Here is a 57671-nt window from a genome sequence, read left to right on the forward strand (position 1 = left end):
CCGACCGTGATCGGGACCGCCACTTGCCCAGGCAATCCCGGACCGAACGCTTCGACCCAGATCGGCGTCGCGTTCTGCTGGCTGATATTGTTCACCGTCAGATTGTTCGCCTGCCAGTTCTCGACGTGGATCGAGGGAACCAACGCGCCGAAATCGGCCGTCAGCATCTGGACGTTGCTGCCGCTCGACACGGCGAGCTGGCCGCTGTTGTTGAGTGTTGCCTTGTTTTGATAGGCGAACACCGTCGATCCGTTGGGGGTTTGCGGCATCAGCAGCGTATCGCCCAGCGTGGTGATCGTCTTGGGCGAACCGTCCCAAATGACAGTCGCACCAAGTGCTTCAACGGCCTCGAGGTTTTCGATTTCTATCGTTGCGTCGCTCATTGCTTGTCTCCATCAGCTGCGTTCGTAAAAGTCCCGGCACGTCGTGGTTTGCGCATTCAGGCTCCTTCGTGGCTGGTGATCAAACCGGGTCGATATCGGTCAGCGCCAGTGTCAGCGCGGTGAAGCGCAGCACCGGCGTGTCGACGCCGCTGAGCGCCGCATACAGCGTCGTATCGAACACCAATTCTGCGCCGACCGGTTCGGAAGCGCTGCCGTATGATACCGCGTTGTCGGTCGCCCGTCGGTCGATCGCCTGCGCGAACAGCTGAGCGAAATCGCCCAGTTGTGCGACGTCCTCCCCATCGATGTCGAAGCTGCGCGCAAGTACGATCGGCACCAGCGGCCTAAGCGACGCCGTGTCGTACGATGTGCCGCTGACTGCGGGCATCGGAAAGCGGAATGCGCACCCCATGGTCATGCGGCGCTTGGCATCGGGTGCGGTACCCGCCTTGTGCAACGCGGCTACCTGATCGGGGTCCGCGAGCAGATTGGCCATCAGCGTGTAGATCCTCTGGCAAAGGCTGGACCCAGAGACCGTCGAGCACGCCGCACCGCTGCCGAGGTTGGGCAGAGTGGTAATGTCGACTGCGGCAGCGACGTCGATGAACGGCGTGACCGGCTGACTGGGCCGGACCTGCGCGGTCTTGTAGACGAACGCGGGCACGACGCTCCATTGGCTCTGGTCGGGGGCGGTGAGCGTGAACAGGTTGCGTTCGACCTGCACCGACGCGAGCGCATTCTCCGCCGCCAGCACGTTGAGCGCATTGACCACGATCTCCTGCACCACGCCAAGCGGGGCGAGTGGCGCGTTCGGCACGGTGACCACCAGTGACGCACCCGACGTGGCGCTGACCTGGCCCGGATACGGCTGTAGCGTAGCGGCAGGATCGAGCGCAGCCAGCGCCAGCGTGACACCTGGATAGCTCGACTCGCCCTGTTCACTCGGCCAGGCCAGCGTGATCGTTTGCGTCGCGGTGGGATCGCGTGGGTCGGTGTCGACTGCATCGGTGACGACATAGCTGTCGGTGATGCGGGTCAACGCCAGCGCATGCGATACTGCGGTCAACGACACGTTCCAGTCGGAATTCGCCGCGACTTCGGCGACGCTCTGCGCGAACGCGGCAACCGCGTCGTTCCAGTTGGCCGCGCCAGGCGTCTGTAGAATTGGCCGCACCGTTTCGATCACGGCACTGGCCCGCGCCAAGGCCTCGAACAGCGTGAAGACGCTATTATCGGCGGCACGCAGCAGTGGCGCTCCGGGGCCGGTCGCGCTGAGATCCGTATTGTAGGTGACCGTGCTGGCGATGCGATCCTGCGCGGCGAGGAAGGCCTGGTACGTATAGCCATAGTCCCATTGCGCATGGGTCGTGATCGGGTTGACGCCGTCTGCGGCCGTGGCCGCCTTGGTCCAGCCTTGCCGAACCAGGGTCGGCGGCGTGGGATATTGACGGAACACGACCGGGATGTCGGTAATCGTATCGACCGGCCCGATGTGCGGCGTCTGGCCGGTCGCATAAGGGTCGATCAGCTGAAGCCATAGCGATGGCCGCGCCTCACCCTCGACCCCCGGCGGTGCGAGGAAATATTGCAGGTTGGTGATGTTGAAGCGGAGATCCAGCGACACGATCGCTCGGTCGGCGACGTCGGGCGTGCCATACAGGAACGTCAGCGGGCTGCTGCCGCCACTCGACACGATCGGCACGTGCGCGGTCGACAGTCCGGCATTCTGCCGCGTCGCCGAGAACCGCCCTTGACCGCTGCCGTTCGTAACAGCGAGCGTGAACTGCGTGCCACCGCTGGTGCCCGTCACGGTATAAACGCCGTCGGCAGGTGCCGAAGAGCCGGCATCGGCGGTGAACAGCATCACCACCTGATCACCCGTCGACAGCGACTTTGCACTCGGCGAGGTCGCGGTGAGAACTGCGCCGGTCCAGCTATAGATGCCGAGCATGATCGCCTCGACCTGGCCGAACAACTCGATCGCGTCGTCGGCTGCGGGTGACACCGCGGCGTTCCACGCGACGTCATACTGGACGATCGTGTCGACTGCATACGCGGTCATCAGTGCGGACCGCATCTGTTGCTCGAAGACCTCCCGCGCCGCGCCCAAATTCGCGAGCGTTCCGGTAAAGGGCGAGGTGGGGCCGAACAGCCAGTCGACCTCGAACGTCGCATACCCCTGCGCAAGCGTCTCGCGACCGCGTGCGATCGTTTCATAGGCCTGACGGACGCTCTCGAACGCCTGCGCGGCCGAAGCCGGGCCGAGCAGGGTGTCGACTGTTTGAAAGAAGACGCGGTTCAACTGGTCAAGATCGACATCGACGAACAGTCGTTGCGCCGGAAGTTGCGGCAGCGACGAGGCGAGCGTCGGCAGCGCGACGGTGGCGGTGTCGAGCGCGTTGTTGAGCGGCTTGGGCGACAGGAAGCGGGGCCCGCTGTTCGCGGCCTGACCGATCGTCACGTCGAGCATCGCCGCCTGCACCGCCCACAGCGTCTGTCCGCTGCCGCCGATCCCGCTGCCCGATCCATCGGTGGCGAAGCGCCGCGTGCGTAGCGCGCTGCGGAGACGATGCGTGCTCGACGCGAGTGCGGGCGGTTGCGCCGCATCGGTGCCGGTCAGTCCAACCGCGAGCTTGCGCGTCGGGAACGCCGCGACGAACGACGCCGCAAACGCGGAGAGGTTGCCGGTGTCGCCGGTTGCCGGCGCGATCGTCGACGCGACGTTCTGCGCGGCTGGCAGCAGGATGATGTCGCCGCTCTTGATATACGGCGAGATCAGCGCTGGATCGCGCAGGATCCCGAACAACACCGCCAGCGGGAAGGCTGGGGGCAGCGCGCCCGGTCCGGCCACGACGACCGTCAGCGTGACCGGCGTCGGGAATGCCTTGGTCTGATCGGTCAGCCAAGCGACCATGCCCGCTACCATCGCGGTGACGTTCGCCGTGTCAGGCGCGACCAGCGGCAGTTGCACGAGATTGCCCTGGGTATCGACCGCAAGGCTGGTCTCGACATAGAAGGTAATGCCGGGGCCGGTGATCTGGTCCCGGATCGTGAGGAAATGGGCGAGCGCGGCCTGCAACGCGGTCTCGGACATGCCGATGAACGCGCTTTGCGTCGGCGTGAGCGACAGCGCGATGCTGCCAAGACCCGCACCGGCAAATTCATAGCTGGCGATCACACCGGTCCATTGGTCGATCGGCAGGATGGGATCGAAATAGAAGTCGGTGTCGCGGTAGGTGGCGGGTATCGGAAGCTGGTTGCCGAATGCGTCATTGGTGAAGACGTCGAGCGCGAACGACTGGCCGATGCTGGCGTAGCGATCGGCATGGGTCCGGCCGACATTCGTAGTCGCCACGCTGTAGAGCGGGGCGACGACGCGATAGTCGGTCGCGGGATCCTGATCGGTCTGGCGCTGCGGCTGGATCGGCGCTGAAAGGTTGCTCGCGATGAAACCTGCACTGGCTTCGACCTGGTAGGTGACCAGGCTGTAAAGAGCATTGAGCGCGGCCGGCGCGGCCCCCATGCCAGCAAGAGCGGCGTGGATGTCGGGTTCGTGCGTCGTGCCCAATGCGCGCAGCGCCGCGATCGCGTCGTCGCGGTCGATCGGCGTGGCCGCGCCAAGGTTCGCCTGTGCCGCGACGGCTGGGCTCGCAGCGAGATCGGTGACGCTGTTCGCGCGCGACAGCGTCACGCCGAAGGTACCTGCCGCCGCCGCAGGGTAGCGAACCTGCAGTGCCGCATCGGTCGTCTCCGCATAATAGACCAGATCAGCCTGCGTCTGCGCAAGCACGACTGCGGTATGATAGGGCTGAACCGACAGCGGGGCGTCCGTAGTATTCGCCTGGCTCGCACCATATCGGATCAGCAGCGTGACCTGTCCGACACCCTTGACGAACAATGCCGTCGGCAGCGAATGCCCGCTCGTGTCGACAAAGCGCAGATAATAGCCCGCGGCATTGGTCACGGTCGCCTGTTGTACGATCTGGAGGAAGCTGTAGCCGCCATCGGTCGTCAGATCGGCCGTGGCCCCCACGGCCACGCCGTCGGGTAGGGCGCGGGACGCGAGCGCTGCCGATGTCGGGGGTGGCTGCGACACCGAACTCGTGTTGGTGCGCAATACGAACAGCGCAGCGGGATCGATCGTCGCCGCATGGAGGCCCGGCACGCCCGCGGCGGTCTGGTAGAGGATGTCGATCGCGGTGATTGGCCGGTCGCCGCCGCGCAGATCGGCAAGGATGCGCCCGAGCAACGCTTCGTCGGACTGGCTCGCGCCCGACAACGCGAACAGATCGTCGAGCATGACGCCCGGCGCCCCGCCGGGAATCTGCCGAACGGTCAACCCGATGCTGGTGACGAGCGCGATATCGGCCGCCGGCAACGGTGCGCCGTCGGGCAGATACGCGCCATCGGCTGCGCGCGACTTGATCAGCATCGACACCGGCGCCGTGCCCTCGTTGCGCTGGAGACGCAGCAGGTTCGGCGGGAAAGCCCGAAGACTGGACGCGCCGTCGAGCAGGATGCTGCTCTGGAAGGCGAAGGACTGCGGCCCGGCGTCGGTGAATGCGATCGGCTGTGGATTGCCGGGCTGCGTCACGGCGCTTTGCGTCAGGCCGTAATAGCCGAGGATCGTCGCCTCGCCGAGCGTATAGCTGGCGTTCGGCGTGATCCAGGTCTGCGATGCATCGGGATTGGCTAGGGCGATCGTATAGGCATCGCCGGCCGCGAACCCACCGACCGGGAACTCCTGCCACAGCAGCGCGAACAGCGGGATCGTGGTCGTGGCGGCCTCGCCGCCGGGGACGGTCATGCCGGCGGCATAGGGCAGGCGGATGCCGCTGCGCATGGTGCTGCTCATCTGCCCCGCGAGTTGCTGGAACAGCGATTGCGACTGCGGCGTTGGCGCACCGGCAGCAGCGCTGAACAGCGTGGTGAGCTTGGCCTGCCCCAGCGATTGGTTCTGCATCGTCACCAGCAGCTGGTGTACCGCGCCGCGCACCAGTCCCTTGAAGTAATCGACGAAGATCTCGGTGGACAGCGGCGTTACCGCATCGGCCGCCAGTCGCAGCGTCGGCGGGGTCGGCGTCTGGTTGACGAACAGCTGACTGAAATAGGCGTCGACCGTCTGCAGGTAGCTTTCGGGAACGAGATTCTTCGATGCGAAGGTGTAGGACAGGTCGTCGGGATCGGTTCCCGCGGTACGGCCTGTGGTGGCGAGCTGAAGGAACGGCGGCATCGGGAATGCCGTCGCCTGAGTCGACTGGCTCGGCAGCGCGACGCTCGCGGTGAAATTGGCGAGCTGGCCGAGAATGTCGTCATAGCCGATCCAGCCGGTCAGCAGATCGGGATCGCTGTCGAGCGACCGCAGGCCGGGCTTGCCGCTGACCGGATCGTCGTCGAGCGTGACGATCGCATCGTAGCTCGCCAGATCGAGCGCATGCATCAGCGCGAAGGTCGCGAGCTGTGTCGTTACCGCCTCGAACGGCTTGAATGCCGCATAATCCGGGGTCGGGGTCGGCGCAGGCTCATATTCGATGCCGAGCGATACCGCGATCCACGGCGCACCGACGTCGGTGGCGTTCGGGAACACGACGGTGATCTCGGGGAGATACAGCAACGGCAACGTGGCGGTGAGGCCCGGGCAAAGCCCGATGGCCGCCGGCGCGGCAAGTCTGCGCGTGGCGCGGTAGCCTGCGAGGCGCAGTACCGTCTGCTGGCTCGATCCGACCAGCTGCCATTCGAAGCGGAACGAGGCGTTGAAACTGAAGCTGATCGTGATCGAGAACAGGAACAGGTTGATCCTGACACTCACGCTGACGCTGACGCTTGCCTCGATATAGAGCAGGATCGAGCCATCGCCGCCGCCCGGCGCGTTGGGTTCGTAGGTGAGGATCAGGCCGATGCTCGCCTGAAGCCGGACGTTGACGCTCGCTTTGATGATGATGAAGTCGAGCGAGCCGTACAGTTCGCCGATGATCCCGACCTGCCCCTGCAACGACAGCGCGTCGGGCGTGCGGAAGATGTCGCCGCCATCGCTGAGATAGCCGGCAGCGCCCTGGATGATCCCGAAAAAGGTGACGCTGACGCCGGCCTTGAACGGGCCGGCAACGAAATCCTTGCCGATCCCCAGACGCAACGCGAAACCGAATGCTGCGATCGTCGCATAGTCGCCCTTGAACACGTCCGGGGCGGTCGCCGTGCTCAGCATCGCGATGTAGAAGCCGCCTGCGCCGGTCACCGGCACCGGTCCCGCCTGCGCTTGGATGCGGAAGCTGCCGCTCCAGTCGTCGCCGTCGGGGAAGCCGAGATCGACCTTCCAATTGCCGTTGGTATAGATACTGACGCTCAACGTCGGCAGCGTCAGCGAGGCGACGCCGACCTCGAACGTGCGCAGGCTGTCGGGCAGCGCGATCTTGATCGCATACAGGCCGATCGTATCGGTCACCTTGGTATAGGTGATTTCGAACGAGAACCCCTTGCCGGGTCCGCCGACCAGCGAGATCTGCAGCGCATAGAACGGGGTGACGTCGTAGAAGACGACGCCGACCTCGATCAGCTTGAGCAGCGTGAAATCGGCGACGAAAATCCACCGCCCGTCGGGATGGTAGATTTCGGCGAAGTCCTTGCCCTTCAGCTTCTCCCAGAAATCGGTCTGCATATAGTCGAGGAAATCGGCATAGCTGGTCGGCGGGTTGGCCGGGTCGGGACCGACTCGCTGGCCGAGGCCGACATAGGTGAGCTCGAAAACGTCGCTGCTGTCCGCGCCCTGACCAGTCTGGGTGAGCACCGCGTTGCGCGCGTCCGGGGCGGCCAGCAGGCTCGAAGGCACCGCGTCCTCGCCGCCACCACCGTCTTCACCGCCACCACCGTCCTCGCCCTTGTTGTAGGCGCCGATCCATCCGATCTGGTCGGCACCCTCGGTCGGCGCGAACAGCCCGATGCTCACCGTTCCCGACGGCGGAATGCGCGTGCCGAGCAGTTCGATGAAGCAATCCTGCAACCCGAGTACCAGCATCTTCGGATCGGAATCGGTCGCGTAGAGCAGGGTGAACTGCTCGATCGCGATCGTCAGTACGCCCTGTATCTTGATCTCGAGCTTGCCGTCGACCTGTGGCAATTGCACGCCGAAGGCGATCCCGCCGCCTTGCGCGGCGTTCTGCCACCCGATCAGCATGCTGAACTTGAACGCCGAGAGCGAACCGACCAGGCCGCCGAGCGAGCCGAGATCGAGATCGAAGATCAGCGCGTAGTTGAAACTGTCCTGTAGCGTGATCCCGTTCTCCTTGAGCCCGGGAATCGACGACAGCGAGTAATATTCGATGCTGTCGATGCTCTGACCGCCGTCGGTCGCGTACAGGAACGATTTGAGCTTGAACGGGATCAGCGAGAGCAGGCTGGTGTCGCCGCTGCGCGCCTGGGTCGCGCCGAGATCGAGCCGCAGATTGCCGGGTGCGAAGGCGAGCGTCAGCTTGTCGGTCGATGGCTGCCCGTTCGTGTCGAGGATCAGGTCGAACCCGACGTCGATGCCGAGATTGGAGAATTCGAGCTTCTCGAACGCGAAGATGTCGAGCACCTGGAGTTCGTTGAAGGCGATGCTGCCCCAAATGCCGAAGTGCGACGCGATGGTCGTCGTGGTGGTCGTCGTGGTGACGCCGCCGACGACCAACGGCTGCGTCTCGTCGTCGAACGAGAATTGCAACTTGGTCAGCGTGATCGATTTCAGATAGCTGCTGTTGGGTTGGCCGGTTCCATCGGTGAAGTCGAAAACGAAAACGCCTTGCGCGACGAAGGAGTAGAGGCCCTCGCCCGCACTGCTGTCGTCGCCCGAGTTGCCGTTTGCCTGGTACGCGCCGACGATGGTTATGGTGTTGCTGGCGGCGGCGTTTTCGCTGGTGCGGGGTGCAGTAGTGCTAACGGTCTGGTTGACGCTGGTCTCGAACAGGCTGTTGATGGTCAGGTTGAGCTGGCAGGAAAAGCTGCGCAACTCGGAATTGACGAACAGCGCACGGAGGAATTCGACCTCGAAACCATAGCTGGCGGCTGTCACGAGCGCGTGCGACGGGTCCTCGGTCTTGGTCTTCTCGTAATCGACGAGCGCGAATGCCGCGCTGCGCGCCAGCGTCGGCAGGGGATTGGCAGGGTCGGTATTGTTGATCGCCACGCCGACGTGATGGACCCGGAAGCCCGCGATTCCCGGATCGACCATGCCGCCCAGTACCGCGCGGATCGCGCCCGGCAGCGTGGCGAGGCGCATGGTGCAATTGACCGCGAGGATGCCGCTGAATGCGGGGTCGGTGACCGTCTGGTAGAACGGCCAATAGAGTGAATCGGTGTCGGGTTCGGTGCCGCCACCCGCAAAGACCGCGGCCTTGGCGTCGGCGATCGTGGTCTGGAGAAATGCTTGTGCGGCGTTCGCGGCGAACGGCGCAACATTGAAGACGTTCGGCTGTGACCACAATCGGATGTCGTCGACCAGCGCGGCAATCGACTCGCCGGGATAGAATTTCATCAAGAAGATCGGCGGCGTGCCATCCGGCGCGCCCAGCCCGCCGGGAGACAGGTCGAACGTCCAGTCACCGATCGTCAGATCGCTTTGCGCAAAGCCGAACAGCGATCCTGGATTCGTGCTGATGACGGTGAATATCTGGTTCTGCTGCAACGATTTGCGCATCGCCGGCCCGAGACTGTCGAAGGCGAGAATGCCGGCGCTGCTCGTCGCCATCTGCAAGGTTGTCCAGCCCGGCGGCGTGCCGTCGATCTGCGCGAGCATGCCCTGCGGCGTCATCGCCAGCGTGCCCCCCGTCGCCGCCAGCGCCGCGTGAACCGGCCGCAAATTGCTCTTGCCTGCTTGGGACGGCGCGGCAAGATAGGCGTCGGTGCGTCGAGGATTGAGCGCGTTCGACTCCATGTCGAGATAGGCCGACAACTCGAGATTGGGATCGGTCGCGAAGGCGAGCCCGCCATAGGGTACGAACGGGGTCGCCGGTGCGGCCTGTGCCGCAGTCCATGATTCGATCGGCAGGAATTCGAGCACATACACGCCGAGCCCCGAAACGGGCGCCGCGCCGCCGAGCATGGCGGTGTGGCTGCTTCCCTGCGCAAAGAGCGGCGTGCTTTGCGGCTGCGAGACATAGGCCCCCGCGGCGGTAACGACGCGTGCGTAGGACGTCGTCGCTGCGTCGCTCAGATAGGCAGGAGACCCGACGCTGTCGGCGCTGTCGGCGATACGATAGGCAGGGTGTCCAGGTACGAACTCAAGGCGGTCTGCGGTGCTGCCGAGCGAGACGTCGAGGAACTCGGTACCCGTGATCCCGCACAGCAACTGCGCGGCGTCGACGGTCGCCGTGGTCGATTGACCCGCGGCGCTGCCGTCGCTCAGCGAGACCGTGAACTGGCCTGCGGGTGTCAGGTAATAGTTGCTGGTGTCGCTGGTATCCTGGACGGGGCGGCTGGCGAAGACGAACCGGCTGGTGCTTGCCACGTCGTCGGCGTTGCTCCGGAAATATACCGGCTTGCCGTTGGCGGTGACGTAATTGGTGCCGAGAACCGCGTCGGTGAACCGGAACAGGCTGCGCAGCGGATCGAGCGGCGCGAGCACGTCGAGCGTGATGTCGAAACCGAACGGCGTGCCGGGCGTGCCGGGCGTTTCGGGCGCGACGGCGGCGCGGAACAGCGGATAGCCGAGTGCCTGGATCAATCCCCCCGATTGTGGCGGGTTGAAATACATCATCCCCGCCTCGAACTGCTTGAGGTCGTCGCTGGTAAACTCGAACGACGTGCTCAGTGTCGCAGCGAGATCGCCTGTGACCGGCAGCACCGCGACGGTGCTGCTGCTGTCATAGGATGACGCCCCCCCGCTGGGCGGCGTTGCGGTCAGCTGGAAGATCTGGCCGCTCGCCGCAGTGTCGGTCAGGTGGAACGCGCCGCTCGCATCGTCGAAGATCATCGTCGGATCGAAGCCCATCAGGCTGGGAGACACGGTGAGTGTGACGCTCTCCCGGAACGCCAGGGAGAAGGTCTGCGTGACGACCGGGGCGCCGTCGCCCCAGTCGAGCGCGATCAGTACCGGTGGCACGGCTGCGTCGTCGGAGAACCAGCCGAGCTGTGCCTGGTAATTGGCGGCGAACGTCTTGCGGGCTTGTGTGGCGAAACTTGCCCAGTCACGCGTCGCCGACCGCACCACGAAGGCGAAGTAGCCGGTATCGTTCAGCGTCTGCCATGACACTTCAGTCAAGTCGAACGTGGGATCGACACGCTGCGCATCCTTGAACAGAAACGCGACGCGCGCTGATTCAGGGGCGGATGGCAAGTATACACCGCTTGAATCGCGGTTGAATGCGACCATTATCCGCCCCTTGCATGAGTTCTATAGTGGAAATGCAGCCACTGACTCTCGACTCGATCTTGTTCCGCTATGGTACGGTGTTTGTTGGGGCATCCAGCATATAGTTTGCGTCAAAATGAATGGAGTCAGAGTTTTTGTTTGTGTTAGCAAGCCGTTAATCATTCAATCGTGAACTAGCGTATAAGATTTCATTGGAATATTAGAGCGTAAGTTCAATTCACTGTTACGGCGATCTAGGCCGCCAAATTGTTATGGATCGGGTGTTCGGCGGTAATGCTCTGCCGACGGACAAGGTTGGTCGAACGCAAGTCCACGCAATGGCGTCGCCGCCATAGTCGTGCGATCGCGCCGACTCCGGTACGTCGCATCGATCAATGCGCGGCGATCACTCGATCCAGGCAACAAGTCTGTTCAGGCAGGTGGCCCAGCGCGAGCATGATAGCTGCGGCTGTCCGATGACAATGGCTTAATATTTGGCTTTTAGCGGTATGTAAAACTTGAGTTTGTCAATCACGTATGCGGCGCAAATCCACCAATACGGATATAGTTATAGTATAGTATCGGAATTGCGCGTTATAACGGTGGCGGGTCGCTAATAAAGATTGCCGGCAGCAAGCTGGTTCACCGATTCTAGGAGATGATGAATGGCCGATACATCGGATAATACGCATCGTGCACTTAGCTTGCTGATCGATAAGGGAATCTTTGCCAAGGGTGTCGATGTACGACAGCTGGTTGCGCTCTCCGACGAGGTGGCGAAACTAGGTGGCGATAAAGACCTCGCTGCATGGACTCTCATCAACAAAGACTATGTGCTGACCGGCAAGGCTTTGGATCCATCCGGGCCGGTTGTGCTTGGCCGAGGCTGATCTCGCTATGCGTCTCGGTGGCGGCATCATGGATGCCGCCACCGTTCTGCTCGATCAAATCATCGCAGAGGGTTCGATACTTCGCAGCGAGAACTTCAAGTTCATCTCTGAAACGATTCTGGCCACGTCTAGGATCGGGGGCGCGCGAGCGACTGCCCTGAACGGCCGGCTTGGAAAAGCGTTGCTGTCCGACGAGTTGCGCGCAGTGCTTCTACGCAATCCTCGTAGCGTCGTGATGTATGCGATGCCGATGACCTTCCTGGTTTCGCAACCGGCGCGCGCGTCGGGGGTGCTGGCGTTGTTCCGACGCATGCACGACGCGGGTGGCACCAAGGCGCTGCACAACCCCGCCTATCGCAATCTGGAAATGGACTTCATCGCCGCGCGTATTTCGGGGACGCACTTCTTTTGCGACCCCTTCGTTGGCGCTACGATTGGGCTACCCTGGTTCGATCGTGACTTGGTCTACGGAATGACCCACGTTCATTTCTACAACAGCGACTTCGGTGCGCGTACGGTCGACTATCCCGCTGGATCGCTCGCGGTGATCGAGGTGCTGGTCGCGCAGGCGGCGCAGGGCGGTGACGTAGACGTGCTGCTCGAACTGCTGATCTGCTACGCGACGATGACCGGTGCGGCCGCCGATCGGCTGGCGTTTCATGATCATCTCGCTTCAAAGGCGATAGCGGCGCTTTGCTTGCCCGATGGCACTGTACCCGAGGGCGCCTCGTTCCGGGATCGCTATCATCCGTTGCTCGTCGCGGCGATCTACCTCGCGGCGCGTGCTGGCGCCTTTGCGCCCTTCGATGCGCCCTCCATTCGCAAACGGCATGAAGCGATCGGGGCATTGATGGGCAATATCGCACGCTGCGAGTTGATCGAGTTCCTCGCCGGCTATGCCGACCATATCGTGGTACATGGATCCGAGGAGGCAATCGAACCCGCCCTGGTGCTCCAGATGTCTCTTCTTGAAGCCGGCGCACGCGATCGGGTGGATCAGGGGGCATCGCCTCTCATCGCTTGACGGGCTACTGGTGTTTTCCCAGCGAACAGCAGAGCGCCGTCCAGGGTGAGCGGCTAATATTGCGGGCAAGTATTGAATTGAAGGGCTCGTCCGATCTTTGTCGATGAGCTCGGTGCCAGACTTCAGGCTACTGCTCTACGTCCAGATCAATTGGTTCTCAAGGTCTTTAGGTCTTGCCAAAATTCAGCGAACAGTGGCTGCGGCTTGTACATTGGCAATATAAACTTGGTATCCGGGGAGTCTGGCATCGAACTTTCTTAAGGTGGCACGATTTGTCGGGACTCTGTCATTACTTGAGAGTAGGTATTCATTGCGACCTGATATTTCTGGTTTTCAGCCAGAGATATTTACTGAAGCCCGGCGATTAAATGCCGCCGGGCTTCTATTTTTGTGTTCGACGAACTAATTGCGGCAGCCAATATTAGTGACGAGGAGCTTGCTGAACCGCTTGCCGCTGCCAGCATTGGCAGTGCCGATTGACCACGCGCTTTTCCACGCCGTCGGATGTGACCGCTCGAACACCTGCACCCAATCCCGGCCGTTGATCGTTAAAATAACCGTTCGAGTACACAGACTTGTTGGCGGCAAACTCTGCGGCGTCCGGCAAACCCTTGCTACGTTCATCTCCGCATCTGCCAAAGCGCGTCGCGTTGGCGCGTCCTCCTGCTTGATGATGCAGCATTCTTGCGAGCACGTTGAGCGCCGGATGGCCGGCAACGATGCGCGTTTGAAATCCCAGATCGCGGCGGTGGTCGAGGTCCAATTCGTTCGCGACCTGCGATCGTTGCGTCGAGTGGTCCTCGCCTAGGCTCCAAGCACCTGTGAAATCGCGTTCACAAGACTTCGGCGGCAGTGGTCTCGAGCGGACGGGCGCGCGCGGTATTCCTGCGAACGCTGACCATTACCGCGATCAATCCCAGGGCCGACGAGACGGCACCCGCCACCGCCACCGCCGGGTACCCGAACCCGGCCGCGATCACGCCGCCGCCCACCGCTGCGCCGATCGCATTACCCAGGTTGAACGCGCCGATGTTCATGGCGGAAGCGAGGTTGGGCGCGTCCGCCGCGGCGTGCATCACGCGGACCTGAAGCGGCGGGACGAGCGCAAAGCTGGCGATGCCCCAGAGGAAGATCAGGATCGCGGTCGGTGCCTTGAACGGCATCAGCAGCGCGAACGCGACGAGGATTGCGGTTAGCGAGGCGAGCGTGACGATCAACGTGCGGTCGACCGAGTGATCGGCGAAGCGTCCGCCGAGCCAGTTGCCGAGCGTCAGCCCCAGGCCGTAGGTCACCAGCATCGCGGTGACGTAGCCGAGCGAGGCGTGTGTCACTTCGCGCAAGATCGGCGTGATGTAGGTGAACACCGTGAACATCGCGCTCGCACCCACCACGGTCAGGCCCAGCGCGCCGAGCACCGGTCCGCGGGTCAGGACGCGCAGTTCCGCCATCGCGTCGCTGTCGTTGGGCGCAGGCAAAGCCGGCAACGTCAGCCGCAGCGCCGCCATCGTCGCCACGCCGAGCGCCGATACGCCCCAGAACGATGCGCGCCAGCCGAGATGATCGCCCGCCCAGGTCGCGAGTGGCACGCCGACGACGTTGGCGATCGTCAGCCCCATGAACATCGCCGCCACCGCGCCCGCGCGCCGTTCCGCCGGCACCAGGCTGGCCGCGACGATCGATCCGACGCCGAAGAATGCGCCGTGATTGAACGAGGTCAGGATCCGCGCAGCCATCAGCATGCCGTAGCCGGTCGATACCGCCGCGAGCAGGTTGCCGATGGTGAAGATGCCGGCCAGCGCGATCAGCAGCGTCCGCCGCGGCACGCGCCCGGTGGTCAGCGTCATCAGCGGCGCACCGATCACGACGCCGAGCGCATAGGCGCTGATGAGCAACCCCGCAGTCGGGATCGAGACGCCGAGATCGGTGGCGATGACGGGCAGCAGCCCCATCGGCGCGAATTCCGTCACGCCGATGCCGAACGCGCCGACGGCGAGGGCCAGCAGGCCGGGATTGAGTTTCATGATGTCTTCCTCAGACCAGCGCAGGGTTCAGCCGGGCGAAACCCTCTTGCTGGCGGTACGGCGTATGGGGGTAGGGTGGCAGCACATCGCTGGCCGCATCGAGCACAGCGACCTGCTGTACCGTCAGTTCCCAGCCGACTGCCCCCAGATTGTCGCGCAACTGCGCTTCGTTGCGCGCGCCGATGATCACCGACGATACGGTCGGGCGGCGCAACAGCCAGTTGATTGCGACCTGCGGCACGGTCTTGCCCGTCTCCGCCGCGACCGTCTCAAGCGCATCGATCACGCGGTAGAGGTGCTCGGTCTCGACGGGCGGCGCGAATTGTTCGGTATCGTGCAGGCGGCTGCCTGCGGGGATCGGTCGGTCGCGCCCGATCTTGCCGGTTAGCCGACCCCAGCCAAGCGGGCTCCACACCAGCGCACCGACCCCCTGGTCCGCGCCGACCGGCATCAGGTCCGCCTCGTACGCGCGGCCGATCAGCGAGTAATAGACCTGGTGCGCGACCAGCCGCGGCGAGCCCTTGCGGTCGGCGATGCCTTGCGCCTTCATTACCTGCCAGCCGGGATAGTTGGACACGCCCGCGTAGCGGACCTTGCCCGCGGCGATCAGCGTGTCGAGCGTGCCCATCACCTCCTCCGTCGGGGTCGAGGCATCGAAGGCGTGAAGCTGGAGCAGATCGATGTAGTCGGTCCCCAAACGGCGCAGAGAATCCTCCACCGCACGGATCAACCGGGACCGCGATGCCCCCCAGTCCTGCGGTCCATCGCCCATCGGCAAGCCGGTCTTGGTCGAGATCAGCACCTGATCGCGCCGCCCCTCGATCGCCGCGCCGAGCACGGATTCCGAGGCACCGTTCGAATAGACATCGGCGGTGTCGAACAGCGTCACGCCCGCCTCCAGACAGATATCGACCAGCCGCCGCGCTTCGGTCTCGTCGCTGCGCCCCCATGCGCCGAACAACGGCCCCGTGCCGCCGAACGTCGCGGTACCAAAGCTCAGCGCCGGTACGCGCAGGCCCGATGATCCCAATTGCCGATAGTCCATATGCGTGTCCCGTTCCATGCGTCGAAGCATAGATGGACCGTCTTGGCGCCGCGTATTAGACCGTGCGGCAGCGAAGGATTTTTGACATGGACGCAAAGATGGTGATCGGGACGGATCGTGCGCGTGCCCTTGAGATCTTCGCGGCGGTGATGCGCGCGGGAAGTTTTTCGGGGGCGGGACGTGCGCTGGGGCTGACCCCGTCCGCGGTGGCACGCTCGATCGATCGGATCGAGGCTCGGCTCGGGGTCCGGCTGCTGCTGCGCTCGACCCGCGCGCTGACGCCGACCACCGAGGGGCAAGTCTATCTCCAGACGGCGCGGCGGATCCTCGCCGACCTCGACGATGCCGAACAGCAGATCGCCGATCAGGGCTCACCCCGCGGGCGGTTGCGGATCAGTGCTGCGCTATCGCACGGGCGGCTCTGCATCGTCCCGCTGCTCGGCGAATTCGTCCGCCTTCACCCTCATATCATACTCGATTTTGCGCTGACGGATACGCTCGTCGACGTCGCAGGCGGGCAGGCGGACGTCGCTATCCGCTTCGGCCCGCTCGCCGACAGCCTGCTGACCGCGCGCAAGATAGGCGAAAGCGGCCGCGTGATCGTCGCGTCACCCGACTATCTGGCGCGGTGCGGGACGCCGGCGGAACCCGAGGACCTGCACCGGCACAATTGCCTCAACTTCAATTTTCGCCGGGTCGAGCCGGTCTGGCCGTTCCGCCGCGACGGACAGGCGATCGCCTTGTCGGTGCGGGGTAATATCGAAGCGAACAATGGCGAGACGCTGGGGCAGCTCGCCGCCGCGGGCGTCGGGCTGGCGCGCGTGGGCGCGTTCAGCGTGGTCGACGACATCGCCGCCGGTCGATTGGTCGCCGTGCTCGAAGACTATAATCCGGGCGACGTCGAGCAGATCCATGCGGTGTTCGTCGGCGGCACCAACACGCCCGCCCGCGTCCGTGCCTTCGTCGACTTCCTCGCCGCGCAGCCGGGCCTGAGCGCTTGAGCCCCAGACGCGCGGAGCTACGCCGTGTCACGAAACTGCAGTCGTTCCGTCATCACGACGAACAACGCGGCGCCTAGCTGCCCTTGCGAACCGGCGGATCCCAGTCGGCAACCCCAGGGGCATCATGAAATTCATCACCGGCAGTGCGTTGATCGCGCTGATCGCCAGCTCGTCGGCTTTTGCCCAGACCGCGCCGCAGACCGAGACCGGCCTGACCGCAGACACTGCAAGCGCCACCGCCGCGGCGGCGGAAGACGGCCAGATCGTCGTCACCGGCACGCGCGATCGGTCGCGGACGCAGTTCGATACGCTCGCCCCGGTCGACGTCCTGTCGGGTGCCGCGGTGCGATCGAGCGTTTCGGGCGACCTGTCGGATACGCTCGCGCAACTGCTGCCGTCGTTCAACGTCCAGCGCCTTCCCGCCGCCGATGGCCAGGCGTTCGTCCGCCCGGCGACGCTGCGCGGCCTGTCCGCCGACCAGACGCTCGTGCTGGTCAACGGCAAGCGCTATCACCGGTCGGCGTTACTCGGTACGCGCGGCGCGCAGGCGCCCGATCTCGCGGGCATTCCGTCGCTCGCCATCAAGCGGATCGAAGTGCTGCGCGATGGCGCCTCGGCGCAATATGGCTCGGATGCGATCGCTGGCGTCGTCAACATCATCCTCGACGACACCGCAGGCATGGAGGCGTACGGCCAGTTCTCGCAATATTACAAAGGCGACGGCAACGAATACAAGACCGGCGCACGCGGCGGCATTGCGCTCGGCGAGCGTGGCGCGATCGTCGTCACCGGCGAATATGACAAGTCCGAAGCGACTTCGCGCACCCGCCAGCGTCCCGATGCGCTCGCGTTCCAGGCGGCGAACCCTACGCTTGCCGTACCAAATCCCGTGCAGCGCTGGGGCCAGCCCGACGAGGAGCGCGTCCGCGGAGCGATCGACGCGCATTATGCGCTCGCCGACGCCGCCACGCTCTATCTGTTCGGCACCGCGCAACAGGGCGAAGGCGTCACCGACTTCAACTGGCGCAATCCCGCCGGCACCGGCAGTGTCTACAACCCCAGTAGCGCGTTTCCCGGCTTCTCGTTCCGCAGCATCTATCCGGTCGGCTTCACGCCGCGCTTCGGTACCAATTTCAGCGACTATCAGGCCAATGGCGGTCTGCGCGGCGATCTGAGCGACCGCTTCAGCTACGATCTCAGCGCCGCCGCCGGTCGCAGCCGGATCGCCTATACGCTGAACGAAAGCCTGAACGCCTCGCTCGGGCCGGCAAGTCCGACCAGCTTCTATCTGGGCCAGCTCGAACAGCGCGAATTCAACCTCAACGCCGATTTCGTCTATCGCCTGCCGGTCGGCACCGCGCAGCCGGTGAACATCGCGTTCGGCGCGGAACGGCGCCGCGAAACCTATCAGGTCTCGGCTGGCGACCCGGCATCCTACGCAGTCGGCGCCGGTGCCGCGACCGGTCTCGCGCCTAATTCCAACGGCTTTCCGGGTTTCAGCCCCAGCCTGGCGGGCACCTTCGACCAGACCAGCTATGCGGGCTATCTCGATCTCGAATGGCAGCCGATCGAGATGGTGACGCTCGGTGCGGCCGGCCGGTATGAGGATTTCTCCGAGTTCGGCGACACCTTCAACTACAAGCTGTCCGCCAGGTTCGAGCCGATCAAGGGGATCGCCGCCCGCGGCACCTATTCGACCGGTTTCCGTGCGCCGACGCCGGGCCAGCTCAACACCTCGCAAACCACGCAAGGCCTCGACACCACGACGCTGCAAATCTTCAACCAGGGCCGCCTGTCGCCGACCGATCCGCTCGCGATCGCGCTCGGTGCCAAGCCGCTGACGCCTGAAAAGTCGAAGACGGCGACGGCGGGCCTGACGTTCCAGAGCCGCATCGGGCTGACCGGCTCGATCGACATCTACCAGATCGACGTCGACAACCGGTTCGGCCAGTCGCAGACGTTCGCGGTGCCGGCGGCCTTCGCCAACCCGCAGCGATTCACGGCGGTGTCGTATTTCACCAACGATTTCGACACGCGCACCCGCGGGATCGATGCGGTGCTGTCCTACGCCCACCGCGTCGGGCCGGGCCGTGCGAGTCTCAGCCTCGCGTACAACTACAACCAGACCAAGGTGCGCAGCGGCGCTACCGCCGCGATCCCCAACGACACGCAGCGTCGTATCTTCGAGGAGCGTCTGCCCAAGCATAACGGCACCGCCTCGCTCGGTTATGACATCGGTGCGGTGTCGCTGCTGGCCCGCGCGCGCTATTATGGCGGGTGGACCGACGTCACCGGCAATGCGACCGGCGAGCTGTTCCAGAAGTTCGGTTCGATCGCGATGTTCGACGTGTCGGCCAGCTACCGGTTCGACGAGCATTTCACCCTGCGCGTCGGTGCGGAGAACGTCGCCAACACCTATCCGGCAGAGGCGACCAACCAGGCGGTTCGCGGGCTGATCTACTCGCGCAATGCCCCGTATGATACCGACGGTGGGCAATATTACGTCCGCGTCGGGATGAACTTCTGATGACCATCGTCGATCGCCGCCTGTTCCTCGCCGGAGCCGCCGCCCTGCCGGTGGCGGCACGGGCAGGGGCTTTTCCGTCCGGGGCGATCGACGAAGCCGCCTTCTGGAAAGGCATCGCGGCGCAGTACGATGTGACGCGTGAGGTGATCCAGCTCGAGAACGGCAATTGGGGCATGATGGCGCGTCCCGTGCTCGAGGCATATGAACGCAACGTCGAGCGGGTGAACCGCGATACCAGCTATTACACCCGGCGCGGGATGATCGCCGACTGGATCGCCGCACGCGATGCGCTGGCGGCCACCTTGCACGTACAGCCCGACGAGATCGCGTTCACGCGCAACGCGACCGAGGCGCTGAAGGCGTTGATCCTCGGCTATAACCGCCTGACGCCGGGCGACGCCGTGCTATACGCGGATCTCGATTACGACAGCATGCAGGCCTGCATGGAGAGCCTGCGCGCGCGGCGTGGCGTGTCGGTGATACGGATCGCGCTGCCCGAGCCCGCTACCCGCCAGTCGCTGATCGACGCCTATGCGCAGGCGATGGAGGCGAACCCAAGTCTGAAAATGATCCTGCTCACGCATCTCAGCCATCGTACCGGCCTCGTCGTGCCGGTCCGCGAGATCGCTGCGATGGCGCGCGCGCGCGGGATCGCGACGATCGTCGATGCGGCGCATAGCTGGTGCCAGCTCGACATAACGCTGGCCGATCTCGATTGCGACTATGTCGGGATCAACTGCCACAAATGGCTCGGCGCGCCGCTGGGCGTGGGGGCGATCTATATCCGGCGGGCGGCGCTGTCGGCGATCGACCGGGACCCCGCCAATCCCGCATCGGACCGCGACACGCTCCAGGCGCGGATCCACACCGGCACAGTGGACTTCGCAGCACCTCTGACCGTCCCCGCCGCGCTCGCGTTCCAGGCGAAGATCGGCAGCAAGCGCCGTGCCGATCGTCTCGCCGCGCTCCGCAATCGCTGGGTCGATCAGGTGAAGATGCTGCCCAGGATACAGGTCCTGACGCCCGACGATCCCGCATTGCACGGCGGGATCACGTCGTTCCGCGTGGCCGGCAAAACCACCACCGCGGACAATGTCGCGCTCGCGCGGACCCTGCTGGAGAAATCCCGGATCTTCACCGTCCACCGCGACGGCATTGCGGGTGGCGCCTGCGTCCGCGTGACGCCCGCTCTGTTCAACACGGTGGCGGACATGGATGCGCTGGCCGCCGCGATCAGAGCCTTGCCGCTCTGATCGCGCCCGCTCCCCGGTTCCGCGTCAGTCCTTGAACGGATCGATCTGCTGGATCGTGCCGTCGGCGTTGAACGACAATTCGGTCATCTTGGCGGAGCGAAGGTGGTTCTTATTCGACAGCTGCGTGTCGTGATAGAACAGCCACCAGCGGTTCTTGAACTCGATGATCGAGTGATGCGTGGTCCAGCCCTGAACCGGCGTCATGATATGGCCGGTATAGCGGAACGGACCGTAAGGATTGTCGCCGATCGCATAGGCGAGGAAGTGTGTGTCGCCGGTCGAGTAGGTGAAGTAATATTTACTGCCGCGCTTGAACACCCATGATGCCTCGAAGAAGCGTCGGTCATGATCGCCGCCCAGGATCGGCTTGCCGGCCTCGTCGACGATCTGGACGTCGCGCGGCGCTTCGGCGAACTGCTTCATGTCCGCGGACATCCGCGCGACCTTGGGTGCCAGCGCGGGCTTGTCGTCCTGCTTCGCGTCGGTATCGCCGCCGTTCGGATCGAACTTGCCGGTTGCCCAGCGCTGGAGCTGGCCGCCCCAGATGCCGCCGAAATACATGTAGCTCTCGCCGGTGGTGTCGCTGAACACGGCCGGATCGATCGAGAAACTGCCGCGGATCGGCAGGGGTTCCGCCTTGAACGGGCCGGTCGGCGACGTCGAGGTGGCGACGCCGATCCGGAATACGCCCTGTTTGTCGCGCGCGGGCATGTAGAGATAATAGGTGCCGTTCTTGTACGCGGCATCGGGTGCCCAGGTCTGCTTCGAGGCCCAGGGGACCTGCTTCACGTCGATGCCGACCGGATGGATCGTCACCGGACCGCCCGGGCGATCCATGCTCAGCACGCGGTAATCATGCATCGCATATTGATTGCCCAGGTCGTCGTCGGGGATCCCCGCATCGACGTCGTGGCTGGGATAGACGTAGATCTTGCCGTTAAAGACATGCGCAGAAGGATCCGCCGCGAAGATCTTGGTGACGAGAGGTTGCGCCAGATAGCGCTTGCCTTCGGGACTGCGGGGTTCGGCCTTGGCGGTGCGCGCTGTCGCGGCAGGTGCTTTTGCAGTCTGGGCGATAGCAATGCCGGAGGCGATCATCACGGGCAACGCGACGACAAGGGCGGGGATATAGCCGGGTATACGGAGGCGCATGACCTTTCGATCCTTCCTGATAAACGATCTTCTATGAGATCTGTGGTCCACGGATGTGGATAGATAGCGCTATCATATCACGGACCATGACCCCGGCAAGCGTTGATGCGCACGCGGGTCCGGGTGGTCAGAGGCACAGGCCGGCGGGTGGGCCAGCGAGCGCGGTCGCAGGCGGCGGTCCGGCCAGCGAGGGTGTCGGTCCCGATCGCGAAAGATCGGTGGCGCCCGCGTAATAGCGATCGGCTTCGGCGTCCTGAAGCGTCACGAACCGGAAGCCCATCTCGCGGTACAGCGCGAGCAGGCGCGGCAACATGCGTGCATCGAACGCGCCGACATGCATCAGCAGGACATAGGGGATGTCGCGCCCGACCTGCGTGTGCGCTCGCGCCCGCGCGGTCAGCGCGGCGGCGCGGGCGTCGGCGAGGAAGCTGGCCTCCAGTGCCTGGATCGCGACGGCATCGCGCTTGACCGCGCAAGCGGCGTAGACCGGGTTCCATTTGAAGTCGTTGAAACTCATCGTCACCGCGGCGGCACGGTAGCCGCGTTCGTGCAACGCCGCCCGTGCGGAGTCGCGCACCGCAGGCGTGCGGCCCTCCGCGAGGAACGGATAGCGAAACCAGTGCCAGTCCGTGCCCTTGGCTGCGGCGGCTAGTGGCGTTTCGTTGCGCATCGCCTCGGCGGCGAAGGCGGCAGCGCCGACTTGGTCGAGATTGACGTGCGAATAGGTGTGGTTGCCGAGCGGCAGTCCGGCAGCGCGCCATGCGGCGATCGCGCGCGCGGCATCGTCGGGCGTGTCGAGCCCGAACCCGGCGTTGAGGAAGCCGAACGCGGGTGCCTTCGCCTTGGCCAGTGCGGCGGCAATGTCGCGGATCACGCCGACACGCGTTTGACCCGGCGCCAGCGGCCCATGCGCCGGGATGTCGTCGAAGGTGATCGCGATCTTCGGGCGCGGATCGACGTCAGGCGCGACCGCCACGCGATCCACAACGCCGATCACCGCGCGCGGAGGCGACGTGTTACCGTCGAACACCGTCAACGGCACCGCCTCGCCCATCACGCGATATCCCGCTTCGGAAGGGTGGAGATGGTCGCCGGAATCATAGGCGGGGGACAATCGGTCGGGATGGGCGGGATCGCGCATCAGTCGGTCGAAGTCGATGACCGCGTCGAACACGCCGGACGTGCGGATGAAGCGGTTGACCGCCTGTCGGTCGGCGTCGGTCTCGGCGCCCGGATGATAATAGTCGTTGCCGCCGAACGGCATAACCGTGCCGCCGATGACCTTGATGCCGTGAGCGTGCGCCCGCGCGACGATCTGCGCGTAGCCGGCGGTCATCTGCGCGACGATCGCGGCATGTTGCGCAGGGGTGGCGGGTGCGTCGCGGGTGAGGACGCCGAGATCGTTGACGCCCTCCAGCACGATCGCCCAGCGCACGCCGCTGCGCGCGATCACGTCGCGGTCGAAGCGGGCGAGTAGATTGGGGCCGAGCCCGTCGAGCAGCATGCGATTGCCACCGATCCCGGCGTTGACCACCCCGATCGCCTGCGTTGCAGGCTGCGCGCGCAGTCTCTGCGCCAGTATGTCGGGCCAGCGGCTGTTGCGCTCCGGCTTCACGCCGTAGCCGTCGGTGATCGAATCGCCGATCGCGACGATCGTCCCGGCATTCGCCGTCCCCGAGATTTCGATATCGGCGAGCGCGTACCAGTGCGTCGTCGGCGTGGCGCCGGCCAGCGTGGTCGCTGCGACATGATCGCCGGCCAGCGTGAAGCTCGTCGCGCGAGCGCCGGGATGGCCGGTCTGCGGGCTCGCGGCCTCCGGCAGATACAAGCTCACCGCGAGATCGGCGCCGGGCGCAACCACGAACGCGACCGGGTCCGAATAGAGCTCCGCCCCCGCCGGGATCACAGCGTCGGCGCGTCCTGAAAAGGTCAGCCGTGCGCCCCCCTCGATCTGCGGCGTGCCAGGCGCCACCGCCCGCGCGACATGCGCGCCACCGATCGCAAGCGGGCGTGTACCGAACGCGTTGGACAGGCGAACGCGGATGCGCGCACCGCCGGCCGACAGCCGTACAATTTGACGCAGCGTGACCGCGCCCACCCGTTCGGCAGGGAGCACATTGTCACCCTCCGCGATCATCTGCGACGAGCCCCATGTCGCGATCCAATGCGTATCGGCATGCGTCCGTGCCGAGGCCCGCGCACCTGCGCCCGTCACGATCAACGCGCCCACCATCAGCGCCGCCGGCCACCGGACGTACCGCACGCGGCTAAATCCGCCGATCATTGTGGATTGCCCGGTGCGTACGGAAAGCTCTGCGCCTTGTACCACGCCAGATCATGCTCGGGTGCGCGCGTGCCTACCGGAAGCGGCAGGCCGTTGACCGACATCCAGTACGAAAGGCTCGCATCGCGCCACCAGCGCGCCTCGCGTTCCTGGATCGCCAGATACGTCGCGGTCTTGTCCCAGCGCCCCGCATCGACCTGCGTCTTCAGGCCATCCCATTGCTTACGCATGTCGCCGACATAGCCAACGCCGGAATCGTAATCATGGACCATCTCCGCCCACAAAGTCCGCCCCGACGCCATCCGCCGATCCCAAGGTACATGGTGGAACCACAGCAGATCGCTTTCCGGCGTCGTGGCTGGATCGGCGAGCCGGCGGGCGAGGTCGGGCGCGTATTGCGCGACCGCGTTGCTACCCGTTTTCGTCCGGTCGAAGCCGATTCCGGCCTTGTCGGCGCGGTGGTAATAGACCGGGTTCCATTCCGGCCGCTTGAGGTCCGCGATCCACGGGCCGGGGCCGTAGTGATGCCCCGTCGCCATGACGTGCGCGAGGCCGAGCGGCGTCATGTAATCGACCACCGCGTCGCGCGATCCCATCATCATGCGCGTGACCGGATCGACGATGGCAGGTGCGGGAGCGAACGTCATCGCCGCCCATTCGCGCGCGACCGGCGCAGCGCCGAGCGTCGGATCCCACGCCATCCGCCCGAACGCGAACCAGTTCGCCTGGTTGAAGGTGGAGCCCGCCCAGTCGCGGTCGCGCCCGATATTGGCGACGCCGGCCATACCGGTCAGCGTGTGGCCCTCGATCGAACCGTCGACGACCTTGGCAACGGTCTCGCCCTTCGTCTGCATCGTGTCGCTCGCCAGCGTCTCCGCGAACATCGGTCCGAGATAGGCAAGATGCGTCGCGAAGCCGAGATATTCCTTGGTGATCTGGAATTCGATCATCAGCGGCGTCTTCGGCATCGCGCCGAACAGCGGGTGGAACGGTTCGCGCGGCTGGAAATCGATCGCGCCGTTCTTCACCTGGACGATGACGTTGCGTGCGAACTTGCCGTCGAGCGGCTTGAACTCGGTATAGGCCTGTTTAGCGCGGTCGTCGGGATCGGTCTCGGCATAGACGAACGCGCGCCACATCACGATTCCGCCATGCGGCGCGACCACGGCGGCGAGCATGTTGGCGCCGTCGGCATGACTGCGATGATAGTCGCGCGGACCCGGCTGGCCCTCGCTGTTCGCCTTGACCAGGAACCCACCGAAATCGGGGATCGCGCGGTAGATCTCGTCGGTCTTCGCCTTCCACCAAGCGGCCACCCGCGGATCGAGCGGGTCGGCGGTCTTCAGCCCACCAATTTCGATCGGCGCCGAGAACCGCGCGGAAAGGTACACCTTGATCCCGTACGGTCGGAATACATCGGCCAATGCCGCGGCTTTGGCGATATAGCGCGGCGTCAGGCTTTCGGCCTTGGCGTTGACGTTGTTCAGGACGGTGCCGTTGATCCCGATCGACGCGTTGGCGCGCGCGTAATCGGTGTAGCGCGCGTCATGGAAATCGGGGAGAGTCCACCAGTCCCACAGCGACACGCCAGCGTAACCCCGCTCGACGACGCCATCCAGATTGTCCCAATGGTTCAGCACGCGCAGTTTTACGCGCGGCGTGGACGTCAGGTCGACGCGATCGAGATTGCCACCGGTCTGCACGAAGCGCAGCAGCGCGAAGCTGCCGTACAGAACGCCGCGGTCGGTGTTCGCCGTCACCAGCGTCACGCGCTTGCCGCCCATCGTCGTCGCGCGGACGATGTAACCCTCATCGCCCAGCGTCGTAAGTGGCAGTCGCAGCGCGGCGACGTCGCGGTCCGTCGCTGTCGCCAACACGATCGGATGGGCGCTCGCCCCGTCACCGATCGCCCGGCCGGACAGCCCGGCGATCCCGCGCCGCACTTCGTCGGCAGCAACGCGAAGGGTAGGGGTATCGCCCCTGCGTTCGATCGATTGTGCGCTCCGGTTTAGCGCGCCGGCTTGCGTAGCCGAGAGCGGGCGATAGCGCATCCAGAGGTCGTATCCGTCCTCGGCCTGCGCTGCGGTGGTCCCCATGACGATCATCGTGATCGCGATGACGAGCTTGCCGAATAGCGTCATTCTTTCCTCTCCCGCCGACCGACCGCGCATTGACAACGGTTCTGTTTGTCGGACATGTTATCGCTATCACGACGACGGCATCGACAGCAATGCCGCGTTTCAAGACAGGAGAACAGGGTGTCCGGCAACAATATCGCCTCGATCGCGACCAACCGCCGCAGCGTGCTCGGCTGGCTGGGAACGGCCTCCGTCGCAGCTCTTACCCCCGGTATCGCGTGCGCCGCGGCAGCACCCGCGATCTACAAGGATGCGCGTGCGCCGGTCGATCTGCGGGTCCGCGATCTGCTGTCGCGGATGACGCTCGACGAGAAGGTGGCGCAGTTGATCACGCTGTCGACCACCAAACGCCAGGTGATGGATGCGGCGCTGAAATTCGATTCCGCCCGCGCTGACACTGCCTATCCCAACGGCATTGGCCAGATCGCCCGGCCGTCCGATCGCGGCGGGGCGGCAACCGCGGCCAATACCGGCACCGACGTCACCGGTCGCTGGCGCGCGCCCGCCGATACGATCGCCTTCGTCAACGCGGCGCAGCGCTGGGCCACGACTCGCAGCCGGCTCGGTATCCCGATCCTGTTCCATGAGGAGGCGCTGCACGGCTTCATGGCGCCCGAAGCGACGAGCTTTCCGCAGGCGATCGCGCTGGCCGGATCGTTCGACCGGGAGTTGGTCCGCCGCGTGAATGCCGTGATCGCGCGGGAGGTTCGCGCGCACGGCACCGTGCTGGCGCTGTCGCCGGTCGTCGACATCGCGCGCGATCCGCGCTGGGGCCGGATCGAGGAGACGTTCGGCGAAGACCCGTATCTGTGCGGGGAAATGGGCGTCGCCGCGGTGATCGGCCTGCAGGGCGAGGGCAAGACGCTGGCGCCGGGCAAGGTGTTCGCGACGCTGAAGCACATGACCGGGCACGGCCAGCCCGAGAGCGGCGAGAATGTCGCCCCCGCGCCGATCGCTGAACGCGAACTGCGCGAGAATTTCTTCCCGCCGTTCCGTGCGGTCGTCGCACGCACCGGGATCGGCGCGGTGATGCCCTCGTACAACGAGATCGACGGCGTCCCCAGCCACGCCAATCGCTGGTTGCTGAACGACGTGCTGCGCGGCGAATGGGGCTTCGATGGCGCGATCGTTAGTGATTATGCGGCAATCGGCGAGTTGGCGTCGCTGCACCACATCGCGGTCGATCGCGACGCCGCGGCCCGGCTCGCGCTGGCGGCGGGCGTCGATTCCGACCTGCCCGATGGCGAGGCCTATCGTTCGCTTGCGGATCAGGTCCGCGCGGGGAAAGTGTCGGTCGAGGCGGTCGACGAGGCGTGCCGGCGGATGCTGACGATGAAGGTCCGGTCCGGCATGTTCGAACAGCTGATCGTCGATCCGAAGGAGGCTGCGCGGCTGACCGGCAATGCCGAGGCGCGCGCGCTGGCGCTGGAGGCGGCGCGGCGTTCGATCGCGCTGCTCGTCAACGACGGCACGCTGCCGCTGACGGTGGGCGCGCACAAGCGGGTCGCGGTGATCGGTCCCAATGCGGCGATCGCGCGGCTCGGTGGCTATTCGTCGATTCCCAAGGCGACCGTTTCGCTGCTCGACGGCGTGCGCGCGCGGCTGAAGGGCAAGGCGGAGGTCGTCCATGCGCAGGGCGTGTTCATCACCCAGAACGAGGATCGCTCCGCCAACGAAGTGCTGCTCGCCGACCCGGCCAAGAACCGCCAGTTGATCGCCGAGGCAGTCGAGGTGGCGAAGACCGCCGACGTCATCCTGCTTGCGATCGGCGACACCGAACAGACCAGCCGCGAGGGCTATGCCAAGACGCATCTCGGCGACCGCACCAGCCTTGATCTGCTCGGCGAGCAGAATGCGCTGTTCGCGGCAATGAAGGCGACCGGCAAGCCCGTCGTGGTCGTCGCGATCAACGGCCGTCCGCCGTCCTGGCCGACCGCGGTCGAAAGCGCGAACGCGTTGCTCGAATGCTGGTATGTCGGACAGGAAGGCGGCACCGCGATCGCCGAGGCGCTGTTCGGTGACATCAATCCGGGCGCCAAGCTGCCCGTCACCGTCGCGCGCTCTACGGGTCAGTTGCCGGTGTTCTACGACGCCAAGCCGTCCGCGCGTCGCGGCTATCTGTTCGACACCACCGCGCCGCTGTTCCCGTTCGGGTTCGGGCTCAGCTACACCAAGTTCGAGATCGGGACGCCGCGCCTGTCCGCGCCGAAGATCGGGATCGCCGGGACCGTCACGGTCGCTGTCGACGTTACGAATACCGGGCAGCGCACCGGTGACGAAGTGGTGCAGTTATACGTGCGCGATCAGGTCTCGTCGGTTGCGCGGCCGATCATCGAACTGAAGGGGTTCGAGCGCGTGACGCTGGCACCCGGCGAGCGCAAGACCGTGCAGTTCGCGCTCGGCCCCGACGCATTCCGGTTCTTCGACATAAACATGCGCGAGGTCGTCGAGCCGGGCCTGTTCGACATCTCCGTCGGGCCCGATTCCGCGCATCTCAAGACCGCCATTCTCGAAATCGCCTGAGGGACCGCTTATGCCCAAGATCGTCAGTGCCCGCGTCATCGTCACCTCGCCCGGCCGCAATTTCGTCACGCTGAAGATCGAATGCGACGACGGCACCACCGGGCTTGGCGATGCGACGCTTAACGGCCGGGAACTCAGCGTCGCCAGCTACCTGACCGATCACGTCGTGCCGTGCCTGATCGGCCGCGATGCGCACCGGATCGAGGACGTCTGGCAGTATCTCTACAAGGGCGCATATTGGCGCCGCGGTCCGGTGACGATGGCGGCGATCGCTGCGGTCGACACCGCGCTCTGGGACATCAAGGGCAAGCTCGCCGGGCTGCCGGTGTACCAGCTGCTCGGCGGCGCGGCGCGCGATGCGTGCATGGTCTACGCGCACGCCAACGGCACCACGATCGAGGATACGATCGCGGTCGCCAAGGCCGAGCAGGCGAAGGGATATAAAGCGATCCGTTTGCAATGCGGCGTACCGGGGCTCGCCTCGACCTACGGCGTGGCCAAGCACGGCGCGCGCTACGAACCTGCCGACGCCGACCTGCCGAGCGAGAGCATCTGGTCGACCGAGAAATACCTTCGCGTCGTGCCCGAACTGTTCAAGGCGGCACGCGAGGCGATGGGCTGGGACGTGCATCTGTTGCACGATATCCACCACCGGCTGACGCCGATCGAGGCGGGGCGGCTCGGCAAGGCGCTCGAGCCGTATAATCTGTTCTGGATCGAGGATCCGACGCCGGCCGAGAACCAGGAGGCGTTCAAGCTGATCCGCCAGCACACGACGACGCCGATCGCGGTGGGCGAGGTGTTCAATTCGATCTGGGACGCAAAGGACCTGATCCAGAACCAACTGATCGACTATATCCGCGCGACCGTCGTGCATGCCGGTGGCATCACGCATCTGCGGCGGATCGCATCGCTCGCCGACTTGTACCAGGTGCGGACCGGCTGCCACGGTGCGACCGACCTGTCGCCGGTGGCGATGGCGGCGGCGCTGCATTTCGGGTTGTCGGTGCCCAATTTCGGCGTGCAGGAGCATATGCCGCACACCGACGAGACCGATGCGGTCTTCCCGCACTCGTACAGCTTCGACGACGGCATGATGCATCCGGGGGAGGCGCCGGGGCTGGGCGTCGACATCGACGAGGATCTCGCCGCGACCTACGCGTATAAGCGCGCCTATCTTCCGGTCGCGCGACTGGAAGACGGCACGTTGTGCAACTGGTGAGCCGGACATGACACCCGCTCACGTGATCGCCAAGCCGCGCGGCCGTGTCCGCTGGATCGTCTGCGCGCTGCTGTTTGCGGCGGTGGTGCTGAGCTATATCGACCGGCTCGTCCTGCCGACGCTCAAGCCCGATCTGCAGGTCCGCTACGGCTGGAGTGAGACGGGCTATGCCGATCTCGCCATCTGGTTCCAGGCGGCCTACGGGCTCAGCTACGTCGTGTTCGGCCGGCTGATCGACCGGGTAGGCGCGCGCGTCGGCTATGCGCTGGCCGTGACGTTGTGGACGCTCGGCCATGTCGCGCACGTCTTCTTCACGTCGACTGGCGGCATGATCCTCGCGCGGATTCCGCTCGCGCTGGGGGAGGCGGGGACGTTCCCGGCGGCGATCGCGGCGACCAACGAATGGTTTCCCCGGCGCGAGCGCGCGCTGGCGATCGGCATCTTCAACGCAGGGTCGAACGTCGGCGCCATCCTGACGCCGCTGGTGGTGCCGATCATCGCCGTGACGATGGGCTGGCGCTGGGCGTTCATCCTGACCGGGCTGCTGACGGTGGTCTGGCTGGTCGCGTGGCTCGGCTTCTATCGCCGCCCGCGTGAGCACCCTCGCGTCACGCCGGAGGAACTCGCCTATATCGAGAGCGAGCCGGTCGAGCCCGGCCGGCCGGTCGCGTGGAAGATTTTGCTGCGCCAGCGCCAGACCTGGGCGTACATGCTCGGCCGGTTCCTGATCGATCCGGTGTGGTGGACCTTCCTGTTCTGGCTGCCCGATTTCTTCAACAAGCAATACGGCATCACGATGCTCGCATTCGGCCCGCCGCTGATCGCGGTGTATTTGCTCGCCGACGTCGGTTCGGTTGCCGGGGGCTGGTTCTCGTCGCGACTGATCGGGCGCGGGCAGAGCGTCAACCGGGCGCGTAAGACTGCGATGTTCGTCTGCGCGCTGTGTGCGGTGCCGATCGCGTTTGCAACGCAGGTGCCGAACATGTGGTGGGCGGTGTTGATGATCGGCCTCGCCTGCGCCGGGCACCAGGGATTCTCGGCCAACCTCTACGCGTTGCCGGGCGACCTGTTGCCGCGCTGGGCGACGGGCTCGGTCGTCGGCCTCGGCGGACTGTCGGGTGCGGTCGGCGGCATGCTGATGGCGAAGTTCGCGGGCTCCATCCTCGAGACCGTCGGCAGCTACCAGCCGATCTTCATCGTCGCAGCCTGTGCCTATCTCGTCGCGCTCGCCGTCATCCACCTCATCGTGCCGCGCTATGCGCAAGTGCCTCCGGAACGCCTGTTATGACTAAGCCTTTGCGCCTCCATCCCGACCGCCTGTTCCCGGACGAGCCGCGCACCCGCGACATCGCCCGCGCGTTGCATGCAGGCGTGAAGGATCTGCCGATCGTCAGCCCGCACGGTCATACCGATCCGGCATGGTTCGCGCGGAACGAGGCGTTCAGCGATCCCGCCTCGCTGCTGATCGTCCCTGACCATTATGTGTTCCGCATGCTCTACAGCCAGGGGGTATCGCTCGACGCACTCGGCGTGCCGACCGTGGACGGCAGTGCGACCGAAAGCGACCCGCGGAAGATCTGGCGCATTTTCGCAGGCCACTATCATCTGTTCCGCGGGACACCGTCGCGGATGTGGCTCGACTGGGTGTTTGCCGAGGCGTTCGGGATCGACGTCCGCCTCGAGCCCGCGACCGCGGACCTGTATTACGACACGATCGACGCCGCGCTGAAGACGCCCGCCTTCCGCCCCCGCGCGCTGTTCGACCGGTTCGGGATCGAACTGATCGCGACCACCGAGAGCCCGCTCGACCCGCTGGAACATCACGCCGCGATCCGCGCAAGCGACTGGAACGGCCGCGTCGTCACCGCTTATCGCCCCGACCCTGTCGTCGATCCCGATACGCCCGGCTTCGCCGCCAACGTCCGCCGCTTCGGCGAGACCGCGAACGTGGATGTCGGCAGCTATGCGGGCTATCTCGCCGCGCATCGTTTCCACCGCGCACGCTTCCGCGCGGCCGGTGCGACCTCGACCGATCACGGCCATCCGTCGGCGGCGACTGCGGATCTGACGCCAGCCAAAGCCGAGGCACTCTACGCCCGCGTCATGGCCCAGCCGACGGCAGCGGAGGCCGAACTCTTCCGCGCGCAGATGTTGACCGAGATGGCGGCGATGTCGGTGGACGACGGCATGGTGATGCAGCTTCACCCCGCCGTCTCGCGCAGCCACAACGCGTTGGTGCTCGCGCGCTTCGGCCGCGACAAGGGCGGCGACATCCCGCTGCCCGGCGAATTCGTCCGTGCGCTGAAACCGTTGCTGGACCGGTTCGGCAACGATCCCCGGCTGACGCTGATCCTCTTCACGCTCGACGAAGACACCTACTCCCGCGAACTCGCCCCGCTCGCCGGGCATTACCCGTCGTTGCGGCTCGGCCCGCCCTGGTGGTTCCACGACAGCCCGGAGGGCATGCGCCGCTTCCGCGAACGCGCGACCGAGACCGCCGGTTTCTACAACACGGTCGGCTTCAACGACGACACGCGCGCCTTCCTGTCGATCCCCGCGCGGCACGACGTCGCGCGCCGGATGGACTGCGCGTTCCTCGCCAAGCTGGTCGCCGAACACCGGCTCGAAGAGGATGAAGCGCATGAGGTCGCCGGCGCGCTCGCCTATGGCCTCGTCAAGGACGCCTACAAGCTGTGAGACACATGATGACATTGCGCACTTCGATGCTCGCGCTGACCGCGCTCTCGGTCGCGACCCCGGCGCTTGCCGACGCCCCCTCGTTGCGCAAACAGGGCAGCGCGACGCAGCTTATCGTCGGTGGCAAGCCGATGCTGATAATCGGTGGCGAGCTGAGCAATTCCGCGGCGTCCAGCGGGGCGTACATGGCACCGCACTGGAAGAAACTGCGCGCGATGCACCTGAACACGGTGCTCGCGCCGGTCGCATGGGAACTGATCGAGCCGCGCGAAGGCCAGTTCGACTGGACCTCGGTCGACGCAATGTTGCGCGATGCGCGCGCCGCCGACCTGAAGCTGGTCATCCTCTGGTTCGGCGCGTGGAAGAACTCGATGTCGACCTATGTGCCGGCCTGGGTAAAGCGGGACCAGACGCGGTTTCCGCGCGCGCAGGGGCCCAACGGGCAGGGCGTCGATATCCTCTCGGCGTTCGCGCCCGAGACGCTGCAGGCGGACCAGCGCGCTTATGCTGCGCTGATGGCGCATCTGAAGGCCGTCGACTCGACGCAGAACACCGTTGTGATGATGCAGGTCGAGAACGAGATCGGTATGCTGCCGGTCGCGCGCGATTACGCTCCGCTTGCCGAAGCCGCGTACCGCCAGCCCGTGCCGACCGAACTCATCCGGTATCTGACGCAACATAAGGCAGACCTGGTCCCCGAGATGCGAGCGATGTGGGTCGAGCGCGGCGCGAAGACGCAAGGTTCATGGGAGGACCTGTTCGGCGCGGGCGATGCGGGCGCGGAGGTGTTCACCGCCTGGCATTATGCGCGCTTCGCCGATCAGCTGACCGCAGCGGGCAAGGCGGCGTATCCGATGCCGATGTACGTCAATGTCGCGCTCAACCGCCCCGGTCGCGCGCCCGGCGAATATCCGAGCGGCGGCCCGTTGCCGCATCTGATCGACGTGTGGAAGGCCGGTGCGCCGACGATCGATTTCCTAGCGCCCGACATCTATTTCCCGAACTATGTCGATCTGGTCGGCCGCTACAAGCGCCCGGACAACCCGCTGTTCATCCCCGAAGCCAACAACGCGGACAATGCGGCGGTCCCGGCCAATGCGTTCTATGCGTATGGCGAGCATGACGCGATCGGCTTCGGCCCGTTCTCGATCGACTCCGCCGACGATGCGCCGGGCGATCTGGCCAAGGCCTATGGCGTGATCGCGCAGCTTTCGCCAGATATCCTTGCCGCGCAAGGCTCGAACCGGATGGCCGGCTTCAAGCCGCGCGTGCTGTATGACGAGACCGTGATCTACGAACCGCAGACGCGCGATATCGGCGGATACCGGTTCACGATCGCCTATGCCGATATCCAGCGACCGGTCGCGAAACCCGACATGGCGAGCTATGGCGGGATGATCATCCAAACCGGACCGGAAGAGTTTCTCGTGGCGGGGCAGGGCATCACCGTCACCTTCAAGCCGATCGGCGACGGACCCGGGCTTGCCGGTATCGACAGCGCGCACGAGGGTCGTTTCGACGCATCGGGACGCTGGGTGGCTGGTCGGCTGCTCAACGGCGATCAGACGCATCAGGGCCGGCACATCAGCCTGCCGGTCGGCGACTGGCAGATTCAGCGAGTCAAACTTTACCGCTACCGCTGAAACTATTGACAGCGATCGGTCCAACAATTACTCATAATATGATAGCGCTATCATAAATAGCGCAACATTTAACGTATCCCGACATCGAAGCGGGAACATCACACGGAGGGGATATCCCATGAACTTCAACGCACGCCGTCACCATGTCCGCGCCGCATTGCTGGCCGCGGCTGCCGGTAACATCTTGATCGTCGCGGCGCCTGTCGCCGCACAGGTCGCGCAGCCCGATACAGCCACCAGCACGACCGCACCGGCAACCCCCGACCAGCAGGGCATCACCGGTACGACCACGCAAGCCGCTCCGTCGCCAGCCGATGCCACCGGACAGAGCGCCACCGCCGCCGATAACGGTCTCGGTGCGACCGACGAGATCATCGTCACCGGCATCCGCGGCAGTCTCCAGAGCGCGACCAACGCCAAGCGCAACGCCGTCGCATTCGGCGATTCGATCTTCGCCGAGGACATCGGCAAGCTGCCGGCGACCAATCTCGCCGAGACGCTCAACCGCATTCCCGGCGTGCGCCTGAACCGCGACATCACCGGCGAAGGCGTCCAGGTCGCGATTCGCGGTCTCGGCCCGAGCTTCTCCAAGGTGTTGCTCAACAACACGCAGATCGCGATCGCGTCGGACGGCGGCACCAATGGCACCGGCGGCGGTAACCGCGAGGTCGATCTCGATTTCTTCCCGTCCGAACTGTTCACGCGCCTCGACGTGCTGAAGTCGCCCGTCGCGTCGACGCTGGAAGGCGGAATCGCCGGTACGGTCAACCTGCGCAACGCACGGCCGTTCGACAATCCGGGGACGCACCTGACGGTCGTCGGGCAGGGCCAGTATAACGACACCAACAATCGCTTCGGCCCGCGTGGCGCGATCGTCGCCAGCAAGACCTGGGACAAGTTCGGCATCCTGATCGGCCTTCAGGGCGTCGACCAGAAGACGCGCGTAGATGGCTTCGAGACGGTCGGCTACACCGACGGCAACGTCCCGACGGGGCGGCCGGGCGTCGGCGACGTGGGCGGCAACGGCTTTGCCTATGCGCCGGTCGTGCCGCGCAACACCGGCTTCGGCTTGACGCCGGGCGCACCCGTCAATCTCGGGGCGACTTCGGGGCTGACCGATACGCAGATCCGCAGCGCACTGATCCCGCGTCTCGGCCGCAACAACGTGACGCAGGGGACCCGCTCGCGGTATTCGGCATTGCTCGCACTCGAGTTTCGCCCGACCGACACGCTGAGCTTCGCGTTCGACGGGATCTACGCCAAGTCGAAGCGCGATTACGTCAAGTCGAACATGAACTGGTACGTCCGCAATTCGGGCCCCGGCACCGATCCGACGTCGACCGGCGGCATGGTGCCGATCAACCTGACTGTCGATGCGAACAACGTCGTCACCAGCGGTACGTTTGCGAACTCGGTGTTCTTTCTAGAAGAGAGCATCTTCCGCCAGACCACCGAATTCTACAATGTGAACCCGAGCGTCACCTGGGCACCCAGCGACACGTTCAAGGTCGAGGCGCAGGTCAATTACGGCAAGAGCACGTTCTACCGCGAACAGCCGAGCTTCCTGATCCAGACTCCGCGCGAAACCGGCATCAACGCGTTCTACGACAATACCGACAGCAACAATCCGCAGCCGATCATCACGTCTAACGTCGATCTCGGCGATCCGAACCTCGGCTGGAAGTGGTATCGCCAAAACGTCCAGAGCGTCCGCCGCGAGACCGAGACCAAGGGCGCGCATGTCGACGTCACGCTCGGCGATGCGAACATGAACCTGAAGTTCGGCGGCGCCTACGACAGCGCGCTACGCAACGTCCGCGCCTACGACAATTCGACCGCGTACCAGACGGCGGTGTGCGGCGCGACGTGCGACGGCACCACCGGCAGCGTCACCAACGCGCAATTGTCGCAGTATCTGCAACGCCTCAACGTCACTGATATCGGCAAGCTGTCCAAGGGCAATGTCGGCTACACCAGCATCATCTCGACCAAGCTGAAGGAGTTGCAGGCAGCGACCAACTACCAGTCGTTCCTCGACAACGCGCCCGAAGCGCGTGGTTCGGTGACCGGCGGCACGACCGGCGACATCCTCGAGAAGACGTTCGGCTTCTACATGGAGGGCAATGGCGTCAGCGAGATCTTCGGTCGCGAACTGCGCGCCAATGCCGGCGTCCGCTACGTCCATACCGACCAGCGCGTCGCCGGCCCGGTCCAGGTCGCGGCGGGTCTCGTCGACGTGATCCAGGACTCGTCCTACGAGAAAGTCCTGCCGTCGCTCAACCTGACCTATGACGTGGCTAACCGCCTGAAGCTGCGTTTTGCCACGTCGATCAGCATGACGCGCGCCGATGCGGGGTCGCTGCTGCCGGGGCTGACCTTCTCCGATCAGGGCGCGCAGGTCGCCACCGCGGGCAACCCGAACCTGAAGCCCTACACGTCGGAGAACATCGACCTTGGCGGCGAATATTACACCGGCGGCATCGGTTATGTCGGCGTGTCGTACTTCCGCAAGAACATCGACGGATTCACCGCGAACATCCAGTCGACGGTGCCGTTCACCTCTCTGAACCTGGACTTCAGCACGCTGACCACGACGCAGCAGCAGGCGATCAACGGCCGCGGTGGTCCCGACGTCGCGCAGATCGTCGTGACGCAGCCGGTCAACCTGAACCAGCTCAAGATTCAGGGCGTCGAGGCGACCTGGGTCCAGCCGCTCGACTTCCTCGTTCGCGGGCTCGGCTTCTCGGCGAACGGCACGCGGATCACGCAGAAGTCGGATACCGGGCTTGTCGCCTCGGGCATCGCGCCGTGGAGCTACAACCTGCAGGGCTTCTACGAAGGCCACGGCGTGTCGCTCAGCCTGAACTATGTCTGGAACGACGAGTCGATCGCCGCAAACGGTCCGCAAAACAACATTCCCGTGCCGCTGCGAGCCGATGCGCGCGGCCAGTTCGATATCTCTGCCGGATATCAGCTGCCGTTCTTCGACAACCGCGTGCGCCTGACGCTCGACGTGCTTAACATCACCAACGAGCCGCTGCGCACCACCTTCGGCTACGACAACGCAGCCTACAGCGTCTATTATCCGGGTCGCCAGTTCCTCGCCGGCATCCGCGCCAAGTTTTAAGTCTCCTCTCCCGAGGAACCTGCAGGGTCGGTCCGAAAGGGCCGGCCTTTTTTGTATACGTATCGCCTATCTCTTCGGTCGTCGCAGCCTGCGTTGCTTGCCTATCCTATGATAAGGGTGGGGTGATGCCATTTTGTCACGAATATGGTTGATAATCTGCGGGCAATTCGTCGGCTTATCAATCGACTGCCGATCTGATCCATTTTGGACCAAGGCTTATCGGATCGAGAGCGAAAATAGACAGATATCTCCTGTTGAAGATGCTTGCCACGGTCTCGGTAAGGTCTATGTTAGCGCTCGCACAGCCGGCGTACGATCGGCGTGAGGGTATCCGCAGTCATCAAGACTGCGATCAAAAGGGGATGATCATGAAGGCTAATAGTCTTTCGTCGGCGCTCGCGCGTTCGGCATCCGTCATAGCGGTAGCGTATTGTCTTACGGTATCAGGCGTTGCGTCTGCACAAGCTCAGACGCAGGCCGGCGCCGACGCCACGAATGCACAGCCGACGACGGCACCGGGCACGACGGCAGACCCCGCGGCAGCGGCTGGTCAGTTGACCCAGCCGCAGACCGCGCCCTCGTCCGAATCTTCTCTTGCTGCACAGGCCCCCGCGAGCGACGAGATCGTCGTCACCGGCGTCCGTGCCAGCCTCGAACGGTCGATCGCGATCAAGCGCAACTCGACCGGTATCGTCGACGCCATCTCGGCGGAGGATATCGGCAAGTTCCCCGATACCAACCTCGCCGAGTCGCTGCAGCGGATCACCGGCGTCTCGATCAACCGTACCAATGGCGAAGGCGCGCTCGTCACCGTCCGCGGCTTCGGCCCGAGCTACAATCTGGTAACCTTGAACGGCCGCCAGCTCGCGACCGCTAACGTGCAGGTCGTCGGCGGCGATCAGAATTCCGATGGCGCGCAGGGTGCGAGCCGGTCGTTCGACTTCTCGAACCTCGCCTCCGAAGGCGTCCGCACGCTCGAGGTCTACAAGACCGGCCGCGCGTCCGTGCCGACCGGCGGCATCGGCGCGACCATTAACGTGGTCACACGCCGTCCGCTCGACGGCAAGGGCGGCCTGACCGGCAGCATCGGCGCGAAGGGCGTGTACGACACCAGCACCAATGGTTGCCTGGATTGCGGATCGAAGGTCACCCCGGAGCTTTCAGGCGTACTCAGCTGGGCCGATCCCACCGACCGGTTCGGCGTGTCGCTGTTCGGCAGCTACCAGAAGCGCAATTTTACCTCGATCGCGGCGACGTCCAACAATTGGAACATCATGCCGTACAGCACCTTCCTGTCCGGAGGGTTCGTCAAATCGGATGGCAGCACGAAGATCACTGGCGGGCCGAGCGACCCGAACCAGCTCGTCGCGATCCCTAACGACAGCCGCTATCACTATGCGGAAGGCAGCCGCGAGCGCATCAACGGCCAGGCGGTGGTCCAGTTCAAGCCGATCGAAACGCTGACCCTGACTGCCGACGCTCTGTTCGCGCAGAACACGCAGAAGGAAGTCCGCTCGGATCTGTCCAACTGGTTCAGCCGGCCGTTCGACGAGGTTCGGTTCGACGCCAATCCGACGGTCGCCACCGCGACGTATCTGCATGAAACGATCAACGGCGTGAAGGACGAAGGCTTCGAGGCGCAGAACCGCGGTCAGAAAAGCCGGATTCAGGATTTCGGCCTGAACGGCAAGTGGGAGATCACCGACAACTTCACGTTCAATCTCGATGGCCATTATAGCAAGGCGTCGAGCCGGCCAGACAACCCCAACGGCAACAGCTCGACTCTGGTTGGCATGGCGGCCAACGTCGTTTCCTCGCATTCGGTGGATTATTCAGGTGGTATCCCGGTGCAGGATATCACCCTGTCCGGCCCGCTTACGGTTGCTCAGGTGGGTTCGCAGATCGGCCGCACGTATGCGTCTGCGCAGGATCAGCGCGTGAAGGAACTGCGCGGCGATTTCGGCTGGGATCTCGGGGGCGGCAGTCGCTTCGATTTTGGCGGCAACCTCCGCAACACCAACATGCATCAGACGCGAACCACGACGCAGCAGGTTCTCGGAGACTGGGGTATCACCAACCCCGGCGACGTGGAACGGCTCGCGCCGGGCGCGCTTCAGGCGTTCTGCCTCGTCTGCAAATTCAAGCATTACGATCCCGGCAGCGATCCGGAATCGCAGACGGCATTCCGCGGTGATGCAGCGTCCATCTACTCGGTTCTGTCGCCGTTCTACAGCAAGGCCGGCAATCTCGTCGGTACCACCGCCACCGAAGACAATCGGGTCCGCGAGAAGATTTGGTCGGCGTATGGCCAGGTTACATGGAAGGGTGAACTCGGGCCGTTACCCGCGACGCTCGTGGCCGGCGTGCGCTACGAACACACGAAGTCCACGTCGCGATCGCTCGTCGCCGTGCCTGCTGCGATCAACTGGGTTTCGGACAACGACTATACCCTCACCATCTCGAACCAGAGCAGCTTCCTGACGGACGGCGGATCCTACAATAATTTCCTGCCCTCGATGGATTTCCAGGTCGAGTTGAAGACCAATCTGATCGGGCGCCTGTCGTTCAGCAAGACGATCGCGCGGCCGGAATATGGCAATTTGTTCACCTCGACCAGCGCCAACGGGCCATCGCGACCGGTCGCCAATGGCGGTATCCCGAGCGGCACGACGGGAAATGCGCGGTTGATCCCGCTCGAATCGGACAATCTCGATGCCTCGCTCGAGTGGTATTACAAACCGGACAGCTACGTCTCGTTCGGTGTATTCGACAAGCGGGTGCGCAACTTCATCGGCAACGGCCAGTTCACCACCGAACTGTTCGGACTGCGTGATCCGAGCTCGGGCGCGCCGGGAACGCGATCGGGACAGGCCAGGGCGGCGTTGCAGGCGCTTGGTGCCGATCAGAGCGACGTGAACCTGTTCGTGCTGACGGCGTTGCTGGACCAGACCGGCTCGATCGGCGCGGCCACCACGGTGTTCCAGGCGAACTATAATGGCGCCACCGGCTCGCTGAACAACGATTTCGTCACGCAGATCAACAACAGCCGTGACGTGATCGCGAACGGGACGGACGTTCTGTATCAGTTCCAGCTCACCAGGCCGGTCAACAACAAGGATGCGGAAATCTACGGCTTCGAAGTCGCAGGCCAGCATTTCTTCGGATCGACCGGTTTCGGCGTTAGTGCCGCCTATACGCTGGTGCGGGGCGATGTCGGGTTCAACATCGGCGGGCTCCCGTCGGAGAACCAGTTCGCTCTGCTGGGCCTGTCGGATACGTTCAACGCGACGCTGATCTTCGATAAATACGGACTGTCCGCCCGGCTCGCGTATAACTGGCGCGACAAGTTCCTGTCGGGCATCAACCGCCAGGACTCGCGCAATCCGGAGTTCACCAAGCCGTTCGGGCAGCTGGATGCGAACATCAGCTACGACATCACGCCGCGCTTCGCGGTGTCGATCGAAGGCATCAACCTGACCGAGCAGAAGCTCCGGACCTATGCGCGCGACCAGAACGAGCTCTGGTTCGGACAGGAACTGCGCCGCCGCTTCCTATTGGGCGGTCGCTTCCGCTTCTGAACGGACGTGGGGTTCGGCGGGCGACGATGTTCCCCTCCCAAGCCGGGGAGGGGGGCATCGCTCCCCGGGATACCACCGTGCGGCACTGCCCGATCGGTATCGCACGGAGCCGGCCAACGATACGGCGATATGACTTTCCTAGCCACGCGGTGCGGGACTCGATACGTCTTGGGAACATGCACTGCCTTGAGACATCTCCACCACCCAGGGAAGGCCGGAGCCCAATTGGGAGGCGCTTTTGGAACAGTGGTGGCTCGTTACTCTCGCGACCTCACGAACCTACAAGGCTCATGGACAAGGCCCTGAATGCGCGCACAAGCAAACGACTTGAGGTCTACGAAGCGCACAGCGGCCCGCGCCGGATTGCGTGCCGCAACCGCGCTCTGCATGATGTCGCGGGTATCAGGACCATGGTTTACGAGAGGCGCATCGTGACGAATATTGTCCTTCTGAATAACGTCGATCATCAGGATCTGAGGGTCGCGACGGGCCACGGACCCGAATTCGGCGACGCCGTGAACCAGGTGCTGGTCTTCCCGACCGAATGGCAGGATCTGCAACGCGAATACCCGATCCTGTTCCGACGCTCGGAAGAGGGGCGGTTCCAGTCGGTCGCACTCGTCGGGCTGGATCGTGACGAGAATTTGTTTCTCGGCGATGGCGTGTGGCACGCGCGCTATGTCCCGGCGCTTCATCAGCGTGGGCCCTTCTCGATCGGTCTGACCCGCGCCGAGGACGGCAGCGAAGCCGAGCCGATGGTGCACGTCGACATGGATTCACCCCGTATCACCGTGCGCGGCGACGGCGTTCCGGGGCAAATGGTCTTCCTGCCGCATGGCGGCAACAGTCCGTATCTCGATGCCGTATCGGACGTGCTCGGACGCATCCATGACGGGGTGATCGCAAACGATCCGATGTTCGACGCATTCCAGGTCGAAGGCCTGATAGAGCCCGTCGCGCTCGAGATATTCCTCGACGAGACGAACAAATACACGCTCGACGATCTCTACACGATCTCGGCCGAACGGCTTGCCGCGCTCGATGGCGAAGCCCTGGCGCGCCTCCACGCACCCGGATTTCTCCAACTCGCCTTCTTCGCGATCACGTCGCTGGGAACCGTCTCGCGCCTCATCGAGCTCAAGACCAGCCGGCTCGCGGCGCGGTGACTTACCCCGATACCTTGCCGGCTGTTCGCACGATCGAGGGCGCGAAACGCCGTGAGATCGGCTTCGGCTCGCTGATCGAGGCTGGCGAACCGGTCGTGCTGAAGGCGGTGGCGACCGATTTGCCGCTGGTCGAGGCCGGGCGGAAGGGTGCGGGTGCAGCGATGGCGTATCTGTTGCGCTTCGATGCGGGCCGTCCGGTCGTCGGCTTCGTCGGCGAGCCTCGGATAGCGGGGCGCTTTTTCTACAACGAAGACGTCACGGGCATGAATTACGCGGCGAGCCGCGCGCCGCTGGCCGATTACCTCGACCGGATCCGCGCGGGCAGTGCCGGAGACGAGGCGCCATCGGTGTACCTCGGCTCGACCGACGTCGACACATTCTTCCCGGGTTTGCACGCCGAGAACCCCGTCGTGGCCGAGGGCGATCTGCCCGGTTCCGGCACGCCGCTCGCCAGCCTCTGGTTCGGCAACCGTACGACCGCGGCCGCGCACTGGGACATGTCGAACAACGTCGCCTGCCCGTTGGTCGGCCGGCGTCGTTTCACGCTGTTCCCCCCCGATCAGGTCGCGAACCTCTATCCGGGCCCACTCGAACCGACCCCCGGCGGGCAGGTCGTCAGCATGGTCGATTTCGTCGATCCCGATTACGACCGCCATCCCGGCTTTCGCGATGCGCTGAAAATGGCGCAAATTGCCGAACTCGATCCGGGCGACATCCTCGTCTACCCCGCCTTGTGGTGGCACCGGGTCGAGGCGCTCGACGAATTCAACGTCATGATCAACTATTGGTGGAACGACGTGCCCGCGTTCGTCGACACGCCGATGACGACGATGCTGCACGCGCTGCTGAGCCTGCGCGATCGTCCCGAGGGCGAGAAGCGGGCGTGGCGCGCGCTGTTCGACTATTACGTCTTCGGCCCCGCCGAACGCGCCGGCGAACACCTGCCGCCGCATGCCCGCGGTCCGCTTGCGCCGCTGGACGACACCGCCGCGCGACGACTGCGGGCGCAAGTCCTGCAGCGTCTTAACAGATAGGATGGCCATGACGGACACACCGAAGCGGACCCGCGTCGTGATCGCCGGTGGCGGCACGACCGGCTGGCTGGCCGCCGCTGCCTTCGCGCAGCAACTCGGCGCGCTGATCGACGTCGTCCTGGTCGAATCCGAGGAAATCGGCACGATCGGCGTCGGCGAGTCCACCATCCCGACGGCGCGTGCGTTCCACCGGCTGATCGGGATCGACGAGCAGCGGTTCATGGCCGAGACCGGTGCCACCTTCAAACTCGGCATCGCGTTCGAGAACTGGGCGCGGATCGGCGATCGCTACATCCACGCGTTCGGCGAAACCGGCCAGTCGACCTGGATGGGCGCCTTCCACCATTTCTGGCTGCAGGCGCGCGAAGGCGGTTTTGGCGGGGACCTCGGCGACTATTGCCTCGAACTCCAGGCGGCGCAGGCCGGGCGGTTCGCGACGGGCGGCAACGGACCCGAACTGAGCTACGCCTATCACCTCGACGCTGGCCGCTACGCGCGCCACCTGCGCACGGTTGCCGAGGGGGCAGGCGCACGCCGCACCGAAGGGTTCATCGACCGTGTCGAACAGGACGGTGAAAGCGGCGATATCGCAGCGCTCGTGCTGCGTTCGGGCGAGCGGATCGAGGGCGATCTGTTCATCGACTGCACCGGGTTTCGCGCGCTGCTGATCGGCCAGACGCTGGGGTCGCCGTTCGAGAATTGGCGGCATTGGCTGCCGACCGACAGCGCCGTCGTCACGCAGACGCGCTCGGCCGGGCCGGCGGTGCCGTACACGCGCGCGATCGCGCATGGTGCAGGGTGGCGCTGGCAGATCCCGCTCCAGCACCGCGTCGGCAACGGACTCGTCTACGACAGCCGCCACCTTTCCGCGGACGAGGCGCATGCGCAATTGCTCGCCGAGGTCGACGGCGAAGTCCTGTTCGATCCGCGGCTGATCCGCTTCCAGCCCGGCCGCCGTCAGGACGTCTGGCGCGGCAATTGCGTTGCGCTCGGGCTCGCGGGCGGCTTCGTCGAGCCGTTGGAATCGACCGCGATCCACCTCGCGATGATTGGTATCACGCGGCTGCTCCAGGTGTTTCCGTTCGCCGGCAACCATGCGGCGACCGCCAAGCGCTACAACGCGCAGGCCGCGAACGACATCGAACGGATCCGCGACTTCATCGTCCTCCATTATGCGCTGACCGAACGCGACGACACCGCGTTCTGGGACGAGTGCCGGACGATGGAGATCCCCGAAACCCTGCGCGACCGTATCGCGCTGTTTGCCGAAAGCGGCATGGCATATCAGGACGGCGAAGAGATTTTCCGCATCGATTCCTGGGCGCAGGTGATGACCGGCCAGCGACTGACGCCGCGCCGGCATCACCGCATGGGCCAGATCATGGGCGAGCCGCGGTTGCGCCAGGTGATGGGCGACATGAAGACGAATATCGCCAGACAGGTCGCGGTCCTGCCGACGCATCAGGATTTCCTGCGCACCTATTGCCCAGCCGATGCTTGAGGACCGCGCACGCGAGGCGTTCCGGCCCGGTCGCCGCGACATGCTGTTCGGCGCGCTGGCGATGGTGGCCGCGCCGGCATTCGGCGCGGGGCTCGCGGACATGCCCGCCGAGCCCCGTATCCAGCGCCTATCGCCAGCGTTCGATCGGATGGTCGCGCCGGGCACGCGGATCGAGAGGATCGCCACAGGCATCCGCTGGGCAGAGGGGCCGGTGTGGGTCGAGGCGGGGCAATATCTGCTGTTCTCCGATCCTCCCGCGAACATCGTCCGGCGGTGGCGCAAGGGCGAAGTCGCCGTACCGTTCCTCGATCCATCCGGCGCTGGCCGGACCGATCCCAAGCGTATCCGCGAGCCTGGCGCGAATGGCCTCGCGCTCGACCGAACGGGCAAGCTGCTGATCGCGAACAGTGGCGGACGGTCGATCGATCGCGTCGATCTCGTCACGCGCCGACGCGAGGTGCTGATCGATCGCTATCGGGGCAAGCGGTTCAACAGTCCCAACGACATGCATGTCGCGCGCGACGGCACGCTCTATTTCACCGATCCACCCTATGGCCTGACCGACGGCGATGCCTCGCCGCTGAAGGAGCTGGCGGTGAACGGCGTGTACCGCTGGAAGCCCGGCGGCGCGGTCGAACTGCTGGCTGGCGACCTGACGCGGCCGAACGGTATCGCCTTGTCGCCGGACGAGCGGCATCTCTACGTCTCGGTATCGGACGAAGAAACGCCGCGCATCATCGTCTACGATCTGGATTCGAAAGGCGTGCGCAATCCCAGAATATTGCTCGACGCAAAGGCCATGAAGGCGAGGGGTGGGGCAGGGTTGCCCGACGGTATGAAGGTCGCGCGCGACGGCACGCTGATCTGTTCGGTGCCCGGCGGCATGATGGTCATGACCGCCGATGCGGAGCCGCTCGCGCTGATCTCGACCGGCGCGCCGATCGCCAACTGTGCGTTCGGCGAGCGCGGGCGGGCGCTGTACATGACGGCCAACGACCGCGTCCTGCGCCTGCCGCTCCGTGCGGGATGGCAAGGCTGAAAGCCCCGGCAGCGGCGGCCGCCGCCGGGGAATGGCCGATCAGAACCGGGCGCGGACGCCCAGGCGGTAGATACGGCCAAGCGTGTCGTACAGCGCCGGATTCACGTCGAGGCCGGTGTTGGTCTGCGGCGCGGGCTCCGGATCATGGTCGAACAGATTGTCGACCTTGAAGAACATGCTGACCTGCTTGGTCACGTTCACCGATCCCCCGAGGTCGACGTAGAATGCGCCCTTCATCTTGTTGTAGTCGATGGTCGGGTGGTTGGCGGTCGAGAGCGGGCAACCGGTGGTGCAGACGACATATTGGTTGCCGAACACCCCGTCCGAGAACCAGCGCTCCTGCAGGTTGATGCTGAAGACGTCGTTGTCGTAGCTTTGCGTTGCCAACCATTTCCAGTCCGGCGTGTTGCCGTTGTTGGCCCCGGCCTGGTCGACCACGTCGACGTTGGCGATCCCGGCGTCGACGAGGAATTCCTTCACATGCGTGCCGAGGATGCGGAGCGTGAAGTTGCCGGGAATGCCCAGCGGCTTCTTCCATTGATAGCTCGCCTCGATGTCGAACCCGCTGGTCTTCCACGACGCCAGATTGAACGGCTGGACGTTGATGAAATTGCCGCCCTGGGTCGGACTGTTCAGCACGAAGCCGCCGCAGAACGCCTGGTTGCCCTCGAAGCAGAATCGGACGATCTGGTCGGGCGACAGCGTCGAGACCACGCCGTCCAGCTTGATCTTGTAGTAGTCGAACGACAGGCCGAGGCCCGGCGCCCATGAGGGATGCGACAGGACGATACCGACCTCGGTATTGCGCGCGATTTCCGGCTTCAGATCGGGGTTGCCGACGGTGTTCTGGAACGCCTGCACGCCGCTACCGGAAAAGGGATTGGTAAAGTTCGGCAGCGTGGTGACGGTCGGTGCGGCGAACAGTTCGGACAGGTTCGGCGCACGGACGTCGCGCGACGTGACGGCGCGCAACCGGATGCCGTCCAGCGGCGTATCCCAGGTACCGCCGGCCTTCCAGGCCCAGACCGTGCCCGACGTGCTGTAATGCGTCACGCGGCCCGCGCCGTTGAGGTTGGCGCGGCCGATCGCCTCGCTGTTGAACAAGGGCAGGTTGAGCTCGAGAAAGCCTTCGTACACCTCGTATTTGCCGCGGCCGTTCTTGTAGTTGCCCGCTGCCCAGTTGCTGCCCACCGCGGAATTCAACAGTGGATCGGCGGGATAGGCGGTGCTGTTGGGGCTGACGTCGGCGACGCCTGCGCCGTAGGGGTCACCGTGGACTCGGTAGAATTCACGACGATATTCGCCACCGAACGCGACGGATAGCGGCCCGGCCCACAGGTTGAGCGGCTCTCCCGAGAAGTTGAGGCTGGCGACGTCCTGCGTCAGCTTGGTGCGCTGGAGCGGCCCATTGGCGGGCGTGACATAGGCGAGCGCCGATGCCGACGGCACCGCGCCGCCGAAGATGTTGATCGGCTGACATCCGGCGGCGCGCGCGACCGGATCGGCGCAGACGATCGCCCCGTTCAGCGTGATCGCGTTGGTCGCGGCGACGTAGCGGTTCTGAAGCACGGTATTCTCGACGTCGATCGCCGCCAGCGTGATGCCGTGTTCGTAATAGGCGTCGTAGGTCCAGGGCGTGCTGCCGATCTCGAACTTGCCCTTCAACCCGCCGACGAAGCGGTATTGGCGACGGTCCGTCTGGACCAGCGGATCGGGGAAGTTGCCGTTGCTAGTACCAAAGCCGAACTGCGTGATTCCGGGGGTGCCGGTGGCGGGATTGATCGCCGTCGCGCAGCGATCCCGCACCAGCTGTGGCAGAAACGGGTTGGCGCATTGCACGGTCAGGTTCGGGCGGCCATACCCTGGGCTCGGCTGGTTGCTGGTCTTCACCTGCGCGATGTTGACGGTGACGTAGGCCTCGTTGTTCTCGGCGAAATCGAAGCCGATCCGCCCGAACCCATTGAGCCGTTCCAGCGAGGATTTCAGCGACGCACCCGAGCCCGGTGCGCCCGACAGGTCGCCACCGACGCAGAAGCTGTTGGCGGGGAAGCAGTTGGTGACACCGCCGGTGCCGGTCGGACGACCGTTCGAGCCATAATTGAAGTTATACGGCGCGCCGCTCTGATCGAACGCAATGCCCTGCAACGGTCCGTTGTTGATCAGGCCGTAGCGCGCATATTGATAGGGCTGGGCATAGTCGCGATAGTTGAACTGCGGCAGGCCGTTGTTCGTCTGTCCGGTGTTGAGGAGCGTGGTGGCGCGGTACCAGTCGCGACCCTTGGCGAGGTCGGTGCCGAAATCGCCCGGGCCGACGCCGTCTTCGTCGTCATATTCGCCGCTGACGATCAGGTGCAGGCGATCGCCGAACAGCGCGGTGCCGAACGCGGCCTGGACCAGTCCCTGTTTGTCGTCGCCATAATTAGTGATGCCGCCCTGGATGTTCGCCTTGAAGCCCTTGAAGCGCGTGTCGGTGATGAAGTTGACCACACCGCCGACCGCGTCCGAGCCGTAGGAGGCGGATGCGCCACCGGTCACGACGTCCACGCGCTTGACCAGCAACTGCGGGAACATGCTGATGTCGGGCACGCCCGAGACGTTCGCGCCGACGACGCGCTGGCCGTCAAGCAGGGTCAGCGTACGGATGGGGCCGAGGCCACGCAGCGAGAAGGAACTGAGCCCCTGCGTGCCGCTCGACGTGCTGAACGTGCCGGTGGAGGCGCCGGTCGAGCCCTGCAGCGACGGCAACTGCGCGATCGCGTTGAAGATATTGGGTTGCGCGTTCTTGAGGATCTGGTCCTCGCCGATCACGGTCGTGGGCGTCGGCGCGTTGAAACCGCTCGACGTGATGCGCGAGCCGGTGACGACGATGTCGTTCGAGGTGGTCGACTGCTCTTCGGCTCGGGCGGCAGCCTGCGGCGCGAGAAGCTGGTCGGGTGCGGCCGGGTCGGCGGACCGGGTCGAGGCAGGCACGTCCGTCTCGGTCGAAGCCGGAGAGGTGGTCTGGGCAAATGCAGGGGTACAGAGCAACGCGGTCGCGAGTACGGCCAAGCTGGTAGCGGTACCACGGAAACTCCCGACGAATTGCCGATCGCGCGCGTGCCTGTGCATCATTCCATCCCCTAATTGCACGTACGCGTACCGTGTGTCCGGCTTGGCGACGTGTCGTTCCTAGACGTTCTTTACCGTAAGCCGGGGGGCGTATCATCTACGACCATGGTCGCAGTCGGGGGGCGGCGCGCCATGCTCGTCCGGCGAGCGATACCGATATCGCCGGGTCACGGCATCAGGCGTTTGCGCCCCTGCGACAGGTGCCAGCGCATCGCCAGTGCGGCGCCGTCCGCGTCCTGCGCGCGGATCGCCTCTACGATCGCGTCGTGCTCCTCCATCATCGCCTTGATGACCTCGGGCGCGCGTGACCGCGAAATCTCGACTCCGGCGCGCAGGATCTGCATCACCTGTTCCTGCAGATGATCGAAGACCGGCAGGAACGCAGCATTGGAGGTCGCCTCGGCGATCGCGCGGTGCAGCACCCAGTCCTCGTCATGCGCGGGCGCGTTGGACAGCAGCGCGGCGCGCAACGCCTCGAGCGCCTTTTCGATCGCATCGAGCTGATGATTCGACCGCCGCTGCGCCGCCAGCCGGGCGGCCTCGGCTTCCAGGACGAAGCGGACCTCGTACGTGCCCAGCGTCGTCGCCAGCGCGTCCATCGGCATGTGCGATCCGAGTCGTTCGGACGGGCGCCGCTTGACGAACGATCCCGCGCCGAGTCGCGCCTGCGTGATGCCGTCGGACGCCAGCCGCGCGAGCGCTTCGCGCACGATCGTCCGCGACATGCCGAACGTCGCGGCGAGCCGCAATTCCGACGGGAGGCGATCGCCGATCGCGAGCCGCTCGTCGATGATGATCTGGACGATGCCCGCATAGGCACGATCCGCCAGCCGGCCCTCGTTCGCGGCCGCTTTCTCCAGGCCGTCTTGCACCGGGTCAGACGACATAGCTGAGCGCCATGACCAGTGCGAGGCCGACCACCGATATGGCGGTTTCGAGCAACGACCAGGTCCGGAACGTGTCGGCCGTGCTCGTGCCGACATAGCTCTTCACCAGCCAGAAGCCCGGATCGTTGACGTGGCTGAAGAAGACCGACCCGGCGCCGATCGCGAGCACGACCAGTTCCGGCGACACGCCCGAACTCGCGACCACGCCGGGCATGATCCCGACTGCGGTGATCGTCGCGACCGTTGCGGAGCCGGCGGCGAGGCGGATCGCCACCGCCACCAGCCAACCGAGCAGCAACGGCGAGATCGCGTACATCAGCACGGTCCGCGCGAGCAGATCGGACAGGCCTGCGGTCACCAGCACCTGCTTCAACGCGCCGCCCGCACCGATCGCGAGCAGGATCGCGCCCGCCGCGCCCATCGTCTCATGCCACACCGCATCCTGGATCGCCGCCTCGCGCAGTCGTCGCCCGAACAGCAGCGGCAGCGCGAGGAGGTTGGTCAGCAGCAGCGCGATCACCGGATTGCTCGCCGCCACCAGCCAGGCCGCGCCCTTCATCCCCGGTACCATCTGGCCCAGTTCGCCGGTCGCGATCATCAGCACGGGGAGCAGCACGATCAGCAGCGACAGCATCCGCTGCGGCGGCGCGATGGAGAGGCCGGTGTCGGTTACGATCGGCGACGCGAGTCGCACGCCGCGCGTCGTCACCATCGCCAGCAACGGTCCGGCGATGATCGCGGTCGGGATCGCGATCAGGATGCCGTAGAACATCGTCAGGCCGAGATTGGCGCCGAGCGCCTCGACGGCGAGCAAGGGCCCCGGATGCGGCGGGACGAGCGCATGCACCACGCCCAGCCCGGCCAGCGCCGGCATGATGAGGCGCAACTTGGCGGCGTCGCGCGCGGCGCCGTCCTTGCCCGTCATCTCCTCCGCCGCCGCGACGACGATCGGCAGCAGCAGGACGAGCCCGGTCTCGAAGAACAGCGGCAATCCGACAACGATCGCGATGCCCAATGTGGCCCAGGGTGCGGCGCGCACGCCGGTAAGCTGCAACGCACCTTTGGCCAGCGACGCCGCGGCCCCCGAGAGGTGCAGCATCGCGCCGAGCGACAGGCCGAGCGCGACGACCAGCCCGGTCCCGCCGATGATGTCGCCGACGCCCTTCTGCACCGCCTTTGCGACGTCGGGCAGCGGCAGTCCGGCGAGCAGCCCGACGGTGAACGCGCCGCACAACAGGCCGATAAAGGGGTGTAGCCGGCCACGGACGATCATCAGCACGGCGAGAAGGATCCCCGCCAGCGCCGCGATCACCAGCCGCATGTCGTTACCGATCATCGGCGTGCGGCTCGCGGCTGTCCGGAACGATCCAGTGCTCTCGGCATCAACGCCCCTCCTGTCGGTCCAGCGGCGCCTTCGCCTGCTGGTGTAATCGAATATCTGTACGACAGGTCTTTTCGATCTGCCAACAGAAAAGGCTTGATTGCCCGTAAAGCTACGGCCCATACTTGGAACCTGTCCAACCGAATCCGCACAACCGGATCGCTGGATCAACAGCTCGAACCATAAGTCGCGGTGATGATCCACGGCAAAAATGGCCGAAGCACAGGAGGATGACCATGGAAGGGACTGGACCCGAGACGCGCCAAGCTGCGGCCGTTGCACCGACCACTACGACCCGCGCCGCGCTGACGCCGACTCAGATGCGGGTGCTTCGCGGCGTCCATTCGGGGCTGCTCAACAAGCAGATCGCGTTCGACCTCGGCATCGCCGAAGCCACGGTGAAGGTCCACATGACCGCGCTGATGCGCAAGCTCAACGTCCGCAACCGCACGCAGGCGGCGATCCTCGCGCAATCGCTGGCGATCTGACGCCCCCCCTTTTCGATCCTCCCCCGCAAGGGGGAGGTGGCGCGAAGCGTCGGAGGGGGAGGGCGCGATAACGTCGGTTGCTCTTACCTCCCCCTCCGTCTGGCAAGCGCCAGCCACCTCCCCCTTGCGGGGGAGGATACTAAGGCCCCCAAAGATACGACCTTCGTCGCAGATGAAGCAGGCCCTCACGAACGGTAGGACTATTGTCCTGATAACGGGAGATGGACGATGGTTGCGAAATGGCTGCTCTGCGGGACGGCGCTACTGATCGCCGCGCCGGCGTTCGCGAAACCCGCTACTCCCGCCAAGTCGGTCTCGGTCTATCTCAATCAGCCCGACGATCCCCGCGCGATCACCGTCAAGGGCGTCGGCGACGGTCGCGCGGACGACAGCGTCGCGCTTCAGCAGGCGATCGATACGGCAGCAGCCGGCGGCCATGGCGGCGTCGTATTCCTGCCCTCGGGGCGCTACCGGATCAGCCGGACGATCTTCGTCCGCTCGGCCGTCCGCATCTTCGGCGTCGGCCCAACCCGTCCCGAGATCGTGCTCGGCGACAACAGCGCCGGCTACGCATCGGGCGTCGCGGCAATGGTCAGCTTCACCGGCGAGGACCAGTACCGCGTCGGCAAGGCCCCCGTGCCGCCGCGCACCAGCGTGCCGTTCGACCCCGCGATCTTCGATGCGACGTCCAGCACCTTCTATTCCGCGCTGTCGAACGTCGATTTCCGGATCGGCGAGGGCAATGCCGGCGCGGTCGCGGTGCGCTTCCGCGTCGCGCAGCACGGCTATCTGCGCCACGTCGATTTCCACATCGGCTCAGGCCTCGCCGGCGTCTACCAGGCCGGCAACGAGTTCGAGAATCTACGCTTCTTCGGCGGTCGCTACGGCATCATGTCGGAAAAGACCTCGCCCGCGTGGCAGTTCACGCTGATCGACTCCGAGTTCCAGGGCCAGCGCGACGCCGCCATCCGCGAGCACGAGGTCGACCTGACGCTCGTCAACGTGGCGATCCGCGACACGCCGGTCGGGATCGAGATCGACCGCGGCTATTCCGACTCGCTCTGGGGCAAGGACGTCCGGTTCGAGAACGTGTCGCAGGCGGGCGTGATCGTGTCGGCGGAAAACAGCGTGTTCACGCAGATCGGCTTCGACAATGCGGTGGCGTCGAACACCCCGACCTTCGTCCGCTTCCGCGACAGCGGCAAGACCGTGGCAGGGGCGGGGCCAAGCTACCGGGTCAGCGATTTCTCCTATGGTTTGAAGCTGGCCGGCCTAGGCACCATCGGCAAGTATGCGACCGACATCGCGATGGCGCCGTTGTCGCGCCTGCCGGCACGACGCACGCCGGCGATCCGCGCGATGCCGCCGGTCCGCGAATGGGCGAACGTCCATGACCTCGGCGTGAAGGGCGACGACACGACCGATGACACCGCGGCATTGCAGCGCGCGATCGACACGCACCGCGTGCTGTACCTCCCGGTCGGCCGCTACCGTGTCACCGATACGATCAAGCTACGTCCCGACAGCGTCCTGATCTCACTGCACCCCAGCCTCACGCATCTCTACCTCCCCGACGAGACGCCTGCCTATATGGGCGTCGGCGGCGCCAAGGCATTGTTGCAGAGCGCGAAGGGCGGCAACGCGATCGTCTCGGGGCTCGGCCTGTGGACCGGCGGCGTAAATCCCCGCGCTACCGCGCTTCTGTGGAAGGCCGGCGAAGCGTCGATGGTCAACGACGTCAAGATCCAGGGCGGCGGCGGCACCGTGCTCACCAAGGGTAGCCCGATCGGCTTCGGCGATCCCCGCGCGCGCTTCGATGGCCAATATCCGAGCATCTGGGTCACCGACGGCGGCGGCGGCACGTTCGCGGCGCTCTGGTCGCCGAACACCTTGGCGTCGGCCGGCTTCTACGTCTCGAACACCAAGACCCCCGGCCACGTCTACGAACTGTCGGCCGAACACCATTATCGAGCAGAAATCGTCCTCGATAATGTCGAGAATTGGGAGTTCCTCGCGCCGCAGACCGAGCAGGAGGTCCGCGACGGCGTCAATGCCATCTCGACCGAGATCCGCAATTCGCGCAACATCCTGTTCGCCAATTACCACGGCTACCGCGTGACGCGCTCGATCAAGCCGATGGACGCCGCGGTAAAGCTCTACAACTCGGGCGATATCCGTTTCCGCAACGTCCATGTGAACGCCGAAAGCGGGTTTGCGAGCTGCGATACCAAGGGCTGCGGCACGTATCTGCGCGCGAGCAAGTTCCCGTTCGAAAACGCCATCAAGGATATGACGGGAGGCCAGGAGGTCCGCGAGCTCGAGTTCGCCAAGCTCGACGTGCCGGCAGCATCCGCGACGGCAGTCCGAACCCCGATACCGGCATCGCCCGGCGTCGAGAAACTCGCGGACGGATTCTATTCGATCGCCGGCGGCGCGGTCGACGCGAAGGGCAAGCTGTACTTCATCGATCGCCAGTTCCAGCGCATTCACGGCTGGTCGAAATCCGAAGGCCTGTCGATCGTCGCGGACGCCCCCGTCGACGCGGTGAACCTCGCGGTCGATCGGTCGGGCGGTCTGCTCGTCCTCTCGTCCGCCGGGCGTGACGGCACGGTCTTCAGCATCGATCCGGCCAATCCTGCCGAGATCAAGACGATCGCCCCGACGCCGGCCAGGGCGCGGCGCGGTGCGGCGACCGTGCTTCCCGTCAACGTCTGGGCAAATGGCGAGTTCGCCGACCGGATCGATCCCGTGACATACCAATATCCGCCCCTGGCGGACTTCTTCACCGGCAAGATGGGCGAGGCGAAGGCGCAGGACTATGTCTCGCCCGACGGGTCGCTGGTGCTGCCGGCGTTCCGCGTCTGGAACCAGGGAGCCGACGATCATCAGGGCTGGCGCTGGTCGGATACGCTTGATGCGAATGGCTTCGTCACCGCCGCGCCGGGCGAACGCGTCGTCCTGACCAACGCGTCGGAAAACCGCACCTATAGTGGGCTGGTCGGCGATAATGGCCGGGTGACCGACCTGAAGATCGTGGCCGATCGCGGCGGCGAGAGCGTGGCGCGCGATGCCGCGGGCAACCTCTACGTGGCTAATGGGCAGGTGTTCGTCTACGCGGCGGACGGCACGCTCGCCCGCCGCATCGACGTGCCCGAACGCCCGTTGCAGCTCGTGATCGGCGGCACCGATCACCGCACGCTCTACATCCTCACGCACCACACCTTGTACGCGACGGGGATCTGAGGCGCGGCGCAATCAAGGATTGCTGTCGCCCTGTTCGAGCACTTCGACACTGTCGCCCACCGCGATCGTGCCGATCTGCTCGGGCACCGCGTTCTGGCCGAACATGATGCCGCCCGCATTGGCGTGACCCATCGCGCGCAGCGTCGCCAGCGGTTCGTAGCCGTCGAGCCGTTCTCCGGTCAGCGGCTGCTGCGTGACGATGATGCACCGCGAACAGGGCCGTGCGATCCGCAGGATCGTCCCGCCGATCCGGATACGGCGCCAGCGATCCTCCGCCCAGGGTTCTGCGCCGGTGATGACGATATTGGGCCGGAACCGCGCCATCGTCACGCCGTTCGCCAGCCGATCGTTCAGCGCGGCGAGCGACGCCTCGGTGGTGACGAGCAGCGGAAATCCGTCGGCGAGGCTCACTTGTTCGCCGGGCGAGGACCAGCCCGGATGAATCGCCCGAACGCTCTCGTCATGTTGATAGGCCAGCCGCACCGAACGGCCGAGCGCCTCGCTCAGAAACGCATCGGCCTCGGGGTTGCCGAAGCGGACCATGACCCTATCGCGCCACACCGTCGCGGCAACGCCTGCAACGCCGTCGTCGGGGATAGCGGCTTCGCATGTCCCTAGTTCGGCCTGATGGAACAGGATCCGGCTGCCCTCGACCGAGACGGCGATGCGGGCCATGTCCGGCACTTGGCGGCGTGTGATGAACCGGTCCGCGTCGTCGACCAGCATCCAGCGACGGTCACCGGCGATGCCCCGTGCTTCGAGGTCTGCATGCTCCAGCGCATGCCCACCCAAGCTTTTCACGGGATAACGAAACAGGTTTGACGCGGCTATCATCGGCAGGGTCTATCAGGTTCCGCGTGCGTAGCATGCAAGGGTGTGCACTATGCAGGCGTTGGCCACCGTCGAGAAATCCAGCCGACCGCATTCGTGGTATTTCTGCGCTGCTCGCCCCGGATCGATGGGTCTGAACGTCGTGCGCGACGAGTAGAGTGGCCGCCTATCCGCTAGTCCAGTGCCGCGCGGATTGCGGCGGCCGCCAGAAACGGTGCGCCCGCGACGAGCACGAGGCTGACCGCGGCGAGCAGCTTCACCGCGCCAGCGCCGCCGGCCGGGTCGAGCGATCCGGCACCGAAGATCAGCAACGGCACCGCAAGCGGCAGCATGACGAGGCCCGTCACCGCCCCGCCACCACGTACGCCCGCGACCAGCGCGCTCGTCGCGACCGCGAGCGCGGCGAGGCCGGGCGTACCGATCAGCAGGCCGATCTCGACGCGAAGCAGCGTGTCGCCCGACAGGTTGAGCAGGCCGGCGGCGATCACCGCGGCGAGCATCAACGGCGGGCCGAAGCCGAGCCAGTGTGCGATCGTCTTCGCCATTGCCACCGCCGTCATCGACAAGCCGCGCACCGCGAACTGATCGAAGATGCCGGCGTCGAGGTCGGGTCCGATCAGTCGCTCCACCGGCAGCAGTGCCGCAAGCAGCGCCGCAGTCCAGATCACCCCGCCGCCGATCCGCTCGAGCAACGCCGCATCGGGGCCGATCGCAAACGGGAACAGCGTGGCGACCAGCAGGAAGAACGCGACCACCAGCGTCGCGCCGCCACTCGACACGCTACGGCGGAGATCGCGACGAATGAGCGCGATCACAACGCGATCTCCTGCGCACCGGAAATCGCCAGCGGCAGGTGCGTGGCAACCAGCGCGATGCCGCCGGTGGCGCGGTGCTCCGCGATCAGCGTTTCCAGTCGGGCGATCGAAACCGTGTCGAGCCCGTTGGCGGGTTCGTCGAGCAGCCACACCGGCGCCCCGCTGGCGGCAACGCGCGCGATCGAAGCGCGGCGGCGTTGCCCGGTGGACAGCAGGCGGACGGGAACGTCCGCAAGCGCGGCGAGATCGAGTGCGGACAGCGCTAGTCCGATCCGGGTATCGGGGGTGGGTGCATTATCCAACGTGGCCCAGAAACGGAGCGCCGCGATCAACGTGCGGTCGGGGTCGAGCGCGCTCGCTTCGGTCAGCAACGCCTGCGCCGCGTCGCACGCCACACTACCTTCGAACGGTGCGAGCAGGCCCGCAGCGATGCGGATGAGGCTGGATTTCCCGACGCCATTGGGGCCGGCGACGATCGCCGCATCGCCAGACTGCAGGTCGAACGACACGCCCGAGAACAGCATCCGCCCGCCCCGCACGCACGCGACGTCACGAAAGCGAAGGCTCACGTGGTCCGATCTTCTGCGGTATCTTCCAGCGCGTGCATGTCGTCGTCGCTGAGGCCGAAATGATGGCCGATCTCGTGGATCGTCACATGCGCGACGAGGTCGTCGAGGCGGACCTCGGTCTCGATCCATTCCTCCAGGATCGCACGGCGGTACAGCACGATGCGGTCGGGCATCGCGCCCGAGTCCATCGACGATTTCTCGCCGAGCGGGCGGCCGTGATACAGGCCCGACAGGTCAAGCGGGTGTTCGAGGCCCAGTGCGGCGAGCGTCTCGTCGTCGGCAAACTCCTCCACCGCAAAGACGATGTCGCCGAGATGCTCCGCGAACTGCGCCGGCAGCTTGGCGATAGTCGCCCGCGCGATCGCCTCGATCGCATCGGCGCCGGGCGCTTCGCCCCTGTCCCCCTCGTGCATTGTCGCTTGCCCGCTCATCCTGCCAGCCATACGCGTTGGCAAACGATGGCGGCAAGGGACACGCGAATGATCGAAGCGCTGAACGAGACCGAGCGGGCCGAGGCCCTCGATGGCCTCGACGAGTGGGATTACGACGATGCGCGCGACGCGATCACGCGGACGATCGTGTTCGCCGATTTCGTCGAGGCGTTCGGCTTCATGACTCAGGTCGCGCTGATCGCCGAGCGCGCGAACCACCATCCGGAGTGGAAGAACGTCTGGAACAGGGTAGAAATCCTGCTGACCACGCACGACGCCGGCGGCCTCTCGCCGCGCGACATCGAAATGGCCGAAGCGATCGACGCCATCGTCGGCGACGCCTGAGCCT

34 protein-coding genes (1 of these 34 only partly in view) are annotated in these 57671 nt (G+C 65.2%); 19 read left to right on the top strand and 15 right to left on the bottom strand.

Going from position 1 to position 57671, the window contains the following annotated elements:
* Positions 1 to 383, bottom strand: partial view of a hypothetical protein gene (locus AC1MLZ_RS13620; protein WP_480958939.1) — the 5' portion only. 328 nt of this gene lie to the left of the window's left edge; 383 of the gene's 711 nt are visible here — the first part of the coding sequence; its start codon is at positions 381 to 383; the stop codon falls past the left edge of the window.
* A gap of 79 nt (positions 384 to 462) precedes the next feature.
* Positions 463 to 10614, bottom strand: coding sequence for a hypothetical protein (locus AC1MLZ_RS13625; RefSeq protein ID WP_480958940.1), 10152 nt, complete (start codon positions 10612 to 10614; stop codon positions 463 to 465).
* 755 nt (positions 10615 to 11369) lie between these two features.
* Between AC1MLZ_RS13625 and AC1MLZ_RS13630 the strand changes: the two genes are divergently transcribed.
* Entirely contained in the window at positions 11370 to 11594 is a 225-nt protein-coding gene (locus tag AC1MLZ_RS13630) for a hypothetical protein (protein ID WP_480958941.1), read from the top strand.
* A complete protein-coding gene (locus AC1MLZ_RS13635) occupies positions 11581 to 12618 on the top strand; it encodes a DUF6895 family protein (protein ID WP_480958942.1) in 1038 nt (345 codons plus the stop codon). Before AC1MLZ_RS13630 ends, AC1MLZ_RS13635 begins: the two co-directional genes overlap by 14 nt.
* A gap of 421 nt (positions 12619 to 13039) precedes the next feature.
* Here the strand turns inward: AC1MLZ_RS13635 and AC1MLZ_RS13640 are convergent, their stop codons facing one another.
* The 3 genes from AC1MLZ_RS13640 to AC1MLZ_RS13650 form a co-directional block, all read right to left on the bottom strand.
* Positions 13040 to 13381, bottom strand: coding sequence for a hypothetical protein (locus AC1MLZ_RS13640; RefSeq protein ID WP_480958943.1), 342 nt, complete (start codon positions 13379 to 13381; stop codon positions 13040 to 13042).
* 70 nt (positions 13382 to 13451) lie between these two features.
* Complete coding sequence (locus tag AC1MLZ_RS13645) at positions 13452 to 14639, bottom strand: MFS transporter (protein WP_480958944.1); 1188 nt, start codon at positions 14637 to 14639, stop codon at positions 13452 to 13454.
* 10 nt (positions 14640 to 14649) lie between these two features.
* Positions 14650 to 15684, bottom strand: coding sequence for an aldo/keto reductase (locus AC1MLZ_RS13650; RefSeq protein WP_480958945.1), 1035 nt, complete (start codon positions 15682 to 15684; stop codon positions 14650 to 14652).
* Between the two features lie 86 nt (positions 15685 to 15770).
* Here AC1MLZ_RS13650 and AC1MLZ_RS13655 point away from each other — a divergent pair, with 86 nt between their 5' ends.
* The 3 genes from AC1MLZ_RS13655 to AC1MLZ_RS13665 all read left to right on the top strand — a co-directional run bounded on the left by AC1MLZ_RS13655 (position 15771) and on the right by AC1MLZ_RS13665 (position 20465).
* Positions 15771 to 16685, top strand: a complete 915-nt coding sequence (locus AC1MLZ_RS13655) for a LysR family transcriptional regulator (RefSeq protein ID WP_480958946.1) — start codon at positions 15771 to 15773, stop codon at positions 16683 to 16685.
* Between the two features lie 124 nt (positions 16686 to 16809).
* Complete coding sequence (locus AC1MLZ_RS13660) at positions 16810 to 19212, top strand: TonB-dependent receptor plug domain-containing protein (RefSeq protein ID WP_480958947.1); 2403 nt, start codon at positions 16810 to 16812, stop codon at positions 19210 to 19212.
* Positions 19212 to 20465, top strand: a complete 1254-nt coding sequence (locus AC1MLZ_RS13665; protein WP_480958948.1) for an aminotransferase class V-fold PLP-dependent enzyme — start codon at positions 19212 to 19214, stop codon at positions 20463 to 20465. The genes AC1MLZ_RS13660 and AC1MLZ_RS13665 overlap by 1 nt, the downstream gene beginning before the upstream one ends.
* 24 nt (positions 20466 to 20489) lie before the next feature.
* Here AC1MLZ_RS13665 and AC1MLZ_RS13670 read toward each other — a convergent pair whose 3' ends face one another.
* From AC1MLZ_RS13670 to AC1MLZ_RS13680, 3 genes are all read right to left on the bottom strand, one after another.
* On the bottom strand, positions 20490 to 21563 hold the full coding sequence (locus AC1MLZ_RS13670) for a glycoside hydrolase family 43 protein (RefSeq protein WP_480961558.1): 1074 nt from the start codon (positions 21561 to 21563) through the stop codon (positions 20490 to 20492).
* 181 nt (positions 21564 to 21744) lie between these two features.
* Complete coding sequence (locus AC1MLZ_RS13675; protein WP_480958949.1) at positions 21745 to 23901, bottom strand: GDSL-type esterase/lipase family protein; 2157 nt, start codon at positions 23899 to 23901, stop codon at positions 21745 to 21747.
* Positions 23898 to 26042, bottom strand: a complete 2145-nt coding sequence (locus AC1MLZ_RS13680; protein ID WP_480958950.1) for an alpha-glucuronidase family glycosyl hydrolase — start codon at positions 26040 to 26042, stop codon at positions 23898 to 23900. Before AC1MLZ_RS13680 ends, AC1MLZ_RS13675 begins: the two co-directional genes overlap by 4 nt.
* Positions 26043 to 26159: 117 nt before the next feature.
* On the opposite strand from AC1MLZ_RS13680, the gene AC1MLZ_RS13685 reads away from it, so the two are divergent.
* The 11 genes from AC1MLZ_RS13685 (at position 26160) to AC1MLZ_RS13735 (ending at position 45569) form a co-directional block, all read left to right on the top strand.
* Positions 26160 to 28562, top strand: coding sequence for a glycoside hydrolase family 3 N-terminal domain-containing protein (locus AC1MLZ_RS13685; RefSeq protein WP_480958951.1), 2403 nt, complete (start codon positions 26160 to 26162; stop codon positions 28560 to 28562).
* Positions 28563 to 28572: 10 nt separating this feature from the next.
* Positions 28573 to 29784 carry a D-mannonate dehydratase ManD gene (manD, locus tag AC1MLZ_RS13690; RefSeq protein WP_480958952.1) on the top strand — a complete coding sequence of 404 codons (1212 nt, stop codon included), beginning with the start codon at positions 28573 to 28575 and terminating at the stop codon, positions 29782 to 29784.
* Between the two features lie 7 nt (positions 29785 to 29791).
* Positions 29792 to 31072 (top strand): MFS transporter, encoded by a 1281-nt coding sequence (locus AC1MLZ_RS13695; RefSeq protein WP_480958953.1) that lies wholly within the window; start codon positions 29792 to 29794, stop codon positions 31070 to 31072.
* Complete coding sequence (gene uxaC, locus AC1MLZ_RS13700) at positions 31069 to 32481, top strand: glucuronate isomerase (RefSeq protein WP_480958954.1); 1413 nt, start codon at positions 31069 to 31071, stop codon at positions 32479 to 32481. The genes AC1MLZ_RS13695 and uxaC overlap by 4 nt, the downstream gene beginning before the upstream one ends.
* 8 nt (positions 32482 to 32489) lie before the next feature.
* The gene (locus tag AC1MLZ_RS13705) at positions 32490 to 34124 is read left to right on the top strand and encodes a GH35 family beta-galactosidase (RefSeq protein WP_480958955.1); all 1635 of its coding nucleotides are present in this window, start codon (positions 32490 to 32492) and stop codon (positions 34122 to 34124) included.
* Between the two features lie 118 nt (positions 34125 to 34242).
* Entirely contained in the window at positions 34243 to 37251 is a 3009-nt protein-coding gene (locus AC1MLZ_RS13710) for a TonB-dependent receptor (RefSeq protein ID WP_480958956.1), read from the top strand.
* 368 nt (positions 37252 to 37619) lie between these two features.
* Positions 37620 to 40829: a TonB-dependent receptor gene (locus AC1MLZ_RS13715; protein WP_480958957.1), complete on the top strand. Its 3210-nt coding sequence runs from the start codon at positions 37620 to 37622 to the stop codon at positions 40827 to 40829.
* Positions 40830 to 41260: 431 nt separating this feature from the next.
* Positions 41261 to 41995: a SapC family protein gene (locus AC1MLZ_RS13720; RefSeq protein WP_480958958.1), complete on the top strand. Its 735-nt coding sequence runs from the start codon at positions 41261 to 41263 to the stop codon at positions 41993 to 41995.
* Positions 41992 to 43029, top strand: coding sequence for a cupin-like domain-containing protein (locus AC1MLZ_RS13725; protein WP_480958959.1), 1038 nt, complete (start codon positions 41992 to 41994; stop codon positions 43027 to 43029). Before AC1MLZ_RS13720 ends, AC1MLZ_RS13725 begins: the two co-directional genes overlap by 4 nt.
* 1 nt (position 43030) lies before the next feature.
* Positions 43031 to 44530, top strand: a complete 1500-nt coding sequence (locus AC1MLZ_RS13730; protein WP_480958960.1) for a tryptophan halogenase family protein — start codon at positions 43031 to 43033, stop codon at positions 44528 to 44530.
* The gene (locus tag AC1MLZ_RS13735; RefSeq protein ID WP_480958961.1) at positions 44523 to 45569 is read left to right on the top strand and encodes an SMP-30/gluconolactonase/LRE family protein; all 1047 of its coding nucleotides are present in this window, start codon (positions 44523 to 44525) and stop codon (positions 45567 to 45569) included. Before AC1MLZ_RS13730 ends, AC1MLZ_RS13735 begins: the two co-directional genes overlap by 8 nt.
* 39 nt (positions 45570 to 45608) lie before the next feature.
* Here AC1MLZ_RS13735 and AC1MLZ_RS13740 read toward each other — a convergent pair whose 3' ends face one another.
* The 3 genes from AC1MLZ_RS13740 to AC1MLZ_RS13750 form a co-directional block, all read right to left on the bottom strand.
* Entirely contained in the window at positions 45609 to 48677 is a 3069-nt protein-coding gene (locus tag AC1MLZ_RS13740; protein WP_480961559.1) for a TonB-dependent receptor plug domain-containing protein, read from the bottom strand.
* Positions 48678 to 48844: 167 nt separating this feature from the next.
* Positions 48845 to 49564, bottom strand: a complete 720-nt coding sequence (locus tag AC1MLZ_RS13745) for a FadR/GntR family transcriptional regulator (protein ID WP_480958962.1) — start codon at positions 49562 to 49564, stop codon at positions 48845 to 48847.
* A complete protein-coding gene (locus AC1MLZ_RS13750; protein WP_480958963.1) occupies positions 49554 to 50900 on the bottom strand; it encodes a GntP family permease in 1347 nt (448 codons plus the stop codon). The genes AC1MLZ_RS13745 and AC1MLZ_RS13750 overlap by 11 nt, the downstream gene beginning before the upstream one ends.
* Positions 50901 to 51181: 281 nt before the next feature.
* Between AC1MLZ_RS13750 and AC1MLZ_RS13755 the strand changes: the two genes are divergently transcribed.
* Positions 51182 to 51433, top strand: a complete 252-nt coding sequence (locus tag AC1MLZ_RS13755) for a helix-turn-helix domain-containing protein (protein WP_480958964.1) — start codon at positions 51182 to 51184, stop codon at positions 51431 to 51433.
* Positions 51434 to 51661: 228 nt separating this feature from the next.
* Positions 51662 to 54676, top strand: coding sequence for a glycosyl hydrolase family 28-related protein (locus AC1MLZ_RS13760; protein WP_480958965.1), 3015 nt, complete (start codon positions 51662 to 51664; stop codon positions 54674 to 54676).
* A gap of 12 nt (positions 54677 to 54688) precedes the next feature.
* On the opposite strand, the gene AC1MLZ_RS13765 is transcribed toward AC1MLZ_RS13760, so the two are convergent.
* The 4 genes from AC1MLZ_RS13765 to AC1MLZ_RS13780 form a co-directional block, all read right to left on the bottom strand.
* A complete protein-coding gene (locus tag AC1MLZ_RS13765; RefSeq protein WP_480958966.1) occupies positions 54689 to 55477 on the bottom strand; it encodes an MOSC domain-containing protein in 789 nt (262 codons plus the stop codon).
* Between the two features lie 203 nt (positions 55478 to 55680).
* A complete protein-coding gene (locus tag AC1MLZ_RS13770) occupies positions 55681 to 56322 on the bottom strand; it encodes a heme exporter protein CcmB (protein WP_480958967.1) in 642 nt (213 codons plus the stop codon).
* Positions 56319 to 56846, bottom strand: a complete 528-nt coding sequence (gene ccmA, locus AC1MLZ_RS13775; RefSeq protein ID WP_480961560.1) for a heme ABC exporter ATP-binding protein CcmA — start codon at positions 56844 to 56846, stop codon at positions 56319 to 56321. The genes AC1MLZ_RS13770 and ccmA overlap by 4 nt, the downstream gene beginning before the upstream one ends.
* Before the next feature lie 41 nt (positions 56847 to 56887).
* Positions 56888 to 57334: a metallopeptidase family protein gene (locus AC1MLZ_RS13780; protein WP_480958968.1), complete on the bottom strand. Its 447-nt coding sequence runs from the start codon at positions 57332 to 57334 to the stop codon at positions 56888 to 56890.
* A 36-nt stretch (positions 57335 to 57370) separates the two neighbouring features.
* On the opposite strand from AC1MLZ_RS13780, the gene AC1MLZ_RS13785 reads away from it, so the two are divergent.
* Positions 57371 to 57667 (top strand): 4a-hydroxytetrahydrobiopterin dehydratase, encoded by a 297-nt coding sequence (locus AC1MLZ_RS13785; RefSeq protein WP_056019031.1) that lies wholly within the window; start codon positions 57371 to 57373, stop codon positions 57665 to 57667.
* The last annotated feature ends 4 nt before the right edge of the window (positions 57668 to 57671 follow it).

The sequence above is a fragment of the Sphingomonas sp. PEI4 genome (genome assembly GCF_056679955.1).

Coding starts and splice junctions, on each gene's coding strand:
- AC1MLZ_RS13630 (WP_480958941.1), top strand. CDS start 11,370: ATGGCCGATACATCGGATAATACGCATCGTGCACTTAGCTTGCTGATC.
- AC1MLZ_RS13645 (WP_480958944.1), bottom strand. CDS start 14,639: ATGAAACTCAATCCCGGCCTGCTGGCCCTCGCCGTCGGCGCGTTCGGC.
- AC1MLZ_RS13650 (WP_480958945.1), bottom strand. CDS start 15,684: ATGGACTATCGGCAATTGGGATCATCGGGCCTGCGCGTACCGGCGCTG.
- AC1MLZ_RS13655 (WP_480958946.1), top strand. CDS start 15,771: ATGGACGCAAAGATGGTGATCGGGACGGATCGTGCGCGTGCCCTTGAG.
- AC1MLZ_RS13660 (WP_480958947.1), top strand. CDS start 16,810: ATGAAATTCATCACCGGCAGTGCGTTGATCGCGCTGATCGCCAGCTCG.
- AC1MLZ_RS13665 (WP_480958948.1), top strand. CDS start 19,212: ATGACCATCGTCGATCGCCGCCTGTTCCTCGCCGGAGCCGCCGCCCTG.
- AC1MLZ_RS13670 (WP_480961558.1), bottom strand. CDS start 21,563: ATGATCGCCTCCGGCATTGCTATCGCCCAGACTGCAAAAGCACCTGCC.
- AC1MLZ_RS13675 (WP_480958949.1), bottom strand. CDS start 23,901: ATGATCGGCGGATTTAGCCGCGTGCGGTACGTCCGGTGGCCGGCGGCG.
- AC1MLZ_RS13680 (WP_480958950.1), bottom strand. CDS start 26,042: ATGACGCTATTCGGCAAGCTCGTCATCGCGATCACGATGATCGTCATG.
- manD (WP_480958952.1), top strand. CDS start 28,573: ATGCCCAAGATCGTCAGTGCCCGCGTCATCGTCACCTCGCCCGGCCGC.
- AC1MLZ_RS13695 (WP_480958953.1), top strand. CDS start 29,792: ATGACACCCGCTCACGTGATCGCCAAGCCGCGCGGCCGTGTCCGCTGG.
- uxaC (WP_480958954.1), top strand. CDS start 31,069: ATGACTAAGCCTTTGCGCCTCCATCCCGACCGCCTGTTCCCGGACGAG.
- AC1MLZ_RS13705 (WP_480958955.1), top strand. CDS start 32,490: ATGACATTGCGCACTTCGATGCTCGCGCTGACCGCGCTCTCGGTCGCG.
- AC1MLZ_RS13710 (WP_480958956.1), top strand. CDS start 34,243: ATGAACTTCAACGCACGCCGTCACCATGTCCGCGCCGCATTGCTGGCC.
- AC1MLZ_RS13715 (WP_480958957.1), top strand. CDS start 37,620: ATGAAGGCTAATAGTCTTTCGTCGGCGCTCGCGCGTTCGGCATCCGTC.
- AC1MLZ_RS13730 (WP_480958960.1), top strand. CDS start 43,031: ATGGCCATGACGGACACACCGAAGCGGACCCGCGTCGTGATCGCCGGT.
- AC1MLZ_RS13735 (WP_480958961.1), top strand. CDS start 44,523: ATGCTTGAGGACCGCGCACGCGAGGCGTTCCGGCCCGGTCGCCGCGAC.
- AC1MLZ_RS13740 (WP_480961559.1), bottom strand. CDS start 48,677: ATGCACAGGCACGCGCGCGATCGGCAATTCGTCGGGAGTTTCCGTGGT.
- AC1MLZ_RS13745 (WP_480958962.1), bottom strand. CDS start 49,564: ATGTCGTCTGACCCGGTGCAAGACGGCCTGGAGAAAGCGGCCGCGAAC.
- AC1MLZ_RS13750 (WP_480958963.1), bottom strand. CDS start 50,900: ATGATCGGTAACGACATGCGGCTGGTGATCGCGGCGCTGGCGGGGATC.
- AC1MLZ_RS13755 (WP_480958964.1), top strand. CDS start 51,182: ATGGAAGGGACTGGACCCGAGACGCGCCAAGCTGCGGCCGTTGCACCG.
- AC1MLZ_RS13760 (WP_480958965.1), top strand. CDS start 51,662: ATGGTTGCGAAATGGCTGCTCTGCGGGACGGCGCTACTGATCGCCGCG.
- ccmA (WP_480961560.1), bottom strand. CDS start 56,846: ATGCTGTTCTCGGGCGTGTCGTTCGACCTGCAGTCTGGCGATGCGGCG.
- AC1MLZ_RS13780 (WP_480958968.1), bottom strand. CDS start 57,334: ATGGCTGGCAGGATGAGCGGGCAAGCGACAATGCACGAGGGGGACAGG.
- AC1MLZ_RS13785 (WP_056019031.1), top strand. CDS start 57,371: ATGATCGAAGCGCTGAACGAGACCGAGCGGGCCGAGGCCCTCGATGGC.